Below are 56559 nucleotides of genomic sequence, written 5' to 3'. Positions count from 1 at the left end.
GAAGGTGCGGAAGTCCTCCACGATCGCCACGCGCCCGGCCTCGACGGCGCGGTTCACCCCGTCCGTGTCGCGCACGCGCACCGAATCGTCCGGCGCGTAGCCGGCGAAGGCGAGCGTCGCCTCGGCGTGGTCGGGACGCGAGGTCGAGAGCGCGCCGAGCCGCACGCCCGGCATGAGGCGCAGCTGCACCATGAGGTCGGTGCCCATCTGGCCGGCGCCCGCCACGCCGATCGTGACCGGCCCGCGCGCCCGCTCATGGGCCACCAGTTCCGCCGCCAGTCCGACCCGCGCGATCTCGTGCATACGCTGTTCTCCCGAAGCGCCGGTCAGACTGCCGGCCGCTCCCATGCCATAGCGGCGCGAGCGCATGGGCGGCAACCGATGCGAGACGCGGCGCGTCGGCGCGTTTGAGAATCCGGCGCGGCCCCTTTAGTCTTCGCGCCCTATGCCGGCGCGGCCGGAGCGGGAGGCGGCCGGCGCATGCGCATGCTCCTGGTGGAGGACAACGAGGGTCTGGGCGAGGCGGTGAACCATCACCTGCGCGGCTCGGGCCATTCCGTGGAATGGGTGCGCTCGGGCGAGGAGGCCTGGGAAGCGCTGACGCTGGAGCCGTTCGACGCGGTGATCCTCGACCTGACCCTGCCGGGCCGCGACGGCCTGTCGGTGATCGCGCAGATGCGGCGCGAGCGCCAGGCCACGCCCGTTCTCGTGGTCACCGCCCGCTCCGAGATCGACGACAAGATCAGCCTTCTCGACCAAGGCGCCGACGACTACCTCGTGAAGCCCTTCGACCTACGCGAGCTCGACGCGCGGCTGCGGGCGCTCCTGCGCCGGCAGGCCGGCCAGACCACGAGCCTTTCGCGCTTCGGCGATCTCAGCCTCGATACGGCGGGGCGCCTCGTGCGCATCGGCGAGACGCCGGTCGACATCGGGCGGCGCGAGTTCCGCCTTCTGGAGATCCTCCTGTCGCGGCCTGGGGTCGTGGTGCAGAAGGAGAGCCTGATGGCGCAGCTCTTCTCGTTCGACGAACAGGTCTCGACCAACGCGCTGGAACTCTACGTCTCGCGCCTGCGCCGCAAGCTCGAGGGCTCGCGCGTCGAAATCGTGACCGTGCGCGGCACGGGCTACGTCGCACGGGTGCCGCAAGGCTCATGAGGCCGCAGCCGCGCCCCGTCTCGATCCGGCGCCGCATCCTGGTGGCGGCGTCGGCGCTTCTTCTTCTGGCCGCCATGCTTCTGGTCGCCTTCATCCGCGACTATGCCGAGCGCGCCTCCGACCGCGCCTTCGACCGTCTCCTGGCGGCCTCCGCGCTCACGATCGCGGGCGCCGTGCAGATCGAGGGCGGCGGCGTCACGGTGGAGCTGCCGCTCGCCTCCTTCGCCATGTTCTCGGGCGAGGACCGCGTCTTCTACGCGGTGGACGCGCCGGACGGGCGCAACGTCACGGGCTATCCCGACCTGTCGGCCGGCCTCTCGCCGGCGGACGATTCCGACCCGGTCTTCGCGGACGGCGCGTTCGGCGGCGAGCGCGTGCGGATCGCGACCGTCGGACGCCTCGTGTCCACGGCGGGCGGCACGGGTTGGGTGACGATCCGCGTCGCCGAGACGGAAGCGGAGCGCGCCGCGCTCGCCGCCGAGATCCAGGGCCGCGCGCTCCTGCCGGTGGCGGCGATGACGCTTCTGGCGCTTGCCCTCCTCTGGTTCGGCATCGGGCGGGCGTTCGCGCCGCTCAGCCTCCTCGAGGCGCACCTGCGCGGCCGCGAGCCCGACCAGCTCGCCCCGATCGACCTGCCGGTGCCGCAGGAGGTGCGCCAGCTCGTGCTCGCCCTGAACGGCTTCATGGGACGCCTCGCCTCGGCGCGCGAGCGCCTGGGGGGGCTGGTGGCCGACGCCGCGCACCAGGTGCGCACACCGCTCGCCTCGCTCCGGGCCCAGGCCGAGATGGCGCGCGGCGAGCGCGACCCCACGCTCCTGGGCGCGCAGATCGCCCGCATTCACGACGGAGCGGTGCAGGCGAGCGACCTCGTCACGCAACTCCTGATGGACGCCACCATCACGCACCGCCTCGAGACGCGGCCGAGCGAGCCGACCTCGCTGTCCCAGCTCGTCGACGAGGTGATCGGCCGCCTCGACCCGACGAGCGAGGACCGCGTCGCGCTCGACATCGCGCCCGGCCTCATGGAGCTCGGGATCGGCTCGGACCGCGTGGCGCTGCGCGAGATGCTGCGCAACCTCGTCGACAACGCCCTGCGCTACAGCGACGGGCCGGTGCTGATCGCGGCGCAGGCCCGCCGCGACCGGCTGGAGATCGACGTCCTCGACCGGGGACCCGGCGTGCCGGACGCCGAAAAGGAGGCCGTGTTCGAGCGCTTCCGGCGCGGCACCACGGCGGGCGTCCGGCACGGATCGGGCCTCGGGCTTGCGATCGTGCGCCGCGTGGCGGAGGCGCAAAGAGGAACGGTGCGGCTGGAGGATCGCGCGGGCGGCGGGCTTCGCGTGCGCCTCGCGCTGCCGCTCGCCCCCGCTCCCGGCAGGACGAGCCGGGCGCCGGGCGCCGCGCAGGCCGCCCTCGTCCTGGCGACGCTCCTTCTCGCCTCGCCGGCCCTCGCGCGCAGCCCCGTCTCCTATCCCGCGCCCGACGGCTCGCGGGGCGCGCGCCTGTCGATCCTCGGCGCCACCGACACGGCGCTCTTCTCCGCGCTCGTGCGCGGCTTCCAGGAGGCGCGGCCCGACGTCTCGGTGGACTACGTGGAAGCCGAGACGCGGCCGATCTTCGAGGAGCTCGTGGAGGGCCGCGCGCCCGTGCCCGACCTCGTGATGAGCTCGGCCTCGGACCTTCAGGTCAAGCTCGTCAACGACGGCTTCGCCCGGCGCCTGTCGCCCGGCCACGCCTCCCTGGTGCCGGAATGGGCGCAGTGGCGCTCCTCGGTCTTCGGCGTCAGCTTCGAGCCCGCCGTGATCGTCTACAACCCCGATCTCGTCTCGCCCGCCGAGGTGCCGCGCACCCATCTGGCGCTGGCCGAACTCCTGGAGGCCGAGGGGGCGCGCTTTGCCGGGCGCATCGCGACCTACGACGTCGCGCGCTCGGGCGTCGGCTATCTCCTCGCCTCGCAGGACGCGGCGATCTCGTCCTATTTCTGGCGCCTGGCGAGCGCCTTCGGGCGCGTGGGCGCGCGCGTCAGCGGCGCGAGCCCCGAAATCCTCGACCGGATCGAGAGCGGCGAGATCGCGATCGGCTACAACGTGCTCGGCTCCTACGCCTTCGCGCGGCAGGCGGCGGGCGCACGCATCGGCATCGCGGTGCCCGACGACTACGTGCTCGTGCTCAGCCGCTCGCTGCTCGTGCCCAAGGGCGCGAGCCGGCCGGATCTGGCCGAGAGCTTCGTCGACTTCGCCCTTTCGCCCGCCGGCCAACGCATCATGGCGGGTCCGGCGGCGCTCGGCGCGGTGGTGGCGGGAACGCAAGGCCCCTGGACCGCCGAGCGCATCGCCGCGCTCGGGCGCGGCGCGGTGCAGCCGATCGCGTTCGGCCCCTCGCTCCTCGTCGGGCTCGACCGGCAGCGGCGCGACCGGTTTCTCGACACGTGGCGCGAGATCGTCTCGCCTGAGAAGGCGGGACATGCCATGGTGGCGCCCTGACGGATCGGGGCGTGACAGGTTTTTGACAGGAAGCCGGGGGTAGCTTGCCGCTCGACCGGGGCTTGGGAGGGCTCGGCCGCGCATGCCCTCGGCATCCGGCAACGGCAGGCCCGCTCGTGCCGGCCTATCGACACAAGATCCTCCACGCCCCTCGATCCGAATCTGCCGGCGCCCGGTCGACGCGCTCCGGCGCTCAAGGGGAGGACTGACATGAAGACTGCATTCTGGGGTGGCCTCGTGGCCGCATGCCTGTCGTCGGCCGTGGCCTTCGCGCAGACCCCGTCCTACGAGATCATCGCGCCCGCCTCGCCGGGCGGCGGCTGGGACCAGACCGCCCGCGCCATGCAGGCGACGCTGCAGGACGCCAAGATCGCCGGCAACGTCCAGGTCGTGAACGTACCGGGCGCCGGCGGAACGATCGGCCTCGCCCAGTTCGTCTCCTCGAAGTCCGGCAAGGCCGACTCGCTGCTCGTCGGCGGCTACGTCATGGTCGGCGCGATCCTCACCAACCGCTCGCCCGTGACGCTCGACCAGGTGACGCCGATCGCGCGCCTGACCGGCGAGGACGAGGCGATCGTCGTTCCCGCTTCCTCGCCCTACCAGACCATCGGCGACCTCGTGAACGCCATGAAGGCCGATCCCGGCGCGGTGGCGATCGCGGGCGGCTCGGCCGGCGGCACCGACCACATCGCGGCGGGCCTTCTCGCCCAGGCCGCGGGCGTCGACCCCAAGCTCGTCAACTACATCGCCTTCTCGGGCGGCGGCGAGGCGCTGGCCGCGATCCTCGGCCAGCAGGTCGCCGCCGGCATCTCCGGCTACGGCGAGTTCGAGAGCCAGGTGAAGGCCGGCACGCTGCGCCTTCTCGCCACCACGGGCGCGGAGCGCGTTCAGGGATCGGAGGCTCCGACCCTCAAGGAGTCCGGCCTCGACATGACCCTCCAGAACTGGCGCATGGTGGCCGCCGCCCCCGGCATCTCGGACGAGCAGAAGGCCGCCATCACGGCCGACATGGAGAAGATGTCGAACTCGCCCGAGTGGAAGGCGGTCCTCGAGCGCAACAACTGGCAGAACACGTTCCTCGCCGGCGACGCCTTCCAGACCGAGCTGAAGAAGAACATCGAGGACACCAAGGAGGTCCTCACCGCGATCGGTCTCGTCCAGTGACCCATCCGGTCTCCAACGCGATCGAGCGCCGCCCCGACCGGGCGGCGCTTTTCATCGGCGTGGCGCTGGCCGTGCTGGGCGCGCTGGTGCTCTTGGACGCCCAGAGCGTGCGCGGCGGCGCCTATGCCCGCATCGGCCCCGCCACCTTCCCGACGGTGATCGGCGCCTTTCTCGTGGTCCTCGCCGTGTGGACGATGGTGTCCGCCTGGCGCGGCCGCTTTCCCGAGCGCGAGCCGAACGACGCCGCGCCCGTGATCTGGATCGTGGCCGGCCTCGCGCTGCAGCTTCTCCTGCTCCATCCCGCCGGCTTCTCGATCGCAACGGGCCTTCTGTTCGCGCTGACCGCGCGCGCCTTCGGCAAGCGGAAGCTCTGGATCTCGCTTCCCGCGGGCATCCTCTTCTCGCTCGGCATCTGGCTTCTGTTCACGCAGGTCCTGCGCCTCGCCCTGCCGGCCGGCCCGCTGGAACAGCTTTTCATCTGACATGCGGCCCCGGCGCCCCGCCGGAGCCTTCATCACGCTTCGACGCCGCCGCCGGACCCTGCCCGGCACCGCGCGGCCGCCGCGACGGGACCCGCCGATGGATACGTTCGCCCTTCTGGGCCAGGGGCTCCTTACCGCCCTCCAGCCCGCCTACCTCCTCTACGCGCTGATCGGCGTCACGCTCGGCACCGCAGTCGGCGTCCTGCCCGGCATCGGCCCGGCGCTGACCGTCGCGCTCCTCTTGCCGGTGACCTACCAGCTCGACGCCACGGGCTCGCTGATCATGTTCGCCGGCATCTACTACGGCGGCATGTACGGCGGCTCGACCACCTCGATCCTCCTCAACACGCCCGGCGAGTCGGCCTCGATCATCACGGCGCTGGAGGGCAACAAGATGGCCCGCAAGGGGCGAGGCGGACCGGCGCTCGCAACCGCCGCCATCGGCTCCTTCGTGGCGGGCCTGATCGCGACGCTGGGGCTGGCCTTCCTCGCCCCCGTGATCGTGCGCTTCGCCCTTTCCTTCGGGCCGGCGGAATACTTCGCGCTGATGATCCTCGCCTTCGTCACGGTCTCGGCGGCCTTCGGCGACTCGGCCCTGCGCGGCCTCACCGCGCTCGCGCTCGGGCTGACGCTCGGCCTCGTCGGCATCGACCTCCAGACCGGGCAGGCGCGCCTGACCTTCAGTCCCCTCCTCCAGACCCTGCGCGACTGGTCGGGCGACCCGGCCTCCTCGCTCGCCGGCCTGTGGGCGAGCCTAGCCTCCGGCCTCGGCGCGCTGTCGGCCAACCTTCTCGACGGCATCGAGGTGACGACGCTGGCGGTCGCGCTCTTTGCGATCGGCGAGGCGCTCGTGGTGGCCGCCACCGCCTCTCGCACGCCCGACACGATCGAGGCCGTGAAGGGCTCGCTCTGGATGACCAAGGAGGACTGGCGCCGCTCGTGGAAGCCCTGGCTGCGCGGGACGGCGGTGGGCTTCCCGATCGGCGCCATGCCGGCGGGCGGCGCCGAGATCGGCACCTTCCTCTCCTACTCCATGGAGAAGAGCCTGACGAAGCACCCCGAGGAGTTCGGCCACGGCGCGATCGAGGGCGTGGCCGGCCCCGAGGCCGCCAACAACGCCTCGGCCGCCGGAACGCTGGTGCCGCTCCTCACCCTCGGCCTGCCGACCTCAGCCACGGCCGCGATCATGCTCGCCGCCTTCCAGCAGTTCGGCCTCCAGCCGGGCCCCCTCCTCTTCGTCACCTCGCCGCAGCTCGTCTGGGGTCTCGTCGCAAGCCTTCTCGTCGCCAACCTGATGCTGGTGATCCTGAACCTGCCGCTGGTCGGGCTCTGGGTGCGTCTTCTGACCATCCCGCGCCCCTGGCTCTATGCCGGCATCCTCGTCTTCGCGACGCTCGGCTGCATCGGGGCAAACCCTTCGGCCGTGGAGCTCGGCATGCTGCTCACCTTCGGCCTGCTGGGCTACATGCTGCGCCGCTTCGGCTATCCGATCGCCCCGGTGGTGGTGGGCCTGATCCTCGGCCCCATGGCCGAGCAGCAGCTGCGCCGCGCGCTCGCCATCAGCCAGGGCGACCCGAGCGTACTCGTCACCTCGCCGCTGGCGCTGGCGCTCCTGGCGATCGCGGTTCTGGCGCTGGTCGTGCCCATGATCCTGCGCGCGCGCGGGCGCGGCAACGTCCTGGCGGCCATGGCCTCCGACGAGGACTGACGGCGAGGACCGACGGCACGTCCATCCGTCAAGCCATGCGAAAAGGGGCGGCCCGCCGGATGCGGACCGCCCCTTTCTCGTTACGTCCCGACGACGAGCCGACCCGGCGGCCCGTCAGACGTCAGCGCTGGATGCCGTAGTACTTGTCGGCGTCGATGCCGACGCGCGTCAGGGCCTCCCGGCTCGGGCGGCGACCGGCTTCCGCGGCGGCGGCGCAGCTGGCCGCCGCGCCGAACAGATCGGTCAGGGCACGGACGCGGCTGCCAAGGGTGCGGTTGCGGGCGGTCATCTCGAAGTCTCCTGGGATCGGGTTTTGTCTTGTCGTCCCACCGAAGATGGTCCCGCCGACGGAAGAGTTGAAGCCGAAGGATTCGCCCGGCAGGCATGTGCCCGGCGCATAGCGAGCGGCCACGGGCATCGCCGGGGATCGACGAGGCGGACGAGGGGCGATCACGTCTCCGGGAACTCTCCCGGCATCGGAGCGTTGGGGCGGGTTGATCTCGCGCCAGCCCGCAGCGGAGCCCGTTCTTGGATATCGTCACCTCGCAGATGCTGCGTCGCGCGCTGCCGCTGTTCACCGCGCTCGCGGTCAGCGTCCTCGTCCTGACGGTCGGCTCGATCCTGTATCTCGGTCGCGAGATCTTCGTGCCCTTCGCGCTCGGCATCCTCCTGTCGTTCATCCTGGCGCCGATCGTCATCAAGCTGCAGAAGCACCGCGTGCCGCGCATCCTGGCGGTCAGCATCGCGATGGTGACCGCGACCGCCCTGATCCTGGCGCTGGGCTTCGCGATCGCCATGCAGATCAGCGCGCTGGTCGGCGAGATCCCGACTTATCGCATCACGGTCCAGCAGAAGATCGAGTCCCTTTCGGAGTCGGCTCAAGCGAGCGGCAACGGTCCTTGGAGCCGCGCCGTCCGGTCGCTCGAGGGCATGGCGGAGGATTTCCAGAACCTCGGCGCCCCGGCCGCGAATCCGGCGGCGACCACCGCTTCGCCCGCAACCGTGGCAGCCCCTCAGCCCATCCCGGTCGTCGTGCAGAACCAGGACTCCATCCTGTCCACAGCGATGGCGGTGATCGGGCCGCTTCTCAGTCCGCTCGCGACCTTCGGCATCGTGATCGTCTTCGCGATCTTCATCCTGCTCCAGAAGGAGGACCTGCGAAACCGCTTCATCCGCCTCGCCGGCACCGACGACCTCCAGCAGACCACGGCCGCGATCGACGACGCGGCGCACCGCCTGTCTCGCCTTCTCCTGTTCCAGCTCGGCATCAACGCCCTGTTCGGCGTCGTGACCGCCACCGGCCTCTGGTTCCTCGGCGTGCCCTCGCCGATCCTCTGGGGCATTCTCGGCGGCGTCCTGCGCTTCATTCCCTATGTCGGCGGCTTCGTCGGCGCGGGCCTGCCCATGCTTCTCGCCTTCGCGGTGGATCCCGGCTGGTCCATGGTGATCTGGACGGCGGTCCTCTACATCGGCGCCGAAGCGCTGCTCTCGAACGTCGTGGAGCCCATCCTCTACGGCCATTCCACCGGCCTCTCGCCGGTGGCGATCCTGCTCGCGGCGACCGTCTGGACGCTTCTGTGGGGCGCGGTCGGCCTGATCCTCGCCACGCCGCTTACGATCTGCCTCGTGGTGCTCGGCCGCCACGTGCCGCGCCTCGAGTTCATCGACGTCATGCTCGGCGACCGGCCGGCCTTGATGCCGCAGCAGATCTTCTACCAGCGCATGCTGGCGGGCGCGCCGGAGGAGGCGGCCGAGCAGGCGCGCGAGTTCCTGCGCGAACGAGAGCTCGCCACCTACTACGACGAGGTGGCGCTGGAGGGCCTGCGCATCGCCCATGAGGACGTCGCCCGCTTCGCCGTGAAGGAGGACCGGCTCGATACGCTGAGGGCCTCGACGCTGCGGCTGGTGGACAGCCTCAAGGGCGTCGGCGTCGCGGGCGCCTCGCGCCACCGCGCGGGCAAGGCCAAGCACCTCACCGCCGAGGCCGCGGCCGCCGTCGACGCCGCCGGCCCGGACCAGGCCGCGACCCGCATCGTACAGCGGCGCGAGGATCTCGCGCCCGAGTGGCGCGGCGAGACGCCGGTGATCTGCCTATCGGGCGCCAACGCGCTGGACGAGGCGGTCACGGCCATGCTGGCGCAGGTCCTCAACCGGCACGGCTTAGGAACCCGGCACGTGTCGCTCGCCGAGATGCGCCGCAACCCGCCCTCGCGCGAGGACGCGCAGGGCGTCGCCCTCGTCTGCCTGTCCTTTATCGAGCCGCTCTCGACCGTGCACCTGCGCCAGGCCGTGCGGCAGGTCCATCGCGTCGCCCCGGGAGCCCGCATCATGGTCGGCATCTGGCGACAGCGCGATCCGGCCATGCTGCAGGACCTCAAGCGCCGCGTCCACGCCGACGCACTGGTGACGACGCTGAACTCGGCGCTCGCCGCCGCGCTGGAACTCTCCAAAGGCCGGTCCAGCGTTCCCGTGCGCGAGGACCAGAGGCCCAAGCCCGAGCCCGAGGACGCGACCAAGGTCGAGGCCGCCGCGCCCGTGGCCGCCTGAGGGGCGGCATGGACCCTGCCTTGCCCGCTTGGCAGGCTTGCGCTATAGGCCGCGCAGCCCGTCGCGGACACCCTTGGAGGCAGCGCGGGCGGGAAGCGGGCTCGCCTGAGCGCCGCTTTTCGTCGTTTCGGTCCTGCCGGGACGACCGCTCCGGATCCAAACACACGAGGACTTCGCCATGAGCGAGAGCTACACGGTCAAGGCCGAGGCGCGCGAGAAGGTCGGCAAGGGGGCCGCCAGACACCTGCGCCGCAACGGTCGCGTACCCGCCGTCATCTACGGCGACAAGCAGGAGCCCCTGCCCATCTCGGTCCCCTACAAGGAGACCTTCCTTCGCCTGCACGGCGGCGGCTTCCTGACCACGATCGCCACGATCGACGTCGGCGGCCAGCAGATCAAGGTGCTGCCGAAGGACTACCAGCTCGATGTCGTCAAGGACACGCTGACCCACGTCGACTACCTGCGCGTTTCGGAGCGCACGGTGGTGACGGTGCGCGTGCCCGTGCACTTCGAGAACGAGGACGCGGCGCCCGGCATCAAGGCCCAGGACGGCGTGCTCAACGTCGTGCATCACGACATCGAGATCCAGGCTCCCGCCCAGTCGATCCCGGACGGCTTCACGGTCGACCTGACCGGCCTCGAGATCGGCGGCGCGGTGCATGCGTCCGACCTCAAGCTGCCGAACGGCGTCAAGCTGACCTCGGACGAGGACTTCGTGGTCGCCACGATCGTCCCGCCGATGGCCGAGGAGGTCGACGAGCTCGACGCCGAGACGCCGGTGACCGAGGTCACCGAGCAGACCGACGCGACCGCCGAGGACGAGCCGAAGTCCGGCAACTGATAGGGCGCGCGGCGGGCGGATTCCCTTCCGCCCGCCCGCCATCGCGCGGAGGCGGCATCCCATGCTTCTCTTGGTCGGCCTCGGCAATCCGGGCCCGGAGTATCGCGGTCACCGCCACAACGTCGGCTTCATGGCGCTCGACGAGATCCAGCGCCTGCCAGGCTTCACGCCCTGGTCGAAGAAATTTCAGGGCGAGACGAGCGAAGGCGAGATCGCCGGCCGCCGCGTCCTACTTCTGAAGCCCCTCACCTTCATGAACGACAGCGGCCGGTCGGTTCAGGCGGCGGCGGCTTTCCGCAAGATTCCGACGGGCGATGTCGTGGTGTTCCACGACGAGCTCGACCTGCCGCCCGGCAAGGTCCGGGTGAAGACGGGCGGGGGCGCGGGCGGCCACAACGGCCTGCGCTCGATCGACCAGCATCTGGGCCGCGACTATCGTCGCGTGCGCCTCGGCATCGGCCATCCCGGCTCCAAGGAGCGCGTGACGGGCCATGTGCTCGGCGACTTCGCCAAGAGCGATCAGCCCTGGCTGGACGATCTCCTGCGGGCCGTCGTGAAGCATCTCGGCGCCCTGGTGCAGGGCGAGGACGCCCAGTTCATGAACCGCGTCGCGCTCGACACGGGCGGCTCCGCCGAGCCCGAGGGCGCCAAGGGCTCGGCCGCCGCGCCCAAGGCGCGCGCGCAGAGCCACATCCGCCAGGCGCGCGGGCCCAAGCCCGCCCTTCCCGCGACCGGGCCGATGGCGGGCATGCTGAAGCGCCTCTTCGGCCAGGACTGACCCCTCCCCGTCCCCGGCCGGTCTCCCCTTCTCGTTTTTCAGGAACACGTCCCATGGGCTTTCGCTGCGGCATCGTCGGCCTTCCCAACGTCGGCAAGTCGACCCTCTTCAACGCCCTGACCAAGACGGCCGCCGCGCAGGCCGCCAACTACCCGTTCTGCACCATCGAGCCCAACACGGGCGACGTCGGCGTGCCGGACACCCGCCTCAAGGACATCGCGGCCATCGCGAAGTCGGCGCAGATCGTGCCGACGCGGATCACCTTCGTCGACATCGCCGGCCTCGTGCGCGGCGCCTCGAAGGGCGAAGGGCTCGGCAACCAGTTCCTCGCTAATATCCGCGAGGTGGACGCGATCGTCCACGTCCTGCGCTGCTTCGAGGACGACGACATCACCCATGTCGAGGGCCGCATCGACCCGGTGGCGGACGCCGAGACGGTGGAGACCGAGCTGATGCTCGCCGATCTGGAATCGATCGAGCGCCGCATCGTGGCAACCCGCAAGAAGGCCGCCTCCAAGGACAAGGAGTCGATGGCCCAGCTTCCCGTGATGGAGGCCGTGCTCGCCAAGCTCCAGAACGGCGAGCCGGCGCGCACGCTCGTGGCCGGCTTCGACGCGGAAGAAGCGCGCGAGCTGCGCGGCCTGAACCTCCTCACATCCAAGCCCGTTCTCTACGTCTGCAACGTCGCCGAGGGCGATGCCGCCACCGGAAACCGCTATTCGGAAGCGGTCGCGGCGATGGCCGCGAGGCAGGGCGCCCGCGCGGTCGTGATCTCGGCCGCGATCGAGGCCGAGATCGCCCAGCTGCCGGAAGCCGAGGTCGGCGAGTACCTGGAGGCCATGGGCCTCGAGGAGCCGGGCCTTGACCGCCTGATCCGCGCCGGCTACGAGCTTCTCAACCTCATCACCTACTTCACCGCCGGCCCCAAGGAGACGCGGGCCTGGACCGTGCGGCGCGGCGCCAAGGCGCCCCAGGCGGCGGGCGTGATCCACACCGACTTCGAGAAGGGCTTCATCCGAGCCCAGACGATCGCGCTCAACGACTATGTCTCGCTGGGCGGCGAGGTCGCGGCCAAGGAGGCGGGCCGGGCCCGCGACGAGGGCAAGGAATACGTCGTCCAGGACGGCGACGTCATGATGTTCAAGTTCAACGTCTGAAGGCCGCTGCCGGCGCGTCCTCCTCCCCTATCTCAGCGGGCGGAAGGAGGCGCGCATGCTGCTGTTCGAGGATTTCACGCCGGGGCGGATCTTTCCGCTCGGGCCCTACGAGGTGCGGCGCGAGGAAGTCCTCGACTTCGCGCGAGCCTTCGACCCCCAGCCCTTCCATCTCGACGACGCGGCCGCCGACACCTCGCTCCTCGGCGGCCTTGCGGCCTCGGGTTGGCACACCTGCGCGATGATGATGCGCATGATGTGCGACAGCTTCGTCAACCGCTCCTCCTCCCAAGGGTCGCCCGGCGTCGAGAGCGTGCGCTGGCTGCGCCCCGTGCGGCCGGGCGACACGCTCAGCGGCGAGGCCTTGGTGCTCGAAGCACGCCTCTCGCGCTCGCGCGCGGGACTGGGCCTCTGCCGCCTGCACAACACGCTCCACGACGGCTCGGGCGAGCGGGTTCTCGTCAGCGAGTACGCGATGATGCTTCTGACGCGCTCGGAGGCGGCATGACGGCGTTCGAGGAGATCGAGACCGATCGCTGGCAGGATCTCGGCACCCATCGCTTCGAGGAGGCCGAGATCCTCGATTTCGCGCGCCGCTTCGACCCGCAGCCCTTTCATCTCGACGCCGAGGCCGCCAGGCGGAGCGTGCTCGGCGGGCTCTGCGCCTCCGGCTGGCATACGGCGGCGGTCTTCATGCGCCTCAACATCCGCCACCAGACGCGTGAAGCGGCGCGCCTCGCGGGTGCCGGGCGTCCCGTTCCCGTCATCGGCCCATCCCCCGGCGTTTCGGACCTCAAGTGGACGAGCCCGGTGCGGCCGGGCGACACGGTGAGCTATCGCCAGCGTGTCGCCGCCAAGCGCGAGAGCGGATCGCGGCCCGGCTGGGGCCTCGTGACGACCGAGGTCGAGGCGACGCGGGAAAGCGACGGTACGCGCGTCTTCTCGATGCGGGCGACGGTGATGGTACGAACGGATTAGTCGAGCTCGGCCGCGCCCGCCGCTAGGCCAGCCGCTCAAGAGCCTGCGGCTGAGCGGGCTCGGCGGCACTGCGTCCGGCCTTCGCCAGGATGCGGTTCGTCGCGCGCACGCGGTTTCGCCCGGAGCGCTTGGCCTCGTAGAGGGCGAGGTCCGCACCGCGCGCCAGTTCGTCCCAGCTGTCCTCGGGTCCGAGCGCCAGCGCGACGCCGAAGCTCGCCGTCAGGCGCAACGGTGCCTCGCACCCCGCCACCGCCACGCTCAAGGCCTCCAGGGCAGCGCGCAGCGTTTCCATGCGTGCAAGGACCTCGCGGGCCGCTTCGCCGCTGAGCACGAGGGCGAACTCCTCGCCCCCGTAGCGCGCCGCCACCTGATCGGTACCCGCGGCGGCACCGAGGACGGCTCCCACGCTGCGCAGGACATGATCGCCGGCCTGGTGGCCGTGCCGGTCGTTGACCAGCTTGAAGTGGTCGATGTCGATCAGGACGAAGGCGCGGTCCTGCGTGGCAGGACGCGCCGAGATCGCCTCGTAGAAGCCGCGGCGGTTGAGGAGACCGGTCAGCTCGTCCGTGCTGGCGAGGCAGGCCAGCCGCTCCGACAGGGCCATGCGCTCGCGCTCCAGAAGCTCTCGCTCGCTGTCGCGCCGGTGCAGCGTGGCGAGCGCGCGCGACAGCGCGGCGAGTTGCGGTACGTCTCCCCTGTAGGGCTCGAAGCGCTTCTGCGCGCGCTCGCACATGGCGAGGATCTGCGCCTGGAAGGTCAGGAGGGGCCGGAAGACCTCCCGGTACGTAAAGACCGTCAGCCACAGGAGGGTCGCGACCACGACGGCGCACAGGGCCAGCGTCGTCGCCATCGCGCGGTCGGCGCGCGACTGGTGCTCCGTCGCGCTCTCGATCATCTTGCGCAGGAAGAGGTCCCGAAGCGTCGTTATGGGTGCGATCGTCGGCTCGTAGACGGCGCGGACATCGCCCGGAGACAGCGTCGCGTTGGGGCGCAGCGCCTGACGCTCGATGAGGCGCGTCAGATAGGGAAAGCCGCGCCCGAAATATTCGCCCCGGATGAGTTCGAGCTGCCGGTTCATCACGTCCTCGCCACGGTCGAGGACGAGCTGCGTCGAGCCCAGCTCCCATAGCGCCAGGATGCGCTGCTGGGTGCGCTGCGCGGCGGCCTGGAGGTCGGGGCGCAGGACCTCGCGCTTGGCGAGGGTCGGCAGCACCTCGGAAGGAAGGCGCTGGGCCGCCTGCTCGAGCGCGGCCAGGAGGCGCACGAGATTGACGTCGCCCGCGATCTGCGGGTCGGCCCGAACGACCTGCCGCGCAAGGCGCGCGACGGCCGGCTCCGCCGTCTCGCCGACCGCGATCAGCTCGCGGATCACGGAAAGCTGCTCGCCGAGGACGCGCTTGTCCGGCGGCTCGTTCACGAGAAGGTCGATGCGGGCGCGGTCGCCGGCGAGCTTGGCCCGCAGGAAATCGAAGTTGAACGAGAAGGTCTCGCCGACCGCCTTCTGCAACCGTTCCACGGTCCAGTCGCTCTTCCCGCGGGCGAGCAGCATTCGCTGATGGGCGGGATCGCTCGGGCCGCTGCCGGCCAGCGCGGCCTCGCTGGGCGCCCTTTCCGCCGCGAGCGCGGTGAAGGCGTCGAAGGCGACCGCAAAGTCCCTCAGGCGCCCGAGGCTTTCGTTGGCCACCGTGCTCTGTCGCCAGGCCGTGAGAAGCGTGGTTCCGGTCAGCAACAGCGTCGCGACCACCAAGAGGGCGGCACCCATGCGGAACAGGAGCAGGGCGTTGGGTCGGCGCATGGTGGTCCGCGATGCGTGAGGACCCCGATGATGCGGAGCAACGGATGAAGAAAGGGTTCACCCTTCGCGGCAGCACAACCTCAACGAAAAAGGGGCCCTCTCGGACCCCTTTTCCATGTGCGACGCGTGCGGCTCGGGTCAGTGCGGCGTCGAGGCCCAGACCCGGTTCTTGACGAGATAGAGCATGATCGCGAAGCCGATCAGGAAGATCATCACGATGAAGCCGGTCGCCTTGCGCTCCACCAGATGCGGCTCGGCGGCCCACATCAGGAAGGCGGTGACGTCGCGCGAGTACTGCTCGACCGTGGTCGGCGCGCCGTCGTCGTAGCTGACGGCCCCTTCCGAAAGGGGCGCGGGCATGGCGAGCGCGGGACCCGAGATGAAGTGCGGGTTGTAGTAGGTACCCGGCTGAACCGTGACGTTCTCGGGCACGGGCTCGCCGTAGCCGGTGAGAAGGGCGTGGATGTAGTCCGGTCCGGCCTCGGCATACTGCGTGAACATGTCGAACACGAAGTTCGGGAAGCCGCGCTCGACCGCACGCGCCTTTGCGATCAGCGACAGGTCCGGCGGATGGGCGCCGCCGAGCGCCGCCGCGGCCGCTTCCGGGTTCGGATAGGGCGAGGGCAGGCGGTCGGACGGGATGCCCGGACGCTGGAAGCTCTCGCCCTGCGCGTTCGGCGAGGGATCGGTGACCTGGTACTCGGCGGCCAGCGCCCGGACTTGGTCCTCGCTGTAGCCCAGCGCCTCGAGGTTGCGGAACGAGACGAGGTTCATCGAGTGGCAGGTCGAGCAGACCTCCTTGTAGACCTTCAGACCGCGCTGCAGCTGCCCGAGGTCCCAGTGGCCGAACGGGCCGGCGAAGCTCCAGTCGACATAGGCCGGCTTCTTGAGCGGATAGTGCGGCGTCGCGTGCTCGCCGCCATGCTCGGAAGCGCCGCCGACCGCCGCTTCCGCACCCTTGGCGCTTTCGGGCGCCGAGCCGGGTGCCGCGCCCTCGATGGGAGCGGGCGAGATGCCGGCCTCCGCGGCGCTGGGTGCGGCCTCTCCTTGCGCGAAGGCGGGAGCCGAAAGGCCGGCGAGCACGACGCCCGCCGCCAGAAGGGCCGAATGAAGACGGTTCATGATGGGGTCCTTGCGGGTCTTCATCAGCCTTTGGTTTCCGGTGAGGCCGCCGCTCCGGCGGGCAAGCCATGCGCCGCGCCGTGCTTCTTGAGCACCGCCTCGGTGATCGAGTTCGGCAGCTTGCGCGGCGTCTCGATGAGGCCGAGTACCGGCAGAACGATCAGGAAGTGGGCGAAGTAGTAGATCGTGCCGATCAGCGACAGGGTCGGATAGATGCCCTCGGCCGGGCGCGAACCGAGCCAGCCCAGGATCACGGCATCGGCCGCGAAGATCCAGAAGAAGATCTTGTAGATCGGACGGTAGTTCGTCGAGCGCACGCGGCTGGTGTCGAGCCAGGGCAGGAAGAACAGGATGATGATCGAGCCGAACATCACCAGGACGCCGCCGAGCTTCGAGTCGATCGGGCCGATGTTGAAGGTGATGGCGCGCAGCATCGCGTAGAAGGGCAGGAAGTACCATTCCGGAACGATGTGGGCCGGCGTCTGCAGCGGGTTGGCCGGGATGTAGTTGTCCGGGTGGCCCAGATAGTTCGGCAGGTAGAAGACGAAGTACGAGAACAGCGCCAGGAACACCACCATGGCGAAGCCGTCCTTGATGGTGGCGTGCGGGGTGAAGGGCACCGTGTCCTTGGACGACTTGATCTCGACGCCGGTCGGGTTGGTCTGGCCGGTGACGTGCAGCGCCCAGATGTGGAGGATGACCACGCCCGCGATCATGAAGGGCAGGAGGTAGTGGAGCGAGAAAAAGCGGTTCAGCGTCGCGTTGTCGACCGCGAAGCCGCCGAGCAGGAGCGTCTGGATCGCCTGGCCGATCCCCGGGAAGGCGGTGAAGAAGCCGGTGATCACCGTCGCGCCCCAGAAGGACATCTGGCCCCAGGGCAGGACGTAGCCCATGAAGGCGGTCGCCATCATGAGAAGGAAGATGATGACGCCCAGGATCCACAGGACCTCGCGCGGCGCCTTGTAGGAGCCGTAGTAGAGGCCGCGGAAGATGTGGAGATAGACGGCGATAAAGAAGAACGAGGCGCCGTTGGCGTGCATGTAGCGCAGGAGCCAGCCCCAGTTCACGTCGCGCATGATCTGCTCAACCGACTGGAAGGCGAGGCCCGAATTAGCCGCGTAGTGCATGGCGAGCACGACGCCGGTCAGGATCTGCGCGCCCAAGAACAGCGCGAGGATGCCACCGAACGTATAGGCGTAGTTCAGGTTGCGCGGCACCGGGAAGGCGACGAACGAATCGTAGAGGAGGCGCGGCAGGGGCAGGCGCGCATCCAGCCAGCGCATGATGCCGGGCGACGGGACGTAGGAGGAATGACCGCTCATGGGTTGAACTCCGTCAGCCGATTCGGATCGTGGTGGGGGTGGCGAAAGTGTAGAGCGGCACGGCCATGTTCTCGGGCGCGGGTCCCTGCCGGATGCGTCCGGCCGTGTCGTAGGTCGAGCCGTGGCACGGGCAGTACCAGCCGTCGTAGTCGCCCGACTGGCCGAGCGGGACGCAGCCCAGATGCGTGCACACGCCCACCATCACGAGCCACTGCTCCTGGCCGGGCGCCGCGCGGTTGACGTCGGTGGCCTGCGCGTCGGCGGGAAGGTTTGCATTGCGCGCGACCGGGTCCTTGAGGTCGCCGAGGTTGACGTTCTTGCCTTCCTCGACCTCCTGCGCGGTGCGGTGGCGGATGAAGATCGGCTTGCCGCGCCACTTGGCGGTGATCGACTGGCCTTCCGCGACCTGGCTGACGTCGACGTCGACCTGGGCGAGCGCCAGCGTGGCCGCGTCCGGGTTCATCTGGTCGATGAAGGGCCAGGCGAGCGACGCCGCGCCCACGACGCCCGCGGCCCCCGTCGCGATGTAAAGAAAGTCGCGGCGGGTGGGTTCGGTGGTCTCTTCGACGCTCACGGGACTTGCTGCTCCATCCAGACGACGGCCGGGCATGAGGGGCCGCCGGTTCGGCCGGCTGAAGCGGACAGACGCGCGTGAAAACGCATCTGCGGCACCCCCTCGTCGCCGGGCTCGGTTTTCGAGCGGATTTCTTAGGCGCGGGCCTAGAACTTGTCCAGATCAGCCCTCCAACCGACGCCACTATGTCGCTTGTGCGGCGAACGGGTCACAAGGTTCGGAGAAGTTCCGCCTGGTCCGCCCCGCAAGGCGCTCTCATTCGGCGGCCCGCCGGTCCGCTTCGCCCCCCGCGTCCGCGTCGATGAAGCCCCCGACCTGCCGGTGCCAGAGCCGGTTGTAGAGGCCCTGGCGCTCCAGAAGCTCCGCGTGGGTCCCCTCCTCCACGATGCGGCCCCGGCCGAGGACGACGAGCCGGTCGAGCGCGGCGATCGTCGACAGGCGGTGGGCGACCGCGATCACGGTCTTGCCCTCCATCAGGCGGTAGAGGTTTTCCTGGATCGCCGCCTCGACCTCGGAATCGAGCGCCGAGGTCGCCTCGTCGAGAAGGAGAATCGGGGCGTCCTTCAGCATCACGCGGGCGATGGCGATGCGCTGGCGCTGGCCGCCCGACAGCTTCACGCCGCGCTCGCCGACCTCGGCATCCAGTCCCTGCGCCCCGGTGCGGTCGGCCAGCGCCTCTATGAAGCCGCGCGCCTCGGCGCGGTCGATCGCGCGCGCCAGATCCGCCTCGGAGGCGTCGGGGCGCCCGTAGAGAATGTTCTCGCGGATCGTGCGGTGAAGAAGCGAGGTGTCCTGCGTGACGACGCCGATCTGCCGGCGCAGCGAGCTCTGTGTGACGCCCGCCACGTCCTGCCCGTCGATCGTGATGCGTCCGCCCTCGACGTCGTGGAAGCGCAGGAGGAGGTTGAGGAGCGTCGACTTGCCGGCGCCCGAGCGCCCGACGAGGCCGATCTTCTCGCCCGGGCGAATCGTGAGCGTCACGCCGTCCACCACCGGGCCGGCGTCGCGGTTGGGCGCGGCGAGCGCGTAGGAGAAGCGCACGTCCTCGAACCGGATCTCGCCGTGCGTGACGCGCAGTTCCCCCGCCCCCGGCCGGTCGGCGAGGAGCACGGGCTGCGTGAAGCTCGCCATGCCGTCGCGGATCGTGCCGATGTTCTCGAAGAGCTCCGAGACCTCCCACATGATCCACTGGCTCATGCCGTTGAGGCGAAGGACGAGGCCGATGCCGAGCGCGACCGCGCCGACGCTCACCGCCCCTTGCGTCCAGAGCGCGATGCCGATCGCGCCGACGCCGAAGAGCAGCAGCGAGTTCAGCGTGTAGAGCCCGGTGAAGAAGAGGTTGATCAGCCGCCCCTGCCCGTAGACCGTGACGAGGAACTCGCGCATCGAGGCGCGCGCATGGGCGGCCTCGCGCTGCGTGTGGGCGAAGAGCTTCACCGTGCCGATATTGCTGTAGCTGTCGACGATGCGCCCGGTCATCAGGGCGCGCGCGTCGGCCTGGGCGGAGGCGATGCGCATGAGCCGGGGCACGAAGACGCGCAGCAGCGTTACGTAGACGCCGAGCCAGGCGACGAACGGCAGCACGAGGCGCCAGTCGGCCGACGAGACCATGACCACGATGCCGGTGAAGTAGACCGCGACGTAGAGCATGACGCCGATCGACTTCATGACCGTCTCGCGCACCGCGAGCGCGGTCTGCATCAGCTTGGTGGCGATGCGCCCGGCGAACTCGTCCTGGAAGAAGCCGAGCGACTGGTCGAGGAGCCAGGTGTGGACGCTCCATCGGAAGCGCATCGGGAAGTTGGCGAAGATCGCCTGGAACGAGACCAGCGAGGCGAGGAAGGTGAGAACCGGCAGCCCGACGAGGACCACGGCCGCGATCAGGGCGAGGCGCCCGCCCTCGTCGCGCAGGAAGGTCGCTCGGTCGGCCGCCGACAGCCAGTCCACGATCTGGCCGAGAAAGGCGAAGAGCGAGACCTCGGTGACCGACACGAGGACGGTCGCGACCGCATAAAGCAGAAGAAGCGGCCAGACCGGACGCGCGTAGTGCCACACGAAGGGCCAGAGCCGGCGCGGCGGCTGGGGCTGGTCGCTGGGAAACGGGTCGACGAGCCGTTCGAAAAAGGAGAACATCGGTGGAATTGTCCGGCAGGTTCGGGCGACGGCCGGCAAGGAGGCAGCAGACGCGAAAGACGAGGTCGGGCCTGTTATAGGACGAAACTTCTCGCGTTTCACGACGGGCCGCCGCGCCCGCGCCGGACCCCTCGCCCCATGAGCCCTTCGCCCGACAGCCTCCCGCCCCCGAGCCGCTTGCCTTCGGGCTTTTCGCCATCCGGCTTTTCGATCGTCCTCTACCAGCCCGACATCGCCGGCAACACGGGCACGATCCTGCGCATGGGCGCCTGCCTCGGCATCGGGATCGAGATCGTGGAGCCGGCGGGCTTCGACGCGAGCGACCGGAACCTGCGGCGCGCAGGGATGGACTACCTGGAGCTCGCGCAGCTGACCCGGCACGTCGACTTCGAGAGCTTCGAACGGGCACGCCGCGAGGCCGGGCGGCGCCTCGTGCTCCTGACGACGCGCGGCGATACGGCGCTCGGCGCGGCCCGCTTCCGGCCCGGCGACGCGATCCTCTTCGGGCGCGAGAGCGCGGGCGTGCCGGAGCATGTCCACGAGCGGGCGGACCTGCGGCTGCGCATTCCCATGCAGGAGGGCGCGCGCTCGCTGAATCTCGCCGTCAGCGCCGCGATCGCCGCCGGCGAGGCGCTGCGCCAGCTGCGCGCCGACTGGACGCAAAGGGCCGCGCCCTAGGCCGCCGCGTGCAAAGTCGGTGGACATCGCGGTCCGCAAGGCGCTCGTAAGTCTCCCCACGCTTTCCAAGCCCCGTCGCCGCTGCTACGCGCGTTGACAGGCAGGATGCCAAGCCTTGAGCCCTCGCGGGGAGAAACGGGAGCGATGGAACGCCCACAACAGCCCCAGGGACTGCCCGAGAACCTCGCGGAGAAGAAGGAGCTCGCCCGCAACTGGTTCGAGGCGCTGCGCGACCGGCTCTGCGCCGCCTTCGAGGCGCTGGAGGACGAGTTCGGCGACTCGGCGACGCCCGCCGGCCGCTTCGAGCGCACGCCCTGGACGCGCGAGAGCGGCGGGGGCGGCACCATGGCCATGATGCGCGGCCGCGTCTTCGAGAAGGTCGGCATCCACGTTTCCACCGTCCACGGCGAGCTTGCCGAGGACTTCGCCTCGCAGATTCCCGGCGCGGCGGGCGCGGACCGCTCCTTCTGGGCGTCGGGCGTGTCGCTGATCGCCCATCCGCTCAATCCCAACGTGCCCGCCGTCCACATGAACACGCGCATGGTGGTCACCACCGGGCAGTGGTTCGGCGGGGGGGCGGACCTGACGCCCGTGCTCGACCGGCGCCGGACCGACGAGGACCCGGACACGCGCGCCTTCCACCGCTCGCTGCGCTTCGTGTGCGAGCGCCACGGGGCGGTGGCCGACTACGAGCGGCTCAAGACCTGGTGCGACGAGTACTTCTTTCTGCCCCACCGGAACGAGCCGCGCGGGGTCGGCGGCATCTTCTACGACTGGCTCCACTCGCCCGAGGAGAAGGGCGGCTGGGACGCCGACTTCGCCTTCACGAAGGATGTCGGCAAGGCCTTCCTCGTGGTCTACCCGCATCTCGTGCGGCAGAACGCCGGCCTCTCCTGGACGGAGGCGGATCGCGAGGAGCAGCTCGTGCGCCGGGGCCGCTACGTCGAGTACAACCTCCTCTACGACCGCGGCACGCTGTTCGGCCTCAAGACCGGGGGCAACGTCCACTCGATCCTGAGTTCCATGCCGCCGACCGTGCGCTGGCCTTGAGGCCGCGCGTGGCATTAGCCGCAACCGCTTCGTAACTTTTTCGTTGCGTGGCTCGGTAAAGGCCTGTCCCACGCCCGCGCGGCCTCCACATCAGGCTTGTGCGGGGCGACCCGTCTGCTAAGACTAACATCACACACAAACACGAGCGGAAACGTTTCGTGCGCCCCTCCGGCCCCGCCGCCGGACGGCTCGTTCGGTCGCGCCTCCATGGCAGACAGAGCGGAAAACGGCGGGCAGGCAGGCAGTGCAGTCGACCCATTTTCCGCGAGCGGGCGTCTCGGTCACGGCCGATCCCCGCTGCAAGGCTACCAGGGAGGTTGTCATGTACGAGTTGAATTGCGCCGGCGTGATTCCGGGCTGTGACCGGGTGATCCGCGCCGAATCCGAGGCCGAGGTGATCCGCAGAGCCGTGATCCAGGCCAAGCAGCTGGGCGTCGAGACGATCACCCCGCGCATGATGGACGCCTTCCGCCACGGCCTTCACGTCATGCCGACGACGACGCGGCACTGAGCCTCATCGCATCTTCCGCTGTTTCGACGGGCCGCCATCGCGCGGCCCGTTTTCGTTTCCGCTTTTCACCTCAGGCGTCGGCGCGATCCAGCAGCGCCTCGCGGCCGAGCGCGAAGCCGCTCTCGGCCCAGAGCCGCCGCAGCCGGTCGAGCCGGCGGCCGAGCTCGGGCCCGGCGGCGACGCCCCGCTCCATCAGGTCGTTGCCCGAGACCGGAAAGGGCGGCGGGTCGAAGCGCTCGGCCTGCGCGAGGCGCGCCGCGGTTCGCGCAAGGCTCGCCAGCGCCGCCGGGTCGCCCTCGGCCTTCGGCCGCGCCAGCGCCAGGCGCAGGGCGAGACGGTCGGCGAGCGCCTTCGGGTCGCCGAACAGGAGGCGCGCCGTGAAGGCCCCCTCGCTCTCCTCCTCGCCCGGCTCCTCGGCCTGTGCGAAGCGCACGAGCCGGTCGCGGTCGGCGTTGGAGAGCCTGAGGCGGCGGGCCAGCTCGGTGAGGCGCGCGGCATCGGGCGGGACGATCGCCTCGAGGCGCCGCATCGGATCGGCCGGCCAGCCGAGCGCCCCTTCCGCCTGCACGAGCGGGTGGATCGCGTCGATGCCCCAGCGCTCGCTTTCCGGCAGGACGGCCGAGAGAACACCGGTCTGCCGCATCCAGAGAAGCGCGCGGGCGGGATCGGGCGCCGCGAGAAGCTTGCGCAGTTCCGCCCAGACCCGCTCCGCGCTCAAGGAGCCGAGGTCGTCCTTGGCGCGGGCGCAGGCACGCAAGGCGTCCGTGTCGGGCCGACCCGAGCCGTACCAGGCGAAGAAGCGGAAGAAGCGCAGGACCCGCAGCCGGTCCTCGGCGATGCGCTGCGCGGCGTCGCCGATGAAGCGCAGCGTGCCCGAGGCGATGTCCGCCGTGCCGCCGACGAGATCCAGCACCTCGCCGGAGGCATCGCAATAAAGCGCGTTGATCGTGAAGTCGCGCCGCTCGGCGTCGTGCCGCCAGGAGCGGCCGAAGCGCACCACCGCGTGCCGTCCGTCGGTCTCGACGTCCTCGCGCAGGGTCGTCACCTCGAAGGCGCGCCCTTCCGCGGTCACCGCCGTCACCGTGCCGTGTTCGATGCCGGTCGGAACGGCCCGCAGGCCGGCGCCCTCGATCCGCCGGACGGTCTCCTCGCGGGGCGTCGTCGTCGCGATGTCGATGTCGGTGATGGGTCGGCGCATCAGCGTGTTGCGCACCGCGCCGCCCACCACGCGCGCCTCCTCGCCCCCGGCCAAGAGGGCATGGAGAAGCCCCTGCAGCGCGGGTTCGCGCAGCCAGTCCGCCTCGATGCGTGTCATGTCGGATAGAGCCTTTCGTAGAGCCCGCGCAGGATGCCGGCGGTCACGCCCCAGATGTGCCGCTCGGCGAAGGGCATCACGTAGAAGTGGCGCATATGCCCGCGCCAGAGCCGGCTGTCACGCCGGTGGTTGGCCGGGTCCATCAGGAAGCGGAGCGGCACCTCGAAGATGTCGGCCACCTCCACGTCGTTGAGGCGCGGCGTGAAGCGGGGGTCGACCCGCCCGACCACCGGGTGGATGCGGAAGCCCGAGGTCGTGCGATAGCGCGGCAGAGCCCCCAGGAGATCGACCTGCGCGGGCTCGAGGCCGATCTCCTCCCAGGCCTCGCGCAAGGCCGCTTCCGCGGGGCCCGCGTCCTCGGGATCGATGCCCCCGCCGGGGAAGCTGATCTGCCCCGCGTGCTGTCGCAGGTGGGCCGCGCGGGTCGTGAGCAGCACCTGCAGCCCGGCCGGCCGGTCGAGGATGGGAACCAGCACGGCCGCCTCGCGCGGCGCCGCCGCCAGCCACGCCTCGGCCCCGTCCGGGTTGAGGCGGTGGTCGCCGTCCTCGCCGTCGGCGGGCGGCAGCGTGTCGGCCAGCCGGCGCACGCGGGCGCGAAGGTCCGCCTCGTCCGCCTCCGGCAAGGTCTCCCTCACGCGACCGCCAGGGCGAACCAGGCGCCGCCCGCCCCGATTCCCGCCTCGCCGTCCCGCTCCTCGACGAGTTCGGCCAGTTCCAGCGCCAGGGCGCGGGTAAGTCGCGCCCAAAGGCCGCCGCGAACGAGGAGGCTCGGGCGAAAGCCCTCCCGTCCGTCCTCGAGCCGCAGCGGATGGTCCGGCCCCGCCTCCACGACGTCGCCCACATTGGTGCGGAACACGAGACGGCGGTCGCACCCCTCGCCGGTCGCGCTCATCTCGACCGCGAGAAAAGGCAGATCGGCGACGGTAACCGTGAGGCGCTCGCCGGGCGTCACGAGAACATAGGCACCGTCCGGCTCGCGGCGCAGGATCGAGGACAGGAGCGCGACCAGTTCGGGCCGGCGGACCTCGGCGCCCTCGTGCACCCAGCGGCCGTCGGCCTCGATCACGAGGTCCATCGCGCCGCAGGAGGGCGGGTTCCAGCGCTCCACCGGCGGCGCGTCGCGCCCGGCGCGCCCGGCGCGCGAGAGCAGGGCCTCCAGCGAGACGCCGGCGGGAACGGGTGCGACCTGTTGCGGCATGGCGCGGATTCCTTCGGGCGGCGCGGGCGGCGAAAGGGCGTTTCCGCCCTGGCGCGCCGGCCTTTCCGTCTTATTTCGGCCAGTCTTGAGCGTCACGAAATAGTTGCGCCCCGCCCGCTTGCCAGGACGGCGGCGCCCCGATCCAATGAGCCCGTCTCGCTTCCCGAGGCTCCCGGTGCGTCGCGGCCCCTCCCCGCCCGCGCCCTCGAACCCCAAGGACAGACCCGAAGATGACGACGCTCGCCCCGCCCCACGCTGCCGCGCAGGACCCCGCCCACATGGTGGCCGAGGCCGAGCGCGCGCTTCACGACATCGCCGCCGCCCGCGCCATGGTGGGCCGCGTGATCTTCGGGCAGGAGAGCGTGGTGGAGCAGACGCTGGTCGCGATCCTGGCCGGCGGCCACGCGCTTCTCGTCGGCGTGCCGGGCTTGGCCAAGACCAAGCTCGTCGAGACGCTCGGCACCGTCCTCGGTCTGGACGCGCGCCGCGTCCAGTTCACGCCCGACCTCATGCCCTCCGACATCGTGGGCACCGAGGTGATGGACCAGGACGCCGGCGGCCGGCGCTCGTTCCGCTTCGTGCGTGGCCCCGTCTTCGCCCAGCTCCTGATGGCCGACGAGATCAACCGCGCGAGCCCGCGCACCCAGTCGGCGCTTCTCCAGTCCATGCAGGAATACCACGTGACGGTGGCCGGCGAGCGGCACGACCTGCCCGCGCCCTTCCACGTGCTCGCCACCCAGAACCCGCTGGAGCAGGAGGGCACCTACCCCCTGCCCGAGGCGCAGCTCGACCGTTTCCTCCTTCAGGTCGACGTTCACTACCCCTCGCTCGATGCCGAGCGGCGCATCCTTCTCGCCACCACGGGCGTGGCGGAAGATCGCGCCGCGGGCGTCATCTCGGCCGAGCGGCTGCGCGAGATCCAGGCGCTCGTGCGGCGCATGCCGGTTCCCGAGCGCGTGGTGGAGGCGATCCTTGCGCTGGTTCGTTCGGCCCGTCCCGGCCACGGGTCAAAGGAGGCCGACGCGCACGTGGCCTGGGGCCCGGGCCCCCGCGCCTCCCAGGCCTTCATGACCTGCGTGCGCGCCCGCGCGCTCTACGAGGGGCGCCTTGCGCCTTCGATCGATGACGTGCGGGCTCTGGCCGAGCCGATCCTGCAGCATCGCATGGCGCTGAACTTCTCGGCCCGCGCGGAAGGGGTGGGCGTGCGGGACGTGGTCGCGGCGCTGGCGCGCGCGGCGGCCTGAAGTCCATGCCGGTCGGCGAGACCCAGACCGCCGAGGCGAGCGACGGCGCCCTTCTCAAGGCGCGCGCGCAGGCCGCGCTCCTGCCCGATCTCCTGGTCGAGGCGCGGCGCGTGGTCGCCACGGTCACGAGCGGCTGGCACGGACGCCGCCGCCGGGGACCGGGCGAGACCTTCTGGCAGTTCCGCCCCTTCGTCGACGGCGAGGCGGTGAGCCGCATCGACTGGCGCCGCTCGGCCCGCGACGACAGCGTGTACCTGCGCGACCGAGAGTGGGAGGCCGCCCAGACCGTCTGGCTCTGGGCCGACCCCTCACCCTCCATGCTCTACCGCTCGAAGCAGGCGACCGCCTCCAAGGACGCCCGCGCGCTGGTGATCGTCCTGGCGCTGGCCGAGCTTCTGGCGCGCTCGGGCGAGCGCATCGGCTATCCCGGCGTCATGGACCCGGTCTCGGCGCGCAACAGCGCCGAGCGCGTGGCCGCCAACCTCGCCTCGGCGCGGCCGGAGGGCGGCCTCCCGCCCGCGGACCGGATGCGCCGCTTCAGCGAGGCGGTTCTGGTAGGCGACTTCCTCGACCCGATGGAGGCGCTGACCGAGCGTATCGACGCGATGGCGGGCGCGGGCGTGCGCGGTCATCTCGTGCAGGTCTGCGACCCGGCCGAACTCGCCTTTCCCTACCATGGCCGCACCGAATTCCGCGATCCCGAGACCGGCGCCAAGCTGACGGCGGGCCGGGCCGAGGCGCTGCGCGAGGAGTACCAGCGCTTGTTCGACGCCCGCCGCCTCTTTCTCGCCGACCATTGCCGGCGGCTCGGCTGGAGCCACGTCCTCCACGTGACCGACCGGCCAGCCTCGGAACCCCTGATCGCGCTCCATGCCCGGCTCGGCGGCCTGCCGGCGCAGAGTGGAGCCCGCGCCTGATGGGGGCCCTTTCGTTCGGCGCGCCGCTGGTGCTGGTCGGCCTCCTGGCGCTGCCGGCGATCTGGTGGCTCCTGCGCCTCACCCCGCCGCGCCCCCAGACCGAGGCCTTTCCACCACTGCGCATCCTCGAGCGCGTCCTGAAACGCGAGGAGACGCCGTCGCGCTCGCCCTGGTGGCTGACGGCGCTGCGCCTTCTCCTGGCGCTTCTCGTGATCCTGGCGCTCGCCGCACCGATCCTCAACCCGCGCGAGGACGCGCTCGGCTCGGGCGACGGGCCGGTGGTGGTGATGCTGGACAACGGCTGGGCGGGTGCGGAGCGCTTCGCGGAGCGCCGCGAGGCGGCCGCCGGCCTGATCCGCGAGGCGGGCCAGCGCGGGCGTCCCGTGTCGCTCCTCCTCACGGCCGAAGGCGCCGACAACGATCCCGCGCCCGTCGAGGCCGCGACCGCGCTGGAGCGCCTCGAGGCCGCCGAGCCGCATCCCGTGCCGACGCGCCGCGAGGCGGCGGCCCAGCGCCTGGCGGCCCTCCCGGCTCTGAACAATGCCAGCCTCGCGCTTCTCACCGACGGACTCGACACGGCCGACACGGCTGCCGCCGCCGAGCGGCTGCGCGCCCTCGGCCTGTCCGGCGGTCTCCTCTACCGACCCTCCGTCGAAGGCATGGTGGGCCTCACCTCGGCCTCGAACGGCACCGAGGCGCTGACCGTTTCCGGCATCCGGCCGGAAGGCTCGACGCCCCAGCCCCTGGCGGTTCCGCTTCGTGCCCTCGACCGGCAGGAGCGCGAGATCGGCCGCGCCGACCTCGTCTTCGCCGCCGGCTCGACAGCGGGCGAGGCGCGCTTCGCGGTTCCGGTCGAGCTGCGCAACGACATCGCCCGCATCGAGCGCGAGGGCCTCGGCAACGCGGCCGGCGTGCGCCTCGTCGACGACAGCTTCCGCCGCCGCAAGGTCGGGCTGGTGTCGGGCGAGGCGGCCGACATCGCCCAGCCGCTCCTGTCGCCGCTCTACTACATCACCCGCGCGCTGGAGCCCTTCGCCGACCTCATGCGCGCGCAGAGCGCGGATCTTGCCACCGCCATCCCGCAGCTCGTCGCCGAGCGCCCCTCGATCATCGTGCTCGCCGATATCGGCGTCATGCCGGAGGCCGCGACCGAGGCGCTGGATGGCTTCGTCGAGAAGGGCGGCACGCTCGTGCGCTTCGCCGGTCCGCGCCTTGCCGCTTCCACGGCCGAGGACACGCTCGTGCCGGTGCGCCTGCGCGGCGGCGAGCGGCAGCTCGGCGGGGCGCTGTCCTGGTCGCAGCCCCAGCGCCTCGCGCCCATGGCGGCGGGAACGCCCTTCAGCGGCATCGCCGTGCCGGAGGATGTGACCGTGTCGCGCCAGATCCTCGCCGAGCCCTCGGCGGAGCTGGCGGACCGCACCTGGGCCAGCCTTGCCGACGGCACGCCGATCGTCACCGCCGCCCCGCGCGGCGCCGGCACGATCGTCCTTTTCCACACCACCGCCGAGGCGATCTGGTCGAACCTGCCGATCTCGGGCGCCTTCGTGGACATGCTCCGGCGCATCGTGACGCTGTCGCGCGGCAGCGTCGGCGCGGCCGAGGGCGAGGCGCCCCAGACCCTCCCGCCCTACCGCGTCATGGACGGAACCGGCCGCCTCGTCGCGCCCGGGCCCGAGGTGCGCCCGATCGAGATCGCGGGCGGCGCCCCCGCGCCCGCCGCGAGCCGCGAGAACCCGCCCGGCCTCTACGGCACGGCGGACGGCTACAGCGCCCTGAACCTCCTCCCACCCGATGCCGTGCTTCGCCCCCTTCCCCCGCTCGACCTCGGCGTGCCGCTTGCGGAACGGGCCTACGGCCTTGGCGATGCCACCGACCTCACGCCCTGGCTGTTTGCCTGGGCGATCCTCCTCTTCGCGCTCGACGCGCTGGCGCTTCTCTGGATGAACGGGGTGGCCGGACGCCTGGGCGCGCGGTTGCGCGGACGCGGCGCGGCCGGAGCCATGCCCGCGCTTCTCCTGGCAGCCGCGCTGGCCCTTCACGCAGGCGGCGCTCTCGCCCAGACCCCGCCCCCTGCCGCCGCCGATCCCGGCGCGGCGACGCGGGGGCTGGAGAGCCTCGACGCCGAGGCCGCGATCCGCGCGACCGAGACGACCCATCTCGCCTATGTCGAAACCGGCGAGGAGGCGACCGACCGCATCTCGCGCCAGGGCCTGTCGGGCCTGTCGCAGTACATCGCCTCGAAGACGGCGCTGGAGCCCGGTGAGCCGGCGGCGGTCGACATCGCGCGCGACGAGCTCTCCTTCTATCCCATCCTCTACTGGCCGGTTCACGCCTCGGCGCCCATGCCGAGCCCGGAAGCGATCAGCCGCGTCGACGCCTACATGAAGGGTGGCGGCACGGTGCTCTTTGACGTCGAGGGCGACGCGATGGGCGACCTCTCGGGCACGACCGTCTCGGCCGGCCAGCGGCGGCTGCGCGACATCCTCGCCGATCTCGACATTCCGCCGCTCGAGCCGGTGCCGCGCGACCACGTGCTCACCAAGGCCTTCTACATCATGGATTCGTTTCCGGGCCGCCATTCCGGCTCGGACCTGTGGGTGGAATCGCTCCAGCGTCAGGCCGACGCCGAGGCGAGGCCGGCCAGCGCGGGCGACGGCGTCTCCTCGATCATGATCACGTCCAACGACTTCGCCTCGGCCTGGGCGGTGGACGATACCGGCCTCTTCGTGTTCCCGACCGATTCCGCCGATCCGTCGCAGCGCGAGTGGAGCTACCGGGCGGGCGTTAACATCGTGATGTACGTGCTCACCGGCAACTACAAGGCCGACCAGGTCCACGTGCCCGCGCTTCTCGAACGGCTGGGACAGTGAGGATCGCCCCATGACCTGGTCCGTGAGCTTCTCGCCCTTCTTCTCCTGGACCGTGATCGCGCTTCTGGCCGTTCCGGCGGTGCTGCTGGCGCTGGCGCTCGTGATGTCGCGCCTGCGCGGCAGCCTGGTGCGGGTCGGCGCGATCTGCGCGCTGCTGCTCGCCCTCCTCAACCCGGTCGTGCTGCGCGAGGAGCGCGACCCCCTGAAGAGCGTCGTCGCCCTCGTCCTCGACCGCTCGCAGAGCCAGTCGATCGGCGAGCGAACGGCGCAGACCGACGCGGCGGCGGAAGCCCTCAAGGCGTCGCTCGCCACCCATCCCGAGTTCGAGGTGCGCACCGTCGAGGCGCGCTCGGCCGGCGAGGGCGACGCGACCACCGCCCTCTTCGGCGCGCTCCAGGGCGCGCTTCGCGACGTCTCGCCTGCCCGCGTCGCGGGCGCCGTCATGGTGACCGACGGGCAGGTCCACGACATTCCCGAGACCGCGGCGGCGCTCGGCTTCCGGGCGCCCGTCCATGCGCTCGTGACGGGCCGGGCGGACGAGTTCGACCGCCGGCTCGACGTCGTGACCGCGCCGCGCTTCGGCCTCGTCGACCAGCCGCAGTCCCTGTCCTTCCGGGTCGTGGAGGAAGGGCCGCGCGCTTCCCAGAACCCGGTGGATGTCCAGGTCTTCCTGAACGGCGACCTCATCCAGCGCCTGCAGGCCGTGCCGGGACGCGAGACCGCGATCTCGGTCACGCTGCCGCGCGCGGGCAAGAACATCGTCGAGATGGCGGCGGCCGTTGCGCCCGGCGAGATCACGCCCGTCAACAACCGCGCCATCGCGGTGATCGACGGCATCCGCGAGAACCTGCGCGTGCTGCTCGTCTCGGGCGAGCCGCATGCCGGCGAGCGCACCTGGCGCAACCTCCTGAAGTCCGACGCCGCGGTCGACCTCGTCCACTTCACGATCCTGCGCCCGCCCGAGAAGCAGGACGGCACGCCGATCAACGAGCTGTCGCTGATCGCCTTCCCCACACGCGAGCTCTTCGTCGAGAAGATCGACGACTTCGACCTCATCATCTTCGACCGCTACCAGCGGCGCGGCGTCCTGCCGACGCTCTACTACGACTACATCGCGCAGTACGTCGAGAAGGGCGGCGCGATGCTGATCGCGAGCGGCCCGGAATTCGCGGGCCCCGACTCGGTCGCCAACTCGCCGCTCGCCGCCGTGCTTCCCGCCATGCCGACCGGCACGGTGGACCAGCGCGCCTTCCGCCCGACCCTGTCGGAACTCGGCCGCAAGCATCCTGTCACGCGCGACCTGCCGGGCTCGAACGCCTCGCCGCCGAGCTGGAGCCCGTGGTTCCGCTCGATCGACATCGACCGTCCGCGCGGCGAGACCGTGATGACGGGTCCCGACGGCAAGCCGCTCCTCGTGCTCAACCGCGCCGGCGAGGGACGCGTCGCGCTGCTGCTGTCGGACCAGGGATGGCTCTGGTCGCGCGGGTATGAGGGCGGCGGCCCGCACGTGCCGCTCTTCCGCCGCCTCGCCCATTGGCTGATGAAGGAGCCGGAGCTGGAGGAGGAGGCGCTCGACGCCAAAGGCGCCGACGGGCAGCTCACCGTCGTGCGCCGGACGATCGGCGACGATCCCGGCCCCGCGACCGTCGTGACGCCGACCGGGCGCGCCGTGCCCCTCGCATTGACCCAGGGCGAGCCCGGCGAATGGCGCGGCTCGCTGCCCGCTAGCGAGCTCGGCCTCTATCAGGTCGCGAACGGCGAGCTGCGCGCGCTCGCCAATGTCGGGCCGGTGAACCCGCGCGAGTATCGCGAGGCGATCTCGACGACGCAGAAGCTCGAGCCGATCGCGGAGGGCTCGGGCGGCTCGGTGCGCCGGCTCGCAGCCGCTGCAGGAAGCGAGGTCGAGGTGCCGCGCGTCGTGCCGGTGGGCGTGCGGGCGGATGCGGCGGGCCGCGACTGGATCGGCCTTCGCACGACCGAGGAGACCGTGCTTCGCGGCGTCGACCGCACGCCGCTCTTCGCCGGCTTCCTCGGGCTCGCCGTGCTTCTCCTGGCGCTTTCGGCGACGTGGTACCGCGAAGGGCGCTGAGGCGGCCTCAGCGGCGCGGCAGTACCGCGCCGCTCGCGCCTTCCAGCGCGCCGGGAACGAGTTCGAGGCCGAGGATGCGCCGCTCGTCGACGGGACCCGGCATCCGCACGCTGCCCACCGGAAGGGGCCGGTAGCCGAGGGGCTCGTAATAGGCCCGGTCGCCGACCAGGAAGATCGCCCGCTCGCCCGCCTCGGCGGCGCGCCGCGCGGCGCGCGCCATGAGTTCGCGCCCGATGCCGCGCTTCTTGAAGAGCGGGCGCACGGCGAGCGGCCCGAGCATCACGACCGGCGTCCGGCCAATCCGCACCCGCGTCTGGCGCACCGAGCCCACCACATCGCCATGCAGGAAGGCGACGAGCGACAAGGAGGGGTCGTGCGGCTGCTGCTCGCGCACGCGCTCGGCGGCGCGCGTGAAACGTCCCGGCCCGAAGGCTTCGGCCGCGATCTCCTCGATCGCGGCGGCGTGGAGGGCGGATTCGGGGGCGTAGAGGACGTCGAGGTCCTGTTGGAGCGACAGCATGGGGGCCTTGCGGGATCGGGGAAGGTTCGCGGCGAAGGGCCCCGGACCCCGCGCGCTCAGGCGATGCGGCGGTCCCTCAGGGCCGGGTCGGGCAGATCTCGCGTCGTCGTCGCAGCATGGCTGCCCCGTTCCTCGTCACGACCCGCATGCCTCGCATGTCCGGTCGGTCGGCGCTCTTACCATCGCGGGACGCGAGCGTCCACCGGCCAGCCGCTGTTGACGATCCGTCGTGGGGCGGACGGGAACGGCATGCGCGCCTTTCGGGTATGAGGGGCGACGGACACGAGACAGGGAGACGGACGCATGGGACTTCTGGTGAACGGCGAATGGCGCGACCAGTGGTACGATACCGGGAAGACCGGCGGCTCCTTCGAGCGCACGACGACGAGCTTCCGCCGCTGGGTGACCGCCGACGGCGGGCCCGGTCCGAACGGGCAGCCCGGCGTCAAGGCCGAGGCCGGGCGCTTCCACCTCTACGTTTCGCTCGCCTGCCCCTGGGCGCACCGCACGCTGATCGCTCGCCGACTGAAGGGGTTGGAGGAGGCCGTCACGCTCTCGGTCGTGGACTGGTTCATGGGCGAGGAGGGCTGGACCTTCTCCGATCGCCCCGGCACGCTACCCGACACAGTGAACGGGGCGAAGCGCCTCTACGAGATCTATCTCGAGGCCGATCCGCACTATACCGGCCGCGTCACGGTGCCGGTCCTGTGGGACAAGCAGGAAAATACGATCGTCTCCAACGAGTCGGCCGAGATCCTGCGCATGTTCAACCGCTCGTTCCATGGGATCGCCGACGCGGGCGCGCCGGACCTTTACCCCGACGGTCTCGCGGCCGAGATCGACGCGGTGAACCAGCGCATCTACGACACCGTCAACAACGGGGTCTACAAGTGCGGCTTCGCCACGACGCAGGAAGCCTACGAGAAGCCCTTCCGGCCGCTCTTCGAGACGCTGGACTGGCTGGAGGAGCGGCTGGCGACACGACGCTACCTGATGGGCGAGCGCATCACCGAGGCGGACTGGCGCCTGTTCACGACGCTGGTGCGCTTCGATGCGGTCTATCACGGTCACTTCAAGTGCAACCTGCGCCGCATCGCGGACTATCCCAACCTACAGGGCTATCTGCGCGAGCTCTACCAGTGGCCGGGCATTCGGGAGACGGTCGATTTCCGGCACATCAAGGGTCACTATTACGAGAGCCACAAGACCATCAACCCGACCGGCGTCGTACCGCTCGGGCCCGAGCTGACGCTCGACGCGCCGCACGGCCGGGACCAGCTGCGACGCGCCGCCTGACCTACCATTCCGGCGGATAGGGTCCGCCCGCGGCGATCTCGGCAAGGCGCCGCCGCGTGGCCGGCGTGGCCTCCTCCGGCAAGGCGTCCGGGGCGAAGAACCCGCTCTCGGCGATCTCGCGGTCGGGCGCGCGCGGCGCGTCCTGACGCACGCCGTGGACTTGGTAGAGAAGCACGTGGTCGCGCCACTCGCGCCGGTTCAGGAAGACCGCGAGGAGTTCCGGGTCGGCCGGGCATTCCAGCCGTCCCTCCTCGAAGGCCTCGCGCCGGGCGGCCGCCACCGCCGTCTCGTTCGGGTCGACGCCCCCGCCCGGCAGGTACCAGCCCGACATGTAGGTGTGGCGCACGAGAAAGACGTGTCCGCGCGCGTCGAAGGCGGCAAGGCGCACGCCCAGCGTCATCGGTCGCTGCACGAGCGCGCCCGCGCGCAGGATCGGGCGCAGCGCGCGCTGAAGGCTTCTCTTCACGCGTCCACCCTTTTCGACGGGCCGCCACCGGCTAGTTCATCGCGCATGTTCCGCCTCGCCCATCTTTCCGACGTCCATCTCGGCCCCCTGCCGGAGCTGTCCTACCGCGAACTCGCCTCCAAGCGCATCACCGGCTACATCAACTGGCAGCGCAACCGGAAGCAGGCGATGTTCGGGACGACGCTCCTGAACCTCATCGCCGACATGCGCGCCCAGCGCCCCGATCACGTCGCGGTGACGGGCGATCTCGTGAACCTCGCCACGCGCAAGGAGATCGAGGGGGCCCGGCTGTGGCTGGAGAATCTGGGCGACCCGGCCTGGGTGTCGGTCGTGCCCGGCAACCACGACGCCTACGTGCCGGGGGCCCTCAAGCGCGCGCTCGCCGCCTGGCGCCCCTGGTCGGTGGGCGACGGCGGCGGCACGGCGGGCCACCCGCGCTTTCCGTACCTGCGCGTGCGCGGGCCGCTGGCGATCGTCGGCACGTCCTCGGCCGAGGCGACCGCCCCCTTCTTCGCCACCGGCACGTTCAAGCGCGGGCAAGCGCTCGCCACCGCCCGCCTCCTGGAGCAGGCGCGCGAGCGCGGCCTCTTCCGCGTCCTGATGATCCACCATCCGCCGATCGCGGGCGCCGCCGCCTGGTCGAAGCGCCTGATCGGCAAGCAGTACTTCTCGAAGGTCATCCACGATGTCGGGGCCGAGCTCGTCCTGCACGGCCACACCCATCTCGACACGCTCTACTGGCTGACCGGGCCCGGCGGCGACCGGGTGCCCGTGGTGGGCGTGCCCTCCGCCAGCCAGGGGACGGGCGGCGACAAGCCGGCCTCGCGCTACAACCTGTTCGAGATCGAGGGCGAGGCGGGGAACTGGACCCTGACCCAGCGCGAGCGCGGCCTCAGCCCCGACAATGCGGGCATCGGCTGGGTGCGCGAGCGACAGCTCCTGTCGAACGGAACGGCGGTGGACGCCCGCCCACGCTCCGACGCGCGAGAGGCCGGTCCCGCCGACGCGCCGCTCGCGGTGGAACCGTAAGGCCGGCATCGCGCTTGCGGCCCGGCGGCGATGCGTCGTAAGCGGCGGGTCGTCCCGCCGCGCGAGAAAAGTCCCGCCATGACCCGCCTTCCGCCCCCGGCCCCGATCCTGGCCGGGCTGCTCGCCGCCTTTGTCGGTTTCGTCTCGTCCTTCTCGGTCGTCTATGGCGGGCTGCTGGCGGCGGGCGCGAGCCCGGCCGAGGCCTCGTCCGGCCTCATGGCACTCTCGGTCGGCATGGGGCTTTGCGCGATCCTCGTCTCGTGGCGAACGCGCATGCCCATCTCGGTCGCCTGGTCGACGCCGGGCGGGGCGCTGCTGGCCGGCGCGGCGCTTCCCGTCGGCGGCTTTCCGGCGGCGGTCGGCGCCTTTCTTCTCGCCGGCGTCCTCGTGATCCTGGCGGGTGCGGTGCGCCCGCTCGGCCGCCTCATCGCCCGCATTCCCGGGCCGCTTGCCGCCGCGATGCTGGCGGGCGTCCTTCTGCCGATCTGCCTCGCGCCGGTGCGCGCCATCGCCCAGGATCCCTTCGGCGGCCTGCTCATCGCAGGAGCGTGGTTCCTGGTCGGGCGCTTCAGCCGGCTCCTCGCCGTGCCGGCGGCGGCGCTCGTCACGCTCGCCCTTCTCGCCGGCCATCCGGCTTCGGGCGCGGCCGCCCTGCCCGCGCTCGCCAGCCCCGTCCTCGTCGTGCCGAGCCTCGACTGGGGCGCGCTTCTGGGCATCGGACTGCCGCTCTTTCTCGTGACCATGGCCTCGCAGAACGTTCCGGGCCTCGCGGTCCTGAAGGTCTACGGCTACCAGCCCGCGCCCGGCCCCCTCTTCGCCGCGACGGGCCTCACGACGCTACTGGTCGCGCCCTTCGGCGGACATGCCGTGAACCTCGCCGCTCTGACGCAGGCGATCTGCGCGGGCGACGAGGCGGGTCCCGACACCGCGCTGCGCTGGTGGTCGGGCGTCTCGTCGGGGGTCGCCTATGTCGCCTTCGGCCTTGGCGCGGGGCTTGTCGCAAGCTTTGCCGCGCGCGACCCGCTGCTCGTCCAGGCGCTGGCGGGTCTGGCGCTGGTCGGCGCTCTGACGGCGGCCGCCGGGGCGATGATGGAAAAGGCGGATCTGCGGGAAGCGGCGGTGCTCTGCTTCCTCGTGACGGGCTCGGGCACGGCCTTCGGCGGGATCAGCGCCCCGTTCTGGGGATTGCTCGCCGGCGGGCTCGTTCTCGGCGCCAAGCGGCTGCGGCGCGCCTGAGAACGCGCCGTCAGACGATCGGCGTGCCGCGCAGCGCGGCGAAGAGAAGCAGCGCGCCGGCGCCCGCCACGATGCCGATCAGGAGCCACGACAGGGCGATCACGAGGTCGGTCGAGCGCGGCCGGGGCATGAGGCGCAGCGGCTCGGCGGTGGAAGCGGGCGGCGGGGCGAGGCGCGGCTCGGCAAGCGTGCGACCGCTGCCCGCATCGCTCACGGCCAGCGCCTTGTCGCGCTCCACGATCCGCTCGGCCACGTATTCCGTGACGCGCTCGACGAGAACGTGCGGGTCGGAGGACTCGGCGAGCGTGACGCGGCCGAGACGCGTGTCGCGCACGAAGCGGTAAGTGCGGCGGTCGCGGGCCATGAGGACCTGCGCCGTGCCGTCGATCCAGAAGCGGGGCTGGGTTCCGCCCGTCAGGTTGAACTCGAAGAGGTCGTCCTCGGGCGGCACCGCGTCGCTGATCGGCTGGAGCGCCTCGGCGAAAATCTCGAGCCGCGCGCGGTCGGCCTCGCGGATGTCCACCACGATGTCGGTGCGCTGGGCGCTGTTGATGCGGGCCGCGCGCACGGCCTCCGCCAGACGCTTGGTGCCCGTGGTCAGCTGCAGCGCTTGTCTCGCCTCGGCCATTGGAGCCACCCTCATCTCGCGCCGTCCGGGCACCGGCCGTCATGGCCGTGCCCCCGGGCGCCGGATCGATACGGTGTAGCGTCGGGAGCTTATCCCAAACCGGTGGCCGGGCGGGAGCCCGCCCGGCCGTTCGTCCGCTCAGGCGGACAGGAGGTTGTTGGCCGCCGCCACGATGGCCCGCAGCGAGGCGGTGGTGGCGTTCTGGTCGACGCCCGCCCCGAAGACGCGCCCCTCCGGGTGCTCGATCTCCATATAGGCGATGGCGCTGGCGTTGGAGCCGCGCTGCATCGAGTGCTCGGAATAGTCGACGACGCCGAGCTCGATCCCGAGATGGCGCGACAGGGCGTCGATGAAGCCGTCGATCGCGCCGGTTCCCCGGCCCTCGATCGCGATCTCCCGCTCGCCGTCGCGGATCGTGGCCGAGACGGTGCGCCGCGCCGGTCCCTGCTCGGGCCGCGTCAGGTGGTCGACATAGGCGAGGCGCGCGCCGGGCTGCTCGACGTAGCGCTCCATGAAGCGGTCGTAGATGCGCTTGACGGGCAGCTCGCGCCCCTCCTCGTCGGTGATGCGCTGGATATCCTCGCGGAACTCGATCTGCAGGTTGCGCGGCAGGTTCAGGCCGTAGTCGGCCTGGAGCACGTAGGCGATGCCGCCCTTGCCCGACTGCGAGTTGATGCGGATGATCGCCTCGTAGGACCGGCCGACGTCCTTGGGGTCGATCGGCAGGTAGGGCACCTCCCAGGTCGGCTTGTTGGCCTGGGCCGCCGCCTTCATGCCCTTGTTGATCGCGTCCTGGTGCGAGCCGGAGAAGGCCGTGTAGACGAGCTCGCCCACATAGGGGTGGCGCTCGGGGACGGCGAGCTGGTTGCAGTGCTCGTAGACGTCCTTGATCCGGTTGATGTCGGTGATGTCGAGGCCGGGGTCCACGCCCTGCGTCAGCATGTTGAGGGCGAGCGTCACGAGATCGACGTTGCCGGTGCGCTCGCCGTTGCCGAACAGCGTGCCCTCGACGCGGTCTGCGCCCGCCATGAGGCCGAGCTCGGTCGCCGCCACCGCCGTGCCCCGGTCGTTGTGGGGATGCAGCGACAGGATGATGCTCTCGCGATTGTCGAGGTTGCGGCTCATCCACTCGATCTGGTCGGCATGGATGTTGGGCGTCGACATCTCGACGGTGGCCGGCAGGTTCAGGATCAGGCGGCTTTCAGGCGTCGGTCGCACGACCTCGGCCACCGCGTTGCAGATCTCCAGCGCGAAGTCGAGCTCGGTGCCGGTGAAGCTTTCCGGCGAATATTCGAAGCGGAAATCCCCGCCCGCCTTCGCGGCCATGTCGGTGATCATCTTCGCCGCGTCCACCGCGATCTGCCGGATGCCGGCGCGGTCCTTGCCGAACACGACGCGGCGCTGCAGCTCGGAAGTGGAGTTGTAGAAGTGGACGATCGGGTGCCCGGCGCCTTCGAGGCTCTCGAAGGTGCGTGTGATCAGCTCCGGCCGGCACTGGACGAGCACCTGCAGCGAGGTGTCGTCGGTGACGCCCCCCTCCTCGACGCACCAGCGCACGAAGTCGAAGTCGGTCTGCGAGGCCGAGGGGAAGCCGATCTCGATCTCGCGGAAGCGCATGTGCTGCAGGAGGCGGAACATGCGCTCCTTGCGCTCCTGGCCCATCGGGTCGACCAACGCCTGGTTGCCGTCGCGCAGGTCCACCGAGCACCAGATCGGCGGCGTCTCGATGCGGCGCGAGGGCCACTGGCGGTCCGGCAGATCGACCGGCGGATAGGGTTCGTAGCGACCGGCGGCACGGGCCATGGGCGCGGCGGGACGGGTGGCGGCGGCATTCGACATGGGAAGGCTCTCTTCGAAGCGACAGGCGGCGCTTGGGGCCAAGCCTATCGCAGGGCGACAGGGTTCTGTGAAGCCGAAGAGACTGTGGGAGCGTATGGACACGTCCCGGCTCGACCGCCGGGCGCCCCTTCGATCAACGGGCCCGGCGGTCGCCAGTAAGCGCGAGAAGGGCAAGCGGCGCCCGCGCCCGAAGGGCGAGGTTCGGCGCGACAGAGCGCGCGAGCGGGCGGGAGCGATGCGTCATGGCGTGTTTGTCCCCGATCGTCGGCTGCTTGGCAAGGGCAAATCGGCAAGCCGGGTCGGGCGGGCGGCGGGAGCCTGGCCCCTTCCGATCCGTCAGCCGGGATCGGAAGCGGACAGCGCGCGCACCCAAGGGCGCGTCGCGGCCACGCGCTCGGCCGGACCGCCGGGACGGGTCTCGAAGACGCGCGCGGGCTCGCGCGCATAGGTCTGCGAACCGGCCTGCCCTTCCCCGCCATAGCCGTAGCTGCGGCTCTCGCTGACGCTGCTCGTCACGATCGGGACACGCGTGCCGAAGGCCACGGAGTTGGCGGCGGCGTCGGCGCGGGCCTCGGTGTAGTGGTCGGAGCCGGGCACGAGGTTGCCGGCCAGGGCCGGCGAGACGGCAAGGGCGGCCAGAAGGCCGACGGACAGGCGGAACCGGGACATGGATGATCCTCTCGTCGCCGGCCACGGGGCCGGAAAAGGACGGGGCGTCGGGAGTAGGCACGAAGGTCCCAACGCGAAAAGGACCCGGCGCCCTGAGGCACCGGGTCCGAACGGCCCGCGGGCCGATTGTTTCGGCTTAGCGCCGGAAGACCGAGTTGGCCGCACGATCGGCATTGCCCTCGGTGTAGTAGTCCGAGCCCGGGACGACGCCGGGGTTCGTCTCGACGCTCGAGGTCGGGTAGCCGAAGGCGCGGGTCTGGTTGATGCCGACGGCGCGGTTCTGGATCGTGCCGTCGATCACGCTGTTGGCGTTCGCGTCGGCCTGGGACTCGACGTAGTAGTCGGAGCCCGGGACGATGCTGGGACGCGACTCCACGCGGTTGATAGGCCCCACGGCGCGGCCCTCGATGACCGAGTTGGCGCGGGCGTCGGCCGAGGACTCGCGGTAGTAGTCGGAGCCCGGAACCACGCCCGGGACGGTCTGGGCGGCGGTCTGCGCCGAGGCGGCACCGGTGAGGGCGGCAAACGAGACGAGCGCGGCGGAGGCGAGAATCTTGAAGGTCATTGTTCTTCTCTTTTTTGAGCGTGAGGGGCGCATCGGGGAGGCGGTGTCGAGGCTCGGGAGGAAGCCGACAGCGTCCGGCGCCGTTCGATGAGCTAGAAATGGCGGCATCGATCATTTGGTTCGATACACAAACAGCGAACAGTGCGTCGCAGCGTTCACGCAAGCGTCTGGGAACCAACGAAGATTGCCACAATTGGCGATGGGCGCGTTGCGGCGCACCACCGTGTCCCTGTCACCCCCTCGCCGCCGACCTTACAGAACGGGGACGCCCACCTGCTTCGCCTCGGCCTCCGGCTCGACATGGATCAGGACGCGGGCCTCCGCGAAGGCTTCCTGCAGCGCGTCCTCGATCCGGTCGCAGATCACATGCGCGTCGCCCACGCTCATCGCGCTCGACACCACCATGTGGAACTCGATGAAGACGGCGCGGCCCGCCAGGCGCGAGCGCACGTCGTGCACCTCCAGCGCGCCCTCGGCCGTTCCCGAGATGATCTCGCGCACGCGCGCGTCGTCGCCGGGCTCGAGCGCCTGGTCCATGAGGCCCGACAGGGATTTCGCGACGACCTTCCAGCCCTCGCGCAGGATGTTGAGCGCGACCAGGGCGGCGAGCGCGGGGTCGAGGACCGACCAGCCCGTCGCGCTGGCGACGGCCAGGCCAGCCAGCACGCCCACCGAGGTGACGACGTCGGCCATGATGTGGCGGCCGTCGGCGTCGAGCGCGGGCGAGCGGTGCTCGCGCCCGAGGCGGATCAGGTAGGTCGCCCAGGCGAGGTTGATCACGGTGGCGACGCCGTTGATGGCGATGCCGAGCACCGGCGCCTCGAGGCCGCGCGGCGCCTCGAACGCGCCCCAGGCCTCGCGCAGGATCAGGAGCGCGGCGAGCACGATCAGCACGCCCTCCACCACGGCGGAGAAGTATTCCGCCTTGGTGTGGCCGAACGGGTGGTCGTCGTCGGCCGGCTTGTAGGAGACGCTCACGGCCCAGAAGGCGACGAGGCCCGCCACGACGTTGACGATGGATTCCAGCGCGTCCGAGAAGAGCGCGACGGATCCCGTCACGGTGTAGGCCGCGTACTTGATGCCGAGCACCACGCAGGCGACGACGACCGTCATCGCCGCCGTGCGCCGTACCAGTCGGCCGGGCTCCTCGCCCGCGGTGAAGGTTGCCGCCGCCACCGCTCAGGCCGTCGCGTCGTCGTTGCGGGCGCGCCGGGGCAGATGCGCCACGACGTTCTCGATCATGCGCATGCCTGCGTCTCCTCCGAGGCTCATGATGGATTCGGGGTGGAACTGGACCGCCACCACCGGTTCGGACTTGTGCTCGAAGGCCATGACCACGCCGTCCTCGGTCTCGGCAGTGACCTCGAACTCCTTCGGAAGGCGCACCGGATCGGCGAAGATCGAGTGGTAGCGCCCGACCGTGACCTCGCTCGGGAGCCCCGAGAAGATGATGCCGGGGTTCGATACGCGCACGCGCGAGGGCTTGCCGTGCACCGGCACGTGGAGCGTGCGCAGCGTCCCGCCGTAGCTCTCGGCCAGCGCCTGGAGCCCGAGGCAGACGCCGAAGATCGGCGTGCCGCCCTCGCGCGCCATGGCGATCGTGTTGCGGCAGTCGAAGTCGTCGGGCTTGCCGGGACCGGGCGAGAGCACCACGAGATCGGGCGCGACGCGATCGAAGATCTCGCGCGGCACGGGCGTGCGCACGGTGGTGACCTCGGCGCCGGTCTGGCGGAAGTAGTTGGCGAGCGTGTGGACGAAACTGTCCTCGTGGTCGACGAGGAGGATGCGCACGCCCTCGCCGACGCGCGCACCCGCGCGGTCGCCGGCCCCCGTGTTGGGGATGCCGGCCTCGCGCACGGCCGCGATCATGGCGGAGGCCTTGAGCTCGGTCTCGGCCTCCTCCTCCTCCGGGTTGGAATCGTAGAGAAGCGTCGCGCCCGCGCGCACCTCGGCCACGCCCCCGTTCAGGCGGATCGTGCGCAGCGTCAGCCCGGTGTTCATGTCGCCGTTGAAGTGGAGCATGCCGATCGCCCCGCCGTACCAGGCGCGGGGGGAGCGCTCGTTCTCCTCGATGAAGCGCATGGCCCAGAGCTTGGGCGCGCCGGTCACCGTCACGGCCCAGGCGTGGCTGAGAAAGGCGTCGAGCGCGTCCAGCCCCTCGCGCAGGCGGCCCTCGATATGATCCACCGTGTGGATCAGGCGCGAATACATCTCGATCTGGCGCCGGCCGATGACACGCACCGAGCCCGGCTCGCAGACGCGGCTCTTGTCGTTGCGGTCGACGTCCGAGCACATGGTGAGCTCCGACTCGTCCTTCTTGGAGTTGAGGAGCTTCAGGATCTGCTCGCTGTCCGAGATCGCGTCCGTGCCGCGCCGGATGGTGCCCGAGATCGGGCAGGTCTCGACGCGCCGGCCCGAGACGCGCACGAACATTTCCGGGCTCGCGCCGATCAGGAACTCGTTGGCGCCGAGGTTGATGAAGAACGAGTAGGGCGAGGGATTGATGCCCTTGAGGCGGCGCGAGATCTCGGACGGTCGCTTGGCGGTCGGCTCGAAGAAGGTCTGGCCCGGCACGACCTCGAAGAGGTCGCCGCGCATGAACTTCTCCTTGGCCCGGCGAACGAGGCCGGCATATTCGCCCGGCTGGTGGTCGCCGCGAGGCGGCACCGTTCCGGCCGCCCGGAAGGGGGCGTCCTCGCCGCCGCCGGCCAGGCCCGCGGTCGAGGCGCCGCCGCGCTCGAACTCGTAGGCCTCGACATAGGCGCGCGCCGCGTAGTGATCCACCATCAGGATCTCGTCGGGCAGGTAGAGCACGAGGTCGCGCGCGCCGTCCGCGCGCTTCAGCGTCTCCTTCACGGGATCGAACTGGAAGGCGAGGTCGTAGCCGAAGGCGCCGTAGAGGCCGAGGTCGCCGTCCTCGCCCGACCGGAACAGCGAGATCACCGCGCGTAGGACCGAGAAGACGCTCGGGCTGCGCGAGCGCTCCTCTTCCGTGAACGCGCCCGCCGGCTCGTTGATGCGCAGCACCAGACGGCGCCCCTCGCGTGCGGCTTGCGCGATGTCGGCATGGCCCGCCAGCGCCTCGGCGACGAAGCCGAGCAGAACCTCGCCGCGATCGTTCAGCGCCTCCACCCAAACGCTCCGGCCGGTCGAGACGATCTGGAGCGGGGGATCGACGATCGCCGTGTCCCAGCGCGTGTAGCGGCCGGGATACTCGTAGTTCGAGGAGAAGACGCAGCCGCGCCGCGTGTCGAGCCGGTCGACATAGGGCTCGATCGCCCCCTCGTAGGCGACGTCGCGGCGCGTGCGGGTGACGCTGACGCCGCCCTCGGTCACGTAGCGATGGGGGGGAACGGAGGGGGTGTCGGAGGTCATGGACGCCTTCTTCTCAACAAGCCCCGGACCGTCCGCGCGGCCCTTTCCGGAACGAAAAAAGCCGCCTTGGGTGGGGCGGCCTCGGGTTCGTTCGAACGCGCGTGTTCGCGAGGGCCGCTAGGAGCGGGTCCACCACCAACGGATCTGGTTGCGCGCGGTCGTCATGGGGCAAGAGGTAACGCAAGCCGTTTTGCCTCGCAACGGCAAACCGGCTCGCGATGCAACATGCCAACGCCTCGCAAATGCGTCAGCTTGCCCGCTGCCTGGCCTCGGCGATCAGCGCGTCGTCGATCGCGGCCGCGCGCGCCAAAGCCGGGCGATCGGCGATGCGGTCGCGGTAGCGCTCGAAGGCGGGGCGGCGCTCGATCGTGCCGAACTGGAGGCCCCAGCTGACCTGCGCGCCGAGATAGACGTCGGCCGCGGTGAAGCGGTCGCCGGCGGCATAGGGCGCCTCGGTCAGCATGGTCTCCAGCGCGTCCAGGGTGCGCCCGTAGGTGCCGTAGCCCATCATGCGCGCCTGCTCGGCCGGGACCTCGACGCCGAGCGCCCGGTTCGTGACCGCCGCCTCGAGCGGTCCGGCCCCGAAGAGGACGGCGCGGTAGTAGCGTCCGCGCGCGCCGGGCGCGGGCGCCAGCCCCGCTTCCGGAAAGCGGTCGGCGAGATGGAGGCAGATCGCGGCGGTCTCGGTGACGACCTCCCCGTCGTCGACGAGAACCGGCACCTTGCCCATCGGGTTGAGGCGCAGATGCTCGGGCGCGCCGAGCGTGCTCGCATAGTCGAGGAGGACGGCGCGATAGGGCGCGCCGACCTCCTCCAGCATCCAGCGGGCGATGCGCCCGCGCGACATGGGGTTGGTGTAGAGAACGAGTTCGCTCAACGGACGGCCCTCCTTCGGGAGATGATCCGCCGTTCCTCCCATGTCCGCGTGACGAACGGAAGGCGGCCCTAGAACAGCCCCTCGACCCGCCCCTCCGCATCCAGCCGGATGCTTTCGGCCGCCGGCACGCGCGGCAGGCCGGGCATGGTGAGGACATCGCCGCAGATCGCGACCACGAAGCCCGCGCCGGCCGAGAGGCGCACCTCGCGCACATGCACGGCATGGCCCTCGGGCGCCCCGAGGAGCGTCGGGTCGGTGGAGAAGGAGTAAGGCGTCTTCGCCATGCAGACCGGGAGATGCCCGAAGCCCGCCTCCGCATAGCGGTCGAGCGCCTTCAGCGTGTGCGGGTCGATGCTGACCGCCGCGCCCCGGTAGATGCGGCGCACGACCGCCTCGATCTTCTCGCGAAGCGGCAGTGCGTCGCCGTAGAGCGGATGGAAGCGCGCGGTGCCGCCGTCGGCCAGGGCCGCGACCTTCTCGGCCAGTTCCACGATGCCGGCCGACCCTTCCGCCCAGTGGCGGCACAGGACCGCCTCGACGCCCGCAGCCTGCGCCGCCTCGCGCACGGCCTCGATCTCGGGCATCGTGTCGGAGGTGAAATGGTTGATCGCGACGATCACCGGCACGCCGAAGCCGAGGCAGTTCTCGACGTGGCGGCGCAGGTTCGCCGCGCCCCGCCGCACCGCCGCGACGTCCTCGCGGCCGAGATCGGCGCGCGCCACGCCGCCGTTCATCTTGAGGGCGCGGCAGGTGGCCACCACCACGGTCGCGTCCGGCTTCAGGCCCGCCTGACGGCACTTGATGTCGAAGAACTTCTCGGCGCCGAGATCGGCCCCGAAGCCGGCCTCCGTCACCACGTAGTCGGCAAGGCGCAGCGCGGCCCTTGTGGCCGCGACCGAGTTGCAGCCATGCGCGATGTTGGCGAAGGGCCCGCCATGGACGAAGGCCGGCGTGTTCTCCAGCGTCTGCACGAGGTTCGGCATCATCGCGTCGCGCAGCAGCGCCGCCATCGCGCCATCGGCCTTGAGGTCCCGCGCGGTGACGAACGTGCGGTCGCCCCGCTCGGCCACCACGATGCGCCCGAGGCGCTCTTCCAGGTCATCGAGGTCGGTTGCCAGGCACAGGATCGCCATGACCTCGGAGGCGACCGTGATGTCGAAGCCCGATTCGCGCGGCAGGCCGTTGGCGGGGCCGCCGAGCGACTGGACGATGTCGCGCAGCGCCCGGTCGTTCATGTCGACGACGCGGCGCCACAGGACGCGGCGCGGGTCGATCCCGAGCGCGTTGCCCCAATGGATGTGGTTGTCGACCATCGCGGCGAGGAGGTTGTGCGCCGCCGTGATGGCGTGGAAGTCGCCGGTGAAGTGGAGGTTGATGTCCTCCATCGGCACGACCTGGGCGTAGCCGCCGCCGGCGGCTCCCCCCTTCTGCCCGAAGCAGGGGCCGAGCGAGGGCTCGCGCAGGGCGATCGCGACGCGCTTGCCGAGGCGGCCGAGGCCGTCGCCGAGGCCGACCGTGGTCGTGGTCTTGCCCTCGCCGGCCGGCGTCGGGTTGATCGCGGTCACGAGGATCAGGCGTCCCTGCGGCCGGTCCTCGATCGAGCGCAGGAACGCGCCGTCGATCTTGGCCTTGTCGCGCCCGTAGGGAATCACGGCCTCTTCGGGAATGGCGAGGCGGCTCGCGACGTCCGTGATCGGCACCTTGCGGGCCTGGCGGGCGATGGCGATGTCGGAGAGAGGCTCGGGCAAGGGCGGCAATTCCGTTTCGGGACAGGGTCTGGTCGGCCGGCACCATAGGGGCGCCGGCCGCACAGGCAAGCCGCGAGCCGCCCTCCCGGCGTCAGGTCCGCGCGGGACCCGCGATCAGCGCGGCGTTGCCGCCGGCCGCCGCCGTGTTGGTGGAGACGACCTGCTCGCGCACGAAGCGGGCGAGGTAGTTCGGGCCGCCGGCCTTGGGGCCGGTGCCCGAGAGGCCCGAGCCGCCGAAGGGCTGGGAGCCGACGATCGCGCCGATCATGTTGCGGTTGACGTAGACGTTGCCGACGTCGAGCCGCTCGGCCACGAAGCGCTGCGTCGCCTCGATCCGCGAATGGATCCCGAGCGTCAGGCCGTAGCCGGTCCGCTCGATGGCCTGCGCCACCTTTTCCAGCTCGCCCGCGCGCCAGCGCACGACGTGGAGGATCGGCCCGAACACCTCGCCCCGCAGTTTTTCCGGCCCCGAGAGCTCGACGATCGCGGGGGGAACGAAGTGGCCGCCCTGCGGCAGCGAGGCGGGAAGCTCGGCCTCGAAGAGAACCTTGCCGCCGCCGGCGCGCATCGCGTCCATGTGGTCGCGCAGCATGCGCTCCTGCGCCCCGTCGATCACGGGACCGATGTCGGTCGCGATGTCGGAGGGATCGCCGATCACGAGCTCGCGCACCGCGCCCTGGATCATCTCGATCATGCGGTCGGCCACGTCCTCCTGCACGAAGAGTAGGCGCAGCGCCGAGCAGCGCTGACCGGCCGAGCGGAAGGCCGAGCGCACCACGTCGTCGGCCACCTGCTCGGGCAGCGCGGTCGCGTCCACGATCATGGCGTTGACGCCGCCGGTCTCGGCAATCAGCGGCGCGATCGCGGTGTCGCGGGCGGCGAGCGCCCGGTTGATCGCGAACGCCGTCTCGGTGGAGCCGGTGAATGCGACGAGCGCGGTGGCCGGATGCGAGACGAGCGCCGCGCCCACATCCCCCTCGCCGCTTGCCAGCCACAGCGATTCTTCCGCAAAGCCCGCTTCGTGAAGGAGGCGCAGGGCGAAGGCGGCGACGAGCGGCGTCTGTTCGGCGGGCTTGGCCACCACGACATTGCCGCCGGCGAGCGCCGCCGCGACCTGGCCGAGGAAGATCGCGAGCGGGAAGTTCCAGGGACTGATGCAGAGCGCGACGCCGCGCGAGCGGTAGTGAAGGCGGTTCTCCTCGCCGGTCGGGCCGGGCAGCGCGATCGGTGCCCCCAATACGCGCTCGGCCTCGTCGGCATAGAAGCGCAGGAAGTCGACGGCCTCGCGCACCTCGGCGATCGCGTCGTCCAGCGTCTTGCCGGCCTCGCGCAGAAGAAGCTGAAGCGCCTCGCCCTCGTGCGCCTCCAGCGCGTCGGCGGCGCGGCGAAGCTTGCTTGCGCGTTCGCGCGCCGGCACGGCCTCGGTCGCGCGAACGGCCCTTCCGGCGCGGTCCATCAGGGCGCGGGCGCCGACAGCGGTCAACTCGCGCACCGTGCCGACCACCGTTCCGTCGCCGGGCGAGCGGACCTCGCTCGCGGCCTTGGTCTCCAGCCCCTCGCGCGGGGCGGCCTGCCAGCTGCCGGACGGCGCGCGGTCGCGCGAGCGCAGGAGGGCGGCCAGTGCGCGGCGGTCGCCGAACTCCAGCCCGCGCGAGTTCTTGCGCGCGCCGAAGAGCTTCTCGGGCGCGACGACGCCGGAGGGCGCCAGGCCGCCCGCGCTGCGCAGCTCGACGGCGGGCGGCGTCAGGAGCTCGTCCACCGGCACGCGGGCATCACCCACCTTGGCGACGAAGGACGAGTTGGCGCCGTTCTCGAGAAGTCGCCGCACGAGATAGGCGAGAAGGTCGCGGTAGCCGCCGACGGGCGCGTAGATGCGGCAGCCGACCTCGCCCTTGGTATCGCGCGCCACCGCCTCATAGAGCGACTCGCCCATGCCGTGCAGGCGCTGGAACTCGAAGCCTGAGCGGTCGGCGCCGGCCATCTCGAGGATGGTCGCGACGGTGAGCGCGTTGTGCGTGGCGAACTGGGGGAAGATGCGGGCGCGCCGCGCCAGCATCTCGTGGGCGACCGCGAGGTAGTTGAGGTCGGTCGCGGGCTTCGAGACGTGGACCGGGAAGCCGGCGAGGCCCTTCTCCTGCGCGAGCTTGATCTCGGTATCCCAGTAGGCGCCCTTCACGAGACGCACCATCATGCGGATGCCGCACTCGGCGCAGAGCGCATCGATGTGCTCGATCACGGCGAGCGTGCGCTTGCCGTAGGCCTGGACGGCAAGGCCGAAGCCCGTCCAGCCGCGAAAGTCGAGCGCGCGGACGGTGGCGTCGATCACGTCGAGCGAGAGCTCCAGCCGCTCGGCCTCTTCCGCATCCACGGTGAAGTTGAGATCGAAGCTCTGCGCCTTACGGGCGAGGTCCGCCAGCACCGGCACGAGCTCGCGCAGCACCGCCTCGCGGTGCGTCGGGTGATAGCGCGGGTGAAGCGCGGACAGCTTCACCGAGATGCCGGGGCGCTCGGGCAGCGCCTTGTTGCCGGCCTGCCGGCCGATCTTCTCGATCGCATCCTCGTAGGAGCGGCGGTAGCGCTCGGCGTCGTCGCGGGTGCGCGCGCCCTCGCCCAGCATATCGTAGGAGTAGCGATAGCCCTTGCGCTCCGCCGCGCGTGCGCGCTCCAGCGCGTCCTCGATCGTCTCGCCCAGCACGAACTGGCGGCCGAGGAAGCGCATGGCCTGGCGCGTGGCGGTGCGCACGGCGGGCGCGCCGACCCGCTTGACCAGCGACTGGAGGACGCCGGTCGGCGTCTCGCCGGGGCGGATGATGCGCGAGGACAGGCCGAGCGCCCAGGCCGAGGCCGTCATCAGCATGCCGTCGCCCACCGGCTCGCGGTCGGCCCAGTCTCCCGCGCCGATCTTGTCCTCGATCAGGCGATCCTGCGTGGCGGCGTCGGGCACGCGCAGCAGCGCCTCGGCGAGCACCATCAGCGCCAGACCCTCGCGGGTCGACAGGCCGAACTCGCGCATGAAGTCCTCGACCGCGCCCACGCCCCCGGACGAGGAGCGGATCGCCTCGACGTAACCACGGGCCCGCGCCGCGACCTTCTCCTCGGGCGGCGTGAAGCGCTCGGCGCGCTCGAGAAGCGCCTTCACGACCTCGGCGTCGGCGGGCGCGTAGGGGGCGGAGAAGGGGGCGAGGCTCATGGGGGCGGGCTCCGGGCGGCCTGGGAAAGGGGCGCGCGGAAGATAGCGCGGATCGCCGCTTTCGTTCCCGTCGAACTTCGCGCATGAAACGACGGAAGACGTCAGGGAGAAGGGCTTCGGCGATGGAAGGCGAGGCGATCGATGCGAAGGACCGTCAGATCCTGCGCTGCCTGCAGGAGGACGCGCGGCTCTCGATGGTGGAGCTCGCGGCCCGCGTCCACCTGTCGGCGACGGCGGTGGCGGCTCGCGTGCGACGCCTGACCGATGAGGGCTACATCCTCGGCCACCATGCGCGGCTGGACCCGGCGCGCCTCGGACGGGGGCTGATCGTCTTCGTCGAGGTCAAGCTCGACCGCACGAGCGAGGACGTGTTCCACGCCTTCGGCGAGGCGGCCAAGCGCCTCGACGACATCACGGAGTGCCATATGGTGGCAGGCGGCTTCGACTACCTCCTCAAGGCGCGCGTCGCCGACATGGCGGCCTACCGCGTCTTCCTCGCGACCGCCCTGTCGGAACTGCCGGGCATTCGCGAGACCCACACCTACGCGGTGATGGAGGAGGTCAAGAACACGAGTGCCCTCCCCTTGTGAGCTTGCGTCAGGCCGCCGCCGGCGGCGCGGCGGCGAGGCGCCTGCGGATGCTCTCGACGTCGGAGCGCGGCGTCGCGGCGAAGAGCTTGCGCGTGTAGTCGTGGCGCGGATGGGCGAAGACCTCGTCGCGCGAGCCCGCCTCCACCACCTCGCCGTAGTACATCACCATCACCTCGTCGGCGATGTAGCGCACGACCGACAGGTCGTGGCTGATGAAGACGTAGGTCAGCTGAAGTTCGTCCTGCAGGTCGGCCAGAAGGTTCAGGATTTGCGCCTGCACCGAGAGGTCGAGCGCTGAGACCGGCTCGTCGAGAACGAGGAGCGAGGGGTTCAGCATCAACGCGCGGGCGATCGCGACGCGCTGGCGCTGGCCGCCCGAGAACATGTGCGGATAGCGGTTGTAGTGCTCCGGCCCAAGGCCGACCTTGACCAGCATCGCCATCGCCCGGTCGCGCCGCTCGGCCGCGGGCACGTCCGTGTTCAGCAGCAGCGGCTCGGTCAGGACCTCGCCGATCTTCTGGCGCGGGTTGAGCGAGCCGTAGGGGTTCTGGAACACGATCTGCACCTTGCGGCGCATGGCGCTGGTGACGCTCTGCGAGGCGTCCATGCGCTCGCCGTCGATCAGGAGCTCGCCGGCCGTCGGCGCGTCGATCAGGGTCAGGATGCGGGCGAGCGTGGACTTGCCGCAGCCCGACTCGCCGACGATCGCCAGCGTCTGGCCGCGCTCGACCTTGAAGGACACGCCCTTCACCGCCTGGACGGTCTTCGGCTTGCCGAACAGGCCGCCGCCGACATGGTAGTCGCGCCGGATGCCACGCGCCTCGAGAACGGGGGTGGTCGTGCTCATAGGGTGGCTCCCGCCGCGGCCGCCTCGCGGGCCAGGACCTCGCCGACGGTCGGCAGGCGGTCGCCGGTCGCGTTCTCGGGCAGGGCCGAGAGCAGCGCGCGCGTATAGGGGTTCTTGGGGTGCTCGAAGAGGTCGAGGACGTTCGCCTCCTCCATCTTGCGCCCCTTGTACTGGACGACGACGCGGTACGCCGTCTCGGCCACCACGCCCATGTCGTGGGTGATCATGATGAGGCCCATGCCGTGGCTCTGCTGCAGGCCGACGAGAAGGTCGAGAATCTGCTTCTGGATGGTGACGTCGAGGGCCGTCGTCGGCTCGTCGGCGATCAGGAGCTGCGGATTGCAGGCGATGCCCATCGCGATCATGACGCGCTGGCACTGGCCGCCCGACATCTGGTGCGGGTAGCTCGACAGGCGCGCGGCGGGATCGGGGATGCCGACCTGGGTCAGGAGTTCCACCGCCCGGTCGCGCCGCTCCCGGCGCCCGAGGCCGAGATGGACGCGCAGGGTTTCGGTGAGCTGGTAGCCGACCGTGAAGCACGGGTTGAGGCTCGCCATGGGCTCCTGGAAGATCATGGCGATGTCCTTGCCCACGATCCGCCGCCGTTCCTTGGTCGAGATCGCGCGAAGGTCCCGGCCCTCGAAGTCGACGAGGTCGGCGGTGACGGTGGCGGTCGCCGGAAGCAGGCCCATCACGGCCAGCATGCCGACCGACTTGCCCGAGCCCGACTCGCCCACGATCGCGAGCACCTCGCCCCGGTCGACATGGAGGTCCAGCCCGTCCACGGCCTTGAAGGGGCCGCTCGCGGTATCGAAGGCAACCGTCAGGTTGCGGATGGTGAGAAGCGCCATCGGCTCAGCTCCTGCGAAGCTTCGGGTCGAGCGCGTCGCGCAGGCCGTCGCCGACGAGGTTGATGGCGAGCACGGTCACGAGGATCGCAAGGCCCGGGAAGGTGACGACCCACCAGGCGCGCAGCACGAACTCGCGCGCCTCGGCCAGCATCGTGCCCCATTCGGGCGTCGGCGGCTGGGCGCCGAGGCCGAGGAAGCCGAGCGCCGCCGCATCCAGGATCGCGTTGGAGAAGGAGAGCGTCGCCTGGACGATGAGGGGCCCGAGGCAGTTCGGAAGGATCGTCTTGAACATGAGGCGGATGGGCCCCGCTCCCACCACGCGCGCCGCAGTAACGTATTCGCGCTCCTTCTCGGCCATGACCGAGGCGCGCGTCAGGCGCACGAAGTGGGGCTGGAGCACGAGCGCGATGGCGATCATCGCGTTGACGAGGCCGGGCCCGAGGATCGCCACCAGCACCAGCGCCAGGAGCAGCGACGGGAAGGCGAGGATCACGTCCATCACGCGCATGATCACCGTATCGACCCAGCCCCGGAAATAGCCGGCGACGAGTCCGATCACGATGCCGGTCGAGACCGCGAGGATCACGACGAACGTGCCGATGAAGAGCGAGTACTGTGCGCCGAACAGGAGGCGCGAGAGGATGTCGCGGCCGACGGCGTCGGTGCCGAGCGGGTAGCTCCACGAGCCGCCCGTCTGGAAGGCGGGCGGCAGGAGAAGCGCCGTGCGGTTCTGCGCCACCGGGTCGTGCGGCGCGATGACGGATGCGAAGATCGCGGTGAGCACGACCAGCGCGAACACCACGAGGCCCGCGACGGCGCCCTTGTTGGCCGAGAAGTAGAACCAGAACTCGCGCAGCATCTGGCGGCGGATGCCGCGCTCGGGCGGGCGCTGCGGGATCAGCGAGCCGACGCCATCGGCCGCCTCTTGGGCTTGGATATGGGACATGGGAAGAACCTTTCCGGCGCTAGCGGGCGCGAACGCGCGGGTTGATCAGGCCGTAGAGGAGGTCGACCACGAGGTTCACCACCATCACGACGATGGCGATCAGGAGCAGGCCGCCCTGAACGACGGGGTAGTCGCGCCGGAACACCGAATCCACCATCCACTTGCCGATGCCCGGCCAGGAGAAGATCGTCTCGGTGAGGATCGCGCCCGCCATCATGACGCCGATCTGCAGGCCGATCGTCGTGACCACCGGGATCAGCGCGTTGCGCAGGGCGTGGACGCCGATCACGCGGCGCAGCGGAAGGCCCTTGGCACGGGCGGTGCGCACGTAGTCCTCGCCCAGGACCTCCAGCATGGCCGAGCGGGTCTGTCGCGCGATCACGGCGAGCGGGATCGTGGCGAGCACGACGCTCGGCAGGATGAGGTGCGAGAAGGCCGAGGCGAACGCGCCCTTCTGGCCCGACAGGAGGCTGTCGACCAGCATGAAGCCGGTCACGGGCGGGAAGAAGTACATCAGCGAGATGCGGCCCGAGACGGGCGTCCAGCCGAGGATGCCGGAGAAAAGGATGATGAGGAGGAGGCCCCACCAGAAGATCGGCATGGAATAGCCGACGAGGGCTGCCCCCATCACGCCCTGGTCGACCCAGGAGCCGCGCTTCACCGCGGCCAGCACGCCCACCGGCACGCCGATCAGGACGGCGATCAGGATCGCGACGAGCGAGAGTTCGACGGTCGCCGGGAAGAGGGTCAGGAACTCGGTCAGGACCGGGCGGCGCGTCACGATCGAGGTGCCGAAGTCGCCCTGGAAGAGGCCGGTCAGGTAGTGCCAGAACTGGACCGGCAGCGGCCGGTCGTAGCCGAGCATCGCCGTCAGCTGGGCGTGGCGCTCGGGCGTGACGCCGCGCTCGCCTGCCATCAACGTCACCGGGTCGCCCGGCAGGAGGCGGATGAAGGAGAAGGCGACGATCGCCACCCCGACGAAGGTCGGCACGAGGATGCCGAGGCGGGAAAAGAGAAAGCGCAGCATGGGTTCGGTCCGGTGCGGGGTCGGCGGCGGCGGATCGGACGCGTCGCGGAGCCCTCAAGAAAAACGGGAAGGGACGGCACGAGGCCGCCCCTTCCCTCAAAGGTCGGGTCCGGGAAAGACTACTCGGTGATGTCGACGCCGTCGAACGTGTAGTCGCCGAGCGGCGACTGCACGAAGCCGGTGACGTTCTTGCGCATGGGGACGTAGACCACCGAATGGGCGATCGTGGCCCAGGGCGCCTGCTCCTTGAAGATCGTCTGCGCCTGCTCGTAGAGCTTGGCGCGCTCGTCCTGCGTGGGCTTGGTCTTGGCTTCCAGGATCAGCTTGTTGAAGTCCTGGTTGCACCACTGGGCGCGGTTGGCGCCGCCGACCGCGTCGCAGCCGAGCAGAACGGCGAGGAAGTTGTCCGGGTCGCCGTTGTCGCCGGTCCAGCCGAGCAGCACCGCGCCGTCACGCTTCACGTCCTTAGAGCGCTCGAGATACTCGCCCCACTCGTAGGTGACGATCTCCGCCTTCACGCCGACCTTGGCGAAGTCGGCCTGGATCAGCTCGGCCATGCGCGCGGCGTTCGGGTTGTAGGGACGCGAGACGGGCATGGCCCAGATTTTCATCGACAGGTCTTTGACGCCGGCGGCCTCGAGCGCCTTCTTGGCGGCCTCGGGGTCGTAGGCGTCGTCCTTGAGCTGCGCGTTGTAGCTCCACATGGTCGGCGGGATCGGCGCGACCGCCTTCTGGCCGGCGCCCTGGTAGACGGCCTGGATGATGGCGTCCTTGTCGATCGCCATGTTGAGGGCCTTGCGGACCTCGGGCTTGTCGAAGGGGGCCTGCTGCGTGTTGTAGGCGAGGAAGCCGATGTTGAGGCCTTCCTGCTCGGACACGGTCAGGTTGGCGTTCTGCTGGAGCGAGGGCACGTCGGCCGGGTTCGGGTAGGCCATCAGGTGGCACTCGCCGGCCAGGAGGCGCTGCTGGCGCACCGAGGCGTCCTTGGTGATCGCGAAGACGAGATCGTCGATCGGCTGCTTGCCGCCCCAGTAGTCGGCGAAGGCCTGGTAGCGGATCACCGCGTCGGGCTGGTAGGCCACGAACTGGAACGGACCGGTGCCGATCGGCGCCTGGTTGAAGGCCGCCTGATTGCCCGCGGCGGCCAGCTTGTCGGCGTATTCCTTCGAGACGATCGAGGCGAAGGGCATGGCGACGTTCGCGACGAACGGCGCGTAGGGCTCGTTCAGCGTGAAGCGCACCGTCATGTCGTCGACCTTCTCGACCGACTTCACGATGTCGGGCATCGACATGGAGGCGTAGTATTCCCAGGACGCACCGGCCACGTACTGGTGCCACGGGTTCTGCGCGTTGCCCTGGCGATCGAACGAGAACACGACGTCGTCGGCGTTCATATCACGCGTTGGCGTGAAGTCGGCGTTGGAGTGGAACTTCACGCCCTTGCGCAGGTGGAACGTGTACTGGAGGCCGTCCTGCGAGATGTCCCAGCGCTCGGCCAGGCCCGGCTCGGTCTCGGTCGTGCCCTTCTTGAACTCGGCGAGGCGGTTATAGACCGGGTGGGCCGAGGCGTCGAAGGTGGTGCCGGCGGTGTAGAGACCGGGGTCGAATCCTTCGGGCGAGCCTTCCGAGCAGAACACGAACGTCTTGGCGCTCGCGGCGCCGCCCAGCGCCAGCACCATAGCGGTGGCTGCCAGAAGCTTCTTCGTCAGACCCATGAATGCGCTCTCCCATGAACGGCTCTGCGGCGGCTGCAGCGCCGCCCGGAGCCATGCTTTTCGTTCATGGGACAGTTCTTACGCAAGATTAATTTTTGACCGTTCACTCGAAAACGATATCGGGTGCCTTGCTCCCGCCGGATTTCGCGGCCTCGAGCGACTCCAGCACACGGCCCGCCACCGCGCGGTAGGCGAGCGCATGCGGCCCGTCGGGCGCCGCCGCCACGACCGGCCGGCCGCTGTCGGAGCTTTCGCGAATCGCCATCTCGAGCGGCACTTCGCCAAGGAACGGCACGCCCAGCCGCTCGGCCTCGGCCCGCGCCCCGCCATGGCCGAAGATGTCGTAGCGCGCGCCCGTGTCGGGGGCCACGAAGTAGCTCATGTTCTCGACGATGCCGAGCACGGGCACGTCGACGCGGCGGAACATGGCCAGCCCCCGACGCGCGTCGATGAGGGCGAGGTCCTGCGGCGTCGAGACGATCACCGCGCCGGCCAGCGGCACCGCCTGCGCCATCGTGAGCTGCGCATCGCCCGTGCCCGGTGGCATGTCCACGACCAGAATGTCGAGCGGCTCCCAGGCGACCTCGCGCAGCATCTGCGTCAGCGCCGACATGACCATCGGCCCGCGCCAGATCATGGGGGTCTCCTCCTCTACGAGGAAGCCCATCGACATGGCCTTCAGCCCATAGGCCTCGAGCGGGATCATGGTGCGCCCGTTCGCCGTCTCGGGCCGTCCCGACAGGCGCAGGAGGCGCGGCACGGAAGGGCCGTAGATGTCGGCGTCGAGGAGGCCGACCTTGAGGCCCTCCGCCTGGAGCGCCAGCGCGAGGTTCACCGCGGTGGTGGACTTGCCGACGCCGCCCTTGCCGCTCGCGACCGCGATGATGCGCTCGACGCCGGGAATGCCGGGCTTCTGCGCCGGCGGCCGGGGCGGCGGAGGGGCCGCGGCCGCCGCACCCGGCCGGGGCCGGGGATGGCGGTGGGGATGGGGCGCGGCGGGGGCGGCCGGCGGGCGCGGCTGCGGGCGGGCGCTGAGG

At 70.9% G+C, this 56559-nt stretch carries 49 protein-coding genes (1 of these 49 only partly in view); 22 read left to right on the top strand and 27 right to left on the bottom strand.

The window, feature by feature from the left end:
• Positions 1-303 carry the 5' portion of an NAD(P)H-dependent oxidoreductase gene (locus tag AUL35_RS05095; protein WP_156417841.1) on the bottom strand. The gene continues 1029 nt to the left of window position 1, outside the view, so only the first 303 of its 1332 coding nucleotides appear in the window; the start codon lies at positions 301-303; its stop codon lies beyond the left edge, outside the window.
• A 177-nt stretch (positions 304-480) separates the two neighbouring features.
• Between AUL35_RS05095 and AUL35_RS05090 the strand changes: the two genes are divergently transcribed.
• The 5 genes from AUL35_RS05090 (at position 481) to AUL35_RS05070 (ending at position 6992) form a co-directional block, all read left to right on the top strand.
• Positions 481-1155 carry a response regulator transcription factor gene (locus AUL35_RS05090; protein ID WP_062012687.1) on the top strand — a complete coding sequence of 225 codons (675 nt, stop codon included), beginning with the start codon at positions 481-483 and terminating at the stop codon, positions 1153-1155.
• Positions 1152-3638, top strand: a complete 2487-nt coding sequence (locus tag AUL35_RS05085; RefSeq protein WP_062012685.1) for an extracellular solute-binding protein — start codon at positions 1152-1154, stop codon at positions 3636-3638. The genes AUL35_RS05090 and AUL35_RS05085 overlap by 4 nt, the downstream gene beginning before the upstream one ends.
• A 210-nt stretch (positions 3639-3848) precedes the next feature.
• Positions 3849-4802, top strand: coding sequence for a tripartite tricarboxylate transporter substrate binding protein (locus tag AUL35_RS05080; protein ID WP_062012683.1), 954 nt, complete (start codon positions 3849-3851; stop codon positions 4800-4802).
• Positions 4799-5284 carry a tripartite tricarboxylate transporter TctB family protein gene (locus tag AUL35_RS05075; RefSeq protein ID WP_062012681.1) on the top strand — a complete coding sequence of 162 codons (486 nt, stop codon included), beginning with the start codon at positions 4799-4801 and terminating at the stop codon, positions 5282-5284. Before AUL35_RS05080 ends, AUL35_RS05075 begins: the two co-directional genes overlap by 4 nt.
• Positions 5285-5381: 97 nt before the next feature.
• Complete coding sequence (locus AUL35_RS05070; protein WP_062012705.1) at positions 5382-6992, top strand: tripartite tricarboxylate transporter permease; 1611 nt, start codon at positions 5382-5384, stop codon at positions 6990-6992.
• 121 nt (positions 6993-7113) lie between these two features.
• Here AUL35_RS05070 and AUL35_RS21985 read toward each other — a convergent pair whose 3' ends face one another.
• On the bottom strand, positions 7114-7281 hold the full coding sequence (locus tag AUL35_RS21985; protein ID WP_156417838.1) for a hypothetical protein: 168 nt from the start codon (positions 7279-7281) through the stop codon (positions 7114-7116).
• 239 nt (positions 7282-7520) lie between these two features.
• Between AUL35_RS21985 and AUL35_RS05060 the strand changes: the two genes are divergently transcribed.
• The 6 genes from AUL35_RS05060 to AUL35_RS05035 all read left to right on the top strand — a co-directional run bounded on the left by AUL35_RS05060 (position 7521) and on the right by AUL35_RS05035 (position 13290).
• Entirely contained in the window at positions 7521-9539 is a 2019-nt protein-coding gene (locus AUL35_RS05060) for an AI-2E family transporter (RefSeq protein WP_244493666.1), read from the top strand.
• A 178-nt stretch (positions 9540-9717) separates the two neighbouring features.
• Entirely contained in the window at positions 9718-10380 is a 663-nt protein-coding gene (locus AUL35_RS05055; RefSeq protein WP_062012678.1) for a 50S ribosomal protein L25/general stress protein Ctc, read from the top strand.
• Positions 10381-10441: 61 nt separating this feature from the next.
• Complete coding sequence (pth, locus tag AUL35_RS05050) at positions 10442-11158, top strand: aminoacyl-tRNA hydrolase (RefSeq protein ID WP_062012676.1); 717 nt, start codon at positions 10442-10444, stop codon at positions 11156-11158.
• 53 nt (positions 11159-11211) lie between these two features.
• Positions 11212-12315, top strand: a complete 1104-nt coding sequence (gene ychF, locus AUL35_RS05045; protein WP_062012675.1) for a redox-regulated ATPase YchF — start codon at positions 11212-11214, stop codon at positions 12313-12315.
• 55 nt (positions 12316-12370) lie between these two features.
• The gene (locus tag AUL35_RS05040) at positions 12371-12820 is read left to right on the top strand and encodes a MaoC family dehydratase (RefSeq protein WP_062012672.1); all 450 of its coding nucleotides are present in this window, start codon (positions 12371-12373) and stop codon (positions 12818-12820) included.
• The gene (locus AUL35_RS05035) at positions 12817-13290 is read left to right on the top strand and encodes a MaoC family dehydratase (protein ID WP_062012669.1); all 474 of its coding nucleotides are present in this window, start codon (positions 12817-12819) and stop codon (positions 13288-13290) included. Before AUL35_RS05040 ends, AUL35_RS05035 begins: the two co-directional genes overlap by 4 nt.
• A gap of 22 nt (positions 13291-13312) precedes the next feature.
• Here the strand turns inward: AUL35_RS05035 and AUL35_RS05030 are convergent, their stop codons facing one another.
• The 5 genes from AUL35_RS05030 to AUL35_RS05010 form a co-directional block, all read right to left on the bottom strand.
• Positions 13313-15085 carry a diguanylate cyclase gene (locus AUL35_RS05030; RefSeq protein WP_062012667.1) on the bottom strand — a complete coding sequence of 591 codons (1773 nt, stop codon included), beginning with the start codon at positions 15083-15085 and terminating at the stop codon, positions 13313-13315.
• Between the two features lie 138 nt (positions 15086-15223).
• The gene (locus tag AUL35_RS05025) at positions 15224-16207 is read right to left on the bottom strand and encodes a cytochrome c1 (protein WP_082666123.1); all 984 of its coding nucleotides are present in this window, start codon (positions 16205-16207) and stop codon (positions 15224-15226) included.
• 23 nt (positions 16208-16230) lie between these two features.
• Entirely contained in the window at positions 16231-17529 is a 1299-nt protein-coding gene (locus tag AUL35_RS05020; protein WP_062012665.1) for a cytochrome b N-terminal domain-containing protein, read from the bottom strand.
• A gap of 13 nt (positions 17530-17542) precedes the next feature.
• Complete coding sequence (gene petA, locus AUL35_RS05015) at positions 17543-18139, bottom strand: ubiquinol-cytochrome c reductase iron-sulfur subunit (RefSeq protein ID WP_156417837.1); 597 nt, start codon at positions 18137-18139, stop codon at positions 17543-17545.
• 219 nt (positions 18140-18358) lie between these two features.
• A complete protein-coding gene (locus AUL35_RS05010; RefSeq protein WP_062012661.1) occupies positions 18359-20236 on the bottom strand; it encodes an ABC transporter ATP-binding protein in 1878 nt (625 codons plus the stop codon).
• A gap of 138 nt (positions 20237-20374) precedes the next feature.
• On the opposite strand from AUL35_RS05010, the gene AUL35_RS05005 reads away from it, so the two are divergent.
• The 3 genes from AUL35_RS05005 to AUL35_RS04995 all read left to right on the top strand — a co-directional run bounded on the left by AUL35_RS05005 (position 20375) and on the right by AUL35_RS04995 (position 22475).
• A complete protein-coding gene (locus AUL35_RS05005; protein WP_082666119.1) occupies positions 20375-20914 on the top strand; it encodes a tRNA (cytidine(34)-2'-O)-methyltransferase in 540 nt (179 codons plus the stop codon).
• Positions 20915-21058: 144 nt separating this feature from the next.
• Positions 21059-21964: an oxygen-dependent coproporphyrinogen oxidase gene (gene hemF / locus AUL35_RS05000; protein WP_062012660.1), complete on the top strand. Its 906-nt coding sequence runs from the start codon at positions 21059-21061 to the stop codon at positions 21962-21964.
• A 322-nt stretch (positions 21965-22286) separates the two neighbouring features.
• Complete coding sequence (locus tag AUL35_RS04995) at positions 22287-22475, top strand: DUF1059 domain-containing protein (protein ID WP_062012656.1); 189 nt, start codon at positions 22287-22289, stop codon at positions 22473-22475.
• A gap of 70 nt (positions 22476-22545) precedes the next feature.
• Here the strand turns inward: AUL35_RS04995 and AUL35_RS04990 are convergent, their stop codons facing one another.
• The 3 genes from AUL35_RS04990 to AUL35_RS04980 are packed head-to-tail and all read right to left on the bottom strand — an operon-like array spanning position 22546 to position 24988.
• Entirely contained in the window at positions 22546-23790 is a 1245-nt protein-coding gene (locus tag AUL35_RS04990; protein WP_062012654.1) for a CCA tRNA nucleotidyltransferase, read from the bottom strand.
• Complete coding sequence (locus AUL35_RS04985; protein WP_082666118.1) at positions 23787-24425, bottom strand: CoA pyrophosphatase; 639 nt, start codon at positions 24423-24425, stop codon at positions 23787-23789. The genes AUL35_RS04990 and AUL35_RS04985 overlap by 4 nt, the downstream gene beginning before the upstream one ends.
• Positions 24422-24988 carry a DUF1285 domain-containing protein gene (locus AUL35_RS04980; protein WP_062012650.1) on the bottom strand — a complete coding sequence of 189 codons (567 nt, stop codon included), beginning with the start codon at positions 24986-24988 and terminating at the stop codon, positions 24422-24424. The genes AUL35_RS04985 and AUL35_RS04980 overlap by 4 nt, the downstream gene beginning before the upstream one ends.
• A gap of 230 nt (positions 24989-25218) precedes the next feature.
• On the opposite strand from AUL35_RS04980, the gene AUL35_RS04975 reads away from it, so the two are divergent.
• Genes AUL35_RS04975 through AUL35_RS04960 form a run of 4 tightly spaced genes read left to right on the top strand, consistent with a single transcriptional unit; the run spans position 25219 to position 32108 of the window.
• A complete protein-coding gene (locus AUL35_RS04975) occupies positions 25219-26232 on the top strand; it encodes a MoxR family ATPase (protein WP_062012648.1) in 1014 nt (337 codons plus the stop codon).
• Between the two features lie 5 nt (positions 26233-26237).
• The gene (locus AUL35_RS04970) at positions 26238-27149 is read left to right on the top strand and encodes a DUF58 domain-containing protein (protein ID WP_062012646.1); all 912 of its coding nucleotides are present in this window, start codon (positions 26238-26240) and stop codon (positions 27147-27149) included.
• Positions 27149-30019 (top strand): DUF4159 domain-containing protein, encoded by a 2871-nt coding sequence (locus AUL35_RS04965; protein ID WP_156417836.1) that lies wholly within the window; start codon positions 27149-27151, stop codon positions 30017-30019. Before AUL35_RS04970 ends, AUL35_RS04965 begins: the two co-directional genes overlap by 1 nt.
• A gap of 10 nt (positions 30020-30029) precedes the next feature.
• Positions 30030-32108 carry a hypothetical protein gene (locus tag AUL35_RS04960; RefSeq protein ID WP_062012644.1) on the top strand — a complete coding sequence of 693 codons (2079 nt, stop codon included), beginning with the start codon at positions 30030-30032 and terminating at the stop codon, positions 32106-32108.
• A gap of 7 nt (positions 32109-32115) precedes the next feature.
• On the opposite strand, the gene AUL35_RS04955 is transcribed toward AUL35_RS04960, so the two are convergent.
• Entirely contained in the window at positions 32116-32628 is a 513-nt protein-coding gene (locus AUL35_RS04955) for a GNAT family N-acetyltransferase (protein ID WP_062012637.1), read from the bottom strand.
• A 303-nt stretch (positions 32629-32931) separates the two neighbouring features.
• Between AUL35_RS04955 and AUL35_RS04950 the strand changes: the two genes are divergently transcribed.
• Entirely contained in the window at positions 32932-33924 is a 993-nt protein-coding gene (locus AUL35_RS04950; protein WP_062012634.1) for a glutathione S-transferase family protein, read from the top strand.
• A 1-nt stretch (position 33925) separates the two neighbouring features.
• Here the strand turns inward: AUL35_RS04950 and AUL35_RS04945 are convergent, their stop codons facing one another.
• Positions 33926-34390, bottom strand: coding sequence for an NUDIX domain-containing protein (locus AUL35_RS04945; RefSeq protein ID WP_062012632.1), 465 nt, complete (start codon positions 34388-34390; stop codon positions 33926-33928).
• 45 nt (positions 34391-34435) lie between these two features.
• Here AUL35_RS04945 and AUL35_RS04940 point away from each other — a divergent pair, with 45 nt between their 5' ends.
• Entirely contained in the window at positions 34436-35419 is a 984-nt protein-coding gene (locus AUL35_RS04940; protein WP_062012630.1) for a metallophosphoesterase, read from the top strand.
• Between the two features lie 78 nt (positions 35420-35497).
• Positions 35498-36655, top strand: a complete 1158-nt coding sequence (locus AUL35_RS04935) for a benzoate/H(+) symporter BenE family transporter (RefSeq protein ID WP_062012628.1) — start codon at positions 35498-35500, stop codon at positions 36653-36655.
• Positions 36656-36665: 10 nt separating this feature from the next.
• On the opposite strand, the gene AUL35_RS04930 is transcribed toward AUL35_RS04935, so the two are convergent.
• The 9 genes from AUL35_RS04930 to putA all read right to left on the bottom strand — a co-directional run bounded on the left by AUL35_RS04930 (position 36666) and on the right by putA (position 49546).
• Positions 36666-37298: a hypothetical protein gene (locus AUL35_RS04930; protein WP_244493665.1), complete on the bottom strand. Its 633-nt coding sequence runs from the start codon at positions 37296-37298 to the stop codon at positions 36666-36668.
• Positions 37299-37421: 123 nt separating this feature from the next.
• The gene (gene leuA / locus AUL35_RS04925; RefSeq protein ID WP_062012624.1) at positions 37422-39122 is read right to left on the bottom strand and encodes a 2-isopropylmalate synthase; all 1701 of its coding nucleotides are present in this window, start codon (positions 39120-39122) and stop codon (positions 37422-37424) included.
• Positions 39123-39458: 336 nt separating this feature from the next.
• The gene (locus AUL35_RS04920; protein WP_062012622.1) at positions 39459-39791 is read right to left on the bottom strand and encodes a hypothetical protein; all 333 of its coding nucleotides are present in this window, start codon (positions 39789-39791) and stop codon (positions 39459-39461) included.
• A gap of 136 nt (positions 39792-39927) precedes the next feature.
• Positions 39928-40356: a hypothetical protein gene (locus AUL35_RS04915; protein WP_062012620.1), complete on the bottom strand. Its 429-nt coding sequence runs from the start codon at positions 40354-40356 to the stop codon at positions 39928-39930.
• Positions 40357-40608: 252 nt separating this feature from the next.
• The gene (locus AUL35_RS04910) at positions 40609-41490 is read right to left on the bottom strand and encodes a cation diffusion facilitator family transporter (protein WP_280137322.1); all 882 of its coding nucleotides are present in this window, start codon (positions 41488-41490) and stop codon (positions 40609-40611) included.
• Positions 41491-41535: 45 nt separating this feature from the next.
• Positions 41536-43731, bottom strand: coding sequence for an anthranilate synthase (locus AUL35_RS04905; RefSeq protein ID WP_062012618.1), 2196 nt, complete (start codon positions 43729-43731; stop codon positions 41536-41538).
• A gap of 247 nt (positions 43732-43978) precedes the next feature.
• Complete coding sequence (locus tag AUL35_RS04900) at positions 43979-44608, bottom strand: glutathione S-transferase family protein (protein ID WP_280137321.1); 630 nt, start codon at positions 44606-44608, stop codon at positions 43979-43981.
• 68 nt (positions 44609-44676) lie between these two features.
• Positions 44677-46356 carry a formate--tetrahydrofolate ligase gene (locus AUL35_RS04895; RefSeq protein ID WP_062012695.1) on the bottom strand — a complete coding sequence of 560 codons (1680 nt, stop codon included), beginning with the start codon at positions 46354-46356 and terminating at the stop codon, positions 44677-44679.
• Between the two features lie 91 nt (positions 46357-46447).
• The gene (putA, locus tag AUL35_RS04890) at positions 46448-49546 is read right to left on the bottom strand and encodes a bifunctional proline dehydrogenase/L-glutamate gamma-semialdehyde dehydrogenase PutA (protein ID WP_062012609.1); all 3099 of its coding nucleotides are present in this window, start codon (positions 49544-49546) and stop codon (positions 46448-46450) included.
• A 122-nt stretch (positions 49547-49668) separates the two neighbouring features.
• Between putA and AUL35_RS04885 the strand changes: the two genes are divergently transcribed.
• The gene (locus tag AUL35_RS04885; protein WP_062012607.1) at positions 49669-50136 is read left to right on the top strand and encodes an Lrp/AsnC ligand binding domain-containing protein; all 468 of its coding nucleotides are present in this window, start codon (positions 49669-49671) and stop codon (positions 50134-50136) included.
• 7 nt (positions 50137-50143) lie between these two features.
• Here the strand turns inward: AUL35_RS04885 and AUL35_RS04880 are convergent, their stop codons facing one another.
• The 6 genes from AUL35_RS04880 to AUL35_RS04855 all read right to left on the bottom strand — a co-directional run.
• Entirely contained in the window at positions 50144-50983 is an 840-nt protein-coding gene (locus AUL35_RS04880; RefSeq protein ID WP_062012605.1) for a dipeptide ABC transporter ATP-binding protein, read from the bottom strand.
• The gene (locus AUL35_RS04875) at positions 50980-51834 is read right to left on the bottom strand and encodes an ABC transporter ATP-binding protein (protein WP_082666117.1); all 855 of its coding nucleotides are present in this window, start codon (positions 51832-51834) and stop codon (positions 50980-50982) included. The genes AUL35_RS04880 and AUL35_RS04875 overlap by 4 nt, the downstream gene beginning before the upstream one ends.
• A gap of 4 nt (positions 51835-51838) precedes the next feature.
• A complete protein-coding gene (locus tag AUL35_RS04870) occupies positions 51839-52780 on the bottom strand; it encodes an ABC transporter permease subunit (RefSeq protein WP_082666116.1) in 942 nt (313 codons plus the stop codon).
• Between the two features lie 19 nt (positions 52781-52799).
• On the bottom strand, positions 52800-53807 hold the full coding sequence (locus AUL35_RS04865) for an ABC transporter permease subunit (RefSeq protein WP_062012602.1): 1008 nt from the start codon (positions 53805-53807) through the stop codon (positions 52800-52802).
• Positions 53808-53926: 119 nt separating this feature from the next.
• Complete coding sequence (locus AUL35_RS04860; RefSeq protein ID WP_062012599.1) at positions 53927-55522, bottom strand: ABC transporter substrate-binding protein; 1596 nt, start codon at positions 55520-55522, stop codon at positions 53927-53929.
• A gap of 103 nt (positions 55523-55625) precedes the next feature.
• Positions 55626-56559, bottom strand: a 934-nt coding sequence (locus AUL35_RS04855) for an Mrp/NBP35 family ATP-binding protein (RefSeq protein ID WP_062012597.1), incomplete at its 5' end; no start/stop codon positions are given.

The sequence above is a fragment of the Aureimonas sp. AU4 genome, assembly GCF_001463765.1.
GTDB lineage: Bacteria > Pseudomonadota > Alphaproteobacteria > Rhizobiales > Rhizobiaceae > Aureimonas.
The sequence above is the reverse complement of the archived record's forward strand: the minus strand, read 5'-3'. Positions and strand labels throughout refer to the sequence as shown.

Coding starts and splice junctions, on each gene's coding strand:
- AUL35_RS05090 (WP_062012687.1), top strand. CDS start 481: ATGCGCATGCTCCTGGTGGAGGACAACGAGGGTCTGGGCGAGGCGGTG.
- AUL35_RS05085 (WP_062012685.1), top strand. CDS start 1,152: ATGAGGCCGCAGCCGCGCCCCGTCTCGATCCGGCGCCGCATCCTGGTG.
- AUL35_RS05080 (WP_062012683.1), top strand. CDS start 3,849: ATGAAGACTGCATTCTGGGGTGGCCTCGTGGCCGCATGCCTGTCGTCG.
- AUL35_RS05070 (WP_062012705.1), top strand. CDS start 5,382: ATGGATACGTTCGCCCTTCTGGGCCAGGGGCTCCTTACCGCCCTCCAG.
- AUL35_RS21985 (WP_156417838.1), bottom strand. CDS start 7,281: ATGACCGCCCGCAACCGCACCCTTGGCAGCCGCGTCCGTGCCCTGACC.
- AUL35_RS05055 (WP_062012678.1), top strand. CDS start 9,718: ATGAGCGAGAGCTACACGGTCAAGGCCGAGGCGCGCGAGAAGGTCGGC.
- pth (WP_062012676.1), top strand. CDS start 10,442: ATGCTTCTCTTGGTCGGCCTCGGCAATCCGGGCCCGGAGTATCGCGGT.
- ychF (WP_062012675.1), top strand. CDS start 11,212: ATGGGCTTTCGCTGCGGCATCGTCGGCCTTCCCAACGTCGGCAAGTCG.
- AUL35_RS05040 (WP_062012672.1), top strand. CDS start 12,371: ATGCTGCTGTTCGAGGATTTCACGCCGGGGCGGATCTTTCCGCTCGGG.
- AUL35_RS05035 (WP_062012669.1), top strand. CDS start 12,817: ATGACGGCGTTCGAGGAGATCGAGACCGATCGCTGGCAGGATCTCGGC.
- AUL35_RS05030 (WP_062012667.1), bottom strand. CDS start 15,085: ATGCGCCGACCCAACGCCCTGCTCCTGTTCCGCATGGGTGCCGCCCTC.
- AUL35_RS05025 (WP_082666123.1), bottom strand. CDS start 16,207: ATGAACCGTCTTCATTCGGCCCTTCTGGCGGCGGGCGTCGTGCTCGCC.
- AUL35_RS05020 (WP_062012665.1), bottom strand. CDS start 17,529: ATGAGCGGTCATTCCTCCTACGTCCCGTCGCCCGGCATCATGCGCTGG.
- petA (WP_156417837.1), bottom strand. CDS start 18,139: ATGCCCGGCCGTCGTCTGGATGGAGCAGCAAGTCCCGTGAGCGTCGAA.
- AUL35_RS05010 (WP_062012661.1), bottom strand. CDS start 20,236: ATGTTCTCCTTTTTCGAACGGCTCGTCGACCCGTTTCCCAGCGACCAG.
- AUL35_RS05005 (WP_082666119.1), top strand. CDS start 20,375: ATGAGCCCTTCGCCCGACAGCCTCCCGCCCCCGAGCCGCTTGCCTTCG.
- hemF (WP_062012660.1), top strand. CDS start 21,059: ATGGAACGCCCACAACAGCCCCAGGGACTGCCCGAGAACCTCGCGGAG.
- AUL35_RS04995 (WP_062012656.1), top strand. CDS start 22,287: ATGTACGAGTTGAATTGCGCCGGCGTGATTCCGGGCTGTGACCGGGTG.
- AUL35_RS04990 (WP_062012654.1), bottom strand. CDS start 23,790: ATGACACGCATCGAGGCGGACTGGCTGCGCGAACCCGCGCTGCAGGGG.
- AUL35_RS04980 (WP_062012650.1), bottom strand. CDS start 24,988: ATGCCGCAACAGGTCGCACCCGTTCCCGCCGGCGTCTCGCTGGAGGCC.
- AUL35_RS04975 (WP_062012648.1), top strand. CDS start 25,219: ATGACGACGCTCGCCCCGCCCCACGCTGCCGCGCAGGACCCCGCCCAC.
- AUL35_RS04970 (WP_062012646.1), top strand. CDS start 26,238: ATGCCGGTCGGCGAGACCCAGACCGCCGAGGCGAGCGACGGCGCCCTT.
- AUL35_RS04965 (WP_156417836.1), top strand. CDS start 27,149: ATGGGGGCCCTTTCGTTCGGCGCGCCGCTGGTGCTGGTCGGCCTCCTG.
- AUL35_RS04960 (WP_062012644.1), top strand. CDS start 30,030: ATGACCTGGTCCGTGAGCTTCTCGCCCTTCTTCTCCTGGACCGTGATC.
- AUL35_RS04955 (WP_062012637.1), bottom strand. CDS start 32,628: ATGCTGTCGCTCCAACAGGACCTCGACGTCCTCTACGCCCCCGAATCC.
- AUL35_RS04950 (WP_062012634.1), top strand. CDS start 32,932: ATGGGACTTCTGGTGAACGGCGAATGGCGCGACCAGTGGTACGATACC.
- AUL35_RS04940 (WP_062012630.1), top strand. CDS start 34,436: ATGTTCCGCCTCGCCCATCTTTCCGACGTCCATCTCGGCCCCCTGCCG.
- AUL35_RS04935 (WP_062012628.1), top strand. CDS start 35,498: ATGACCCGCCTTCCGCCCCCGGCCCCGATCCTGGCCGGGCTGCTCGCC.
- AUL35_RS04930 (WP_244493665.1), bottom strand. CDS start 37,298: ATGAGGGTGGCTCCAATGGCCGAGGCGAGACAAGCGCTGCAGCTGACC.
- leuA (WP_062012624.1), bottom strand. CDS start 39,122: ATGTCGAATGCCGCCGCCACCCGTCCCGCCGCGCCCATGGCCCGTGCC.
- AUL35_RS04920 (WP_062012622.1), bottom strand. CDS start 39,791: ATGTCCCGGTTCCGCCTGTCCGTCGGCCTTCTGGCCGCCCTTGCCGTC.
- AUL35_RS04915 (WP_062012620.1), bottom strand. CDS start 40,356: ATGACCTTCAAGATTCTCGCCTCCGCCGCGCTCGTCTCGTTTGCCGCC.
- AUL35_RS04905 (WP_062012618.1), bottom strand. CDS start 43,731: ATGACCTCCGACACCCCCTCCGTTCCCCCCCATCGCTACGTGACCGAG.
- putA (WP_062012609.1), bottom strand. CDS start 49,546: ATGAGCCTCGCCCCCTTCTCCGCCCCCTACGCGCCCGCCGACGCCGAG.
- AUL35_RS04885 (WP_062012607.1), top strand. CDS start 49,669: ATGGAAGGCGAGGCGATCGATGCGAAGGACCGTCAGATCCTGCGCTGC.
- AUL35_RS04880 (WP_062012605.1), bottom strand. CDS start 50,983: ATGAGCACGACCACCCCCGTTCTCGAGGCGCGTGGCATCCGGCGCGAC.
- AUL35_RS04875 (WP_082666117.1), bottom strand. CDS start 51,834: ATGGCGCTTCTCACCATCCGCAACCTGACGGTTGCCTTCGATACCGCG.
- AUL35_RS04870 (WP_082666116.1), bottom strand. CDS start 52,780: ATGTCCCATATCCAAGCCCAAGAGGCGGCCGATGGCGTCGGCTCGCTG.
- AUL35_RS04865 (WP_062012602.1), bottom strand. CDS start 53,807: ATGCTGCGCTTTCTCTTTTCCCGCCTCGGCATCCTCGTGCCGACCTTC.
- AUL35_RS04860 (WP_062012599.1), bottom strand. CDS start 55,522: ATGGGTCTGACGAAGAAGCTTCTGGCAGCCACCGCTATGGTGCTGGCG.